At 57.4% G+C, this 57671-nt stretch carries 49 protein-coding genes (1 of these 49 running past the window's edge); 17 read left to right on the forward strand and 32 right to left on the reverse strand.

Annotated elements, in window-relative coordinates; genetic code table 11:
- Positions 1-472 precede the first annotated feature (472 nt).
- On the reverse strand, positions 473-2275 hold the full coding sequence (locus tag SPI05_RS04550) for an RNA polymerase sigma factor (protein WP_321076544.1): 1803 nt from the start codon (positions 2273-2275) through the stop codon (positions 473-475).
- A 97-nt stretch (positions 2276-2372) separates the two neighbouring features.
- Between SPI05_RS04550 and SPI05_RS04555 the strand changes: the two genes are divergently transcribed.
- On the forward strand, positions 2373-3458 hold the full coding sequence (locus SPI05_RS04555) for a polyprenyl synthetase family protein (RefSeq protein ID WP_321076546.1): 1086 nt from the start codon (positions 2373-2375) through the stop codon (positions 3456-3458).
- Here SPI05_RS04555 and SPI05_RS04560 read toward each other — a convergent pair.
- Positions 3455-3826 carry an Rv2175c family DNA-binding protein gene (locus SPI05_RS04560; protein ID WP_321076548.1) on the reverse strand — a complete coding sequence of 124 codons (372 nt, stop codon included), beginning with the start codon at positions 3824-3826 and terminating at the stop codon, positions 3455-3457. The genes SPI05_RS04555 and SPI05_RS04560 overlap by 4 nt on opposite strands.
- An 80-nt stretch (positions 3827-3906) precedes the next feature.
- Here SPI05_RS04560 and pknB point away from each other — a divergent pair, with 80 nt between their 5' ends.
- A complete protein-coding gene (gene pknB, locus SPI05_RS04565; protein WP_321076549.1) occupies positions 3907-5997 on the forward strand; it encodes a Stk1 family PASTA domain-containing Ser/Thr kinase in 2091 nt (696 codons plus the stop codon).
- 83 nt (positions 5998-6080) lie between these two features.
- On the opposite strand, the gene SPI05_RS04570 is transcribed toward pknB, so the two are convergent.
- The 3 genes from SPI05_RS04570 to SPI05_RS04580 form a co-directional block, all read right to left on the reverse strand.
- Positions 6081-7475 (reverse strand): class II 3-deoxy-7-phosphoheptulonate synthase, encoded by a 1395-nt coding sequence (locus SPI05_RS04570; RefSeq protein WP_321076551.1) that lies wholly within the window; start codon positions 7473-7475, stop codon positions 6081-6083.
- A 101-nt stretch (positions 7476-7576) separates the two neighbouring features.
- Positions 7577-8776 carry a pyrophosphate--fructose-6-phosphate 1-phosphotransferase gene (locus SPI05_RS04575; RefSeq protein WP_321076553.1) on the reverse strand — a complete coding sequence of 400 codons (1200 nt, stop codon included), beginning with the start codon at positions 8774-8776 and terminating at the stop codon, positions 7577-7579.
- Positions 8777-8812: 36 nt separating this feature from the next.
- Positions 8813-9622: a lysophospholipid acyltransferase family protein gene (locus tag SPI05_RS04580; RefSeq protein WP_321076555.1), complete on the reverse strand. Its 810-nt coding sequence runs from the start codon at positions 9620-9622 to the stop codon at positions 8813-8815.
- A 45-nt stretch (positions 9623-9667) separates the two neighbouring features.
- On the opposite strand from SPI05_RS04580, the gene SPI05_RS04585 reads away from it, so the two are divergent.
- Positions 9668-10012 carry a hypothetical protein gene (locus SPI05_RS04585; RefSeq protein WP_295027566.1) on the forward strand — a complete coding sequence of 115 codons (345 nt, stop codon included), beginning with the start codon at positions 9668-9670 and terminating at the stop codon, positions 10010-10012.
- Positions 10013-10017: 5 nt separating this feature from the next.
- On the opposite strand, the gene SPI05_RS04590 is transcribed toward SPI05_RS04585, so the two are convergent.
- The 6 genes from SPI05_RS04590 to SPI05_RS04615 form a co-directional block, all read right to left on the reverse strand.
- Positions 10018-10422 carry a DNA-binding response regulator gene (locus SPI05_RS04590; RefSeq protein WP_321076557.1) on the reverse strand — a complete coding sequence of 135 codons (405 nt, stop codon included), beginning with the start codon at positions 10420-10422 and terminating at the stop codon, positions 10018-10020.
- 134 nt (positions 10423-10556) lie between these two features.
- Entirely contained in the window at positions 10557-11612 is a 1056-nt protein-coding gene (locus SPI05_RS04595; RefSeq protein ID WP_321076559.1) for an FKBP-type peptidyl-prolyl cis-trans isomerase, read from the reverse strand.
- Positions 11613-11664: 52 nt separating this feature from the next.
- A complete protein-coding gene (locus SPI05_RS04600) occupies positions 11665-12549 on the reverse strand; it encodes an FKBP-type peptidyl-prolyl cis-trans isomerase (protein WP_321076561.1) in 885 nt (294 codons plus the stop codon).
- A gap of 190 nt (positions 12550-12739) precedes the next feature.
- Positions 12740-13084, reverse strand: a complete 345-nt coding sequence (gene erpA, locus SPI05_RS04605) for an iron-sulfur cluster insertion protein ErpA (protein ID WP_321076563.1) — start codon at positions 13082-13084, stop codon at positions 12740-12742.
- A 123-nt stretch (positions 13085-13207) separates the two neighbouring features.
- Positions 13208-13693 (reverse strand): hypothetical protein, encoded by a 486-nt coding sequence (locus SPI05_RS04610; protein WP_321076565.1) that lies wholly within the window; start codon positions 13691-13693, stop codon positions 13208-13210.
- Between the two features lie 10 nt (positions 13694-13703).
- Positions 13704-15077 carry a dipeptidase gene (locus SPI05_RS04615; protein ID WP_321076567.1) on the reverse strand — a complete coding sequence of 458 codons (1374 nt, stop codon included), beginning with the start codon at positions 15075-15077 and terminating at the stop codon, positions 13704-13706.
- Between the two features lie 83 nt (positions 15078-15160).
- Between SPI05_RS04615 and SPI05_RS04620 the strand changes: the two genes are divergently transcribed.
- The 3 genes from SPI05_RS04620 (at position 15161) to SPI05_RS04630 (ending at position 17980) form a co-directional block, all read left to right on the forward strand.
- Positions 15161-15796 (forward strand): DUF3043 domain-containing protein, encoded by a 636-nt coding sequence (locus SPI05_RS04620; protein ID WP_298635841.1) that lies wholly within the window; start codon positions 15161-15163, stop codon positions 15794-15796.
- 96 nt (positions 15797-15892) lie between these two features.
- Positions 15893-16897, forward strand: coding sequence for an aldo/keto reductase family protein (locus SPI05_RS04625; RefSeq protein WP_321076572.1), 1005 nt, complete (start codon positions 15893-15895; stop codon positions 16895-16897).
- A gap of 36 nt (positions 16898-16933) precedes the next feature.
- On the forward strand, positions 16934-17980 hold the full coding sequence (locus tag SPI05_RS04630; RefSeq protein ID WP_321076574.1) for a quinone-dependent dihydroorotate dehydrogenase: 1047 nt from the start codon (positions 16934-16936) through the stop codon (positions 17978-17980).
- 45 nt (positions 17981-18025) lie between these two features.
- Here the strand turns inward: SPI05_RS04630 and SPI05_RS04635 are convergent, their stop codons facing one another.
- Complete coding sequence (locus tag SPI05_RS04635; RefSeq protein WP_321076576.1) at positions 18026-18580, reverse strand: hypothetical protein; 555 nt, start codon at positions 18578-18580, stop codon at positions 18026-18028.
- 310 nt (positions 18581-18890) lie between these two features.
- On the opposite strand from SPI05_RS04635, the gene SPI05_RS04640 reads away from it, so the two are divergent.
- A complete protein-coding gene (locus SPI05_RS04640; RefSeq protein WP_321076577.1) occupies positions 18891-19778 on the forward strand; it encodes an RNA methyltransferase in 888 nt (295 codons plus the stop codon).
- On the opposite strand, the gene SPI05_RS04645 is transcribed toward SPI05_RS04640, so the two are convergent.
- The 9 genes from SPI05_RS04645 to SPI05_RS04685 all read right to left on the reverse strand — a co-directional run bounded on the left by SPI05_RS04645 (position 19775) and on the right by SPI05_RS04685 (position 31947).
- Positions 19775-20554 carry an HAD-IIB family hydrolase gene (locus SPI05_RS04645; RefSeq protein WP_321076578.1) on the reverse strand — a complete coding sequence of 260 codons (780 nt, stop codon included), beginning with the start codon at positions 20552-20554 and terminating at the stop codon, positions 19775-19777. The genes SPI05_RS04640 and SPI05_RS04645 overlap by 4 nt on opposite strands.
- A 20-nt stretch (positions 20555-20574) precedes the next feature.
- Positions 20575-21756 carry a methyl-accepting chemotaxis protein gene (locus tag SPI05_RS04650; protein WP_321076579.1) on the reverse strand — a complete coding sequence of 394 codons (1182 nt, stop codon included), beginning with the start codon at positions 21754-21756 and terminating at the stop codon, positions 20575-20577.
- Positions 21753-23024, reverse strand: coding sequence for a methyl-accepting chemotaxis protein (locus SPI05_RS04655; protein ID WP_321076581.1), 1272 nt, complete (start codon positions 23022-23024; stop codon positions 21753-21755). The genes SPI05_RS04650 and SPI05_RS04655 overlap by 4 nt, the downstream gene beginning before the upstream one ends.
- Before the next feature lie 3 nt (positions 23025-23027).
- Positions 23028-25109 carry an excinuclease ABC subunit UvrC gene (gene uvrC / locus SPI05_RS04660; RefSeq protein ID WP_321076583.1) on the reverse strand — a complete coding sequence of 694 codons (2082 nt, stop codon included), beginning with the start codon at positions 25107-25109 and terminating at the stop codon, positions 23028-23030.
- Between the two features lie 73 nt (positions 25110-25182).
- The gene (whiA, locus tag SPI05_RS04665; protein WP_321076585.1) at positions 25183-26163 is read right to left on the reverse strand and encodes a DNA-binding protein WhiA; all 981 of its coding nucleotides are present in this window, start codon (positions 26161-26163) and stop codon (positions 25183-25185) included.
- A gap of 72 nt (positions 26164-26235) precedes the next feature.
- Positions 26236-27261 (reverse strand): uridine diphosphate-N-acetylglucosamine-binding protein YvcK, encoded by a 1026-nt coding sequence (locus SPI05_RS04670; protein WP_321076586.1) that lies wholly within the window; start codon positions 27259-27261, stop codon positions 26236-26238.
- A gap of 18 nt (positions 27262-27279) precedes the next feature.
- Entirely contained in the window at positions 27280-28215 is a 936-nt protein-coding gene (gene rapZ, locus SPI05_RS04675; protein ID WP_321076588.1) for an RNase adapter RapZ, read from the reverse strand.
- Positions 28216-28270: 55 nt separating this feature from the next.
- Complete coding sequence (locus SPI05_RS04680; RefSeq protein ID WP_321076590.1) at positions 28271-30073, reverse strand: ABC-F family ATP-binding cassette domain-containing protein; 1803 nt, start codon at positions 30071-30073, stop codon at positions 28271-28273.
- A 68-nt stretch (positions 30074-30141) separates the two neighbouring features.
- Complete coding sequence (locus SPI05_RS04685) at positions 30142-31947, reverse strand: Rne/Rng family ribonuclease (RefSeq protein WP_321076743.1); 1806 nt, start codon at positions 31945-31947, stop codon at positions 30142-30144.
- A 987-nt stretch (positions 31948-32934) separates the two neighbouring features.
- Here SPI05_RS04685 and SPI05_RS04690 point away from each other — a divergent pair.
- The 5 genes from SPI05_RS04690 (at position 32935) to SPI05_RS04710 (ending at position 40907) form a co-directional block, all read left to right on the forward strand.
- Positions 32935-34542 (forward strand): cytochrome ubiquinol oxidase subunit I, encoded by a 1608-nt coding sequence (locus SPI05_RS04690; protein ID WP_321076745.1) that lies wholly within the window; start codon positions 32935-32937, stop codon positions 34540-34542.
- 15 nt (positions 34543-34557) lie between these two features.
- Positions 34558-35712 (forward strand): cytochrome d ubiquinol oxidase subunit II, encoded by a 1155-nt coding sequence (gene cydB / locus SPI05_RS04695; RefSeq protein ID WP_321076592.1) that lies wholly within the window; start codon positions 34558-34560, stop codon positions 35710-35712.
- Positions 35713-35858: 146 nt separating this feature from the next.
- Positions 35859-37643 carry a thiol reductant ABC exporter subunit CydD gene (gene cydD / locus SPI05_RS04700; protein WP_321076747.1) on the forward strand — a complete coding sequence of 595 codons (1785 nt, stop codon included), beginning with the start codon at positions 35859-35861 and terminating at the stop codon, positions 37641-37643.
- Positions 37640-39586 carry a thiol reductant ABC exporter subunit CydC gene (gene cydC, locus SPI05_RS04705; protein WP_321076594.1) on the forward strand — a complete coding sequence of 649 codons (1947 nt, stop codon included), beginning with the start codon at positions 37640-37642 and terminating at the stop codon, positions 39584-39586. Before cydD ends, cydC begins: the two co-directional genes overlap by 4 nt.
- 49 nt (positions 39587-39635) lie before the next feature.
- A complete protein-coding gene (locus SPI05_RS04710) occupies positions 39636-40907 on the forward strand; it encodes a GAF domain-containing sensor histidine kinase (RefSeq protein WP_321076596.1) in 1272 nt (423 codons plus the stop codon).
- A gap of 30 nt (positions 40908-40937) precedes the next feature.
- Here SPI05_RS04710 and SPI05_RS04715 read toward each other — a convergent pair whose 3' ends face one another.
- From SPI05_RS04715 to coaD, 6 genes are read right to left on the reverse strand one after another with little or no spacing between them, the layout of a single operon-like run.
- Positions 40938-41600 (reverse strand): response regulator, encoded by a 663-nt coding sequence (locus SPI05_RS04715; protein ID WP_295027543.1) that lies wholly within the window; start codon positions 41598-41600, stop codon positions 40938-40940.
- A gap of 12 nt (positions 41601-41612) precedes the next feature.
- Positions 41613-42578, reverse strand: coding sequence for a bifunctional DNA-formamidopyrimidine glycosylase/DNA-(apurinic or apyrimidinic site) lyase (gene mutM, locus SPI05_RS04720; RefSeq protein WP_321076598.1), 966 nt, complete (start codon positions 42576-42578; stop codon positions 41613-41615).
- Positions 42571-43338, reverse strand: coding sequence for a ribonuclease III (gene rnc / locus SPI05_RS04725; RefSeq protein ID WP_321076599.1), 768 nt, complete (start codon positions 43336-43338; stop codon positions 42571-42573). The genes mutM and rnc overlap by 8 nt, the downstream gene beginning before the upstream one ends.
- The gene (locus SPI05_RS04730) at positions 43335-43976 is read right to left on the reverse strand and encodes a YceD family protein (RefSeq protein ID WP_321076601.1); all 642 of its coding nucleotides are present in this window, start codon (positions 43974-43976) and stop codon (positions 43335-43337) included. The genes rnc and SPI05_RS04730 overlap by 4 nt, the downstream gene beginning before the upstream one ends.
- Positions 43969-44736, reverse strand: a complete 768-nt coding sequence (locus tag SPI05_RS04735) for a hypothetical protein (RefSeq protein ID WP_321076602.1) — start codon at positions 44734-44736, stop codon at positions 43969-43971. Before SPI05_RS04735 ends, SPI05_RS04730 begins: the two co-directional genes overlap by 8 nt.
- 8 nt (positions 44737-44744) lie before the next feature.
- Positions 44745-45287 carry a pantetheine-phosphate adenylyltransferase gene (coaD, locus tag SPI05_RS04740; RefSeq protein ID WP_282921709.1) on the reverse strand — a complete coding sequence of 181 codons (543 nt, stop codon included), beginning with the start codon at positions 45285-45287 and terminating at the stop codon, positions 44745-44747.
- 38 nt (positions 45288-45325) lie between these two features.
- On the opposite strand from coaD, the gene rsmD reads away from it, so the two are divergent.
- Positions 45326-45892: a 16S rRNA (guanine(966)-N(2))-methyltransferase RsmD gene (gene rsmD, locus SPI05_RS04745; RefSeq protein ID WP_321076604.1), complete on the forward strand. Its 567-nt coding sequence runs from the start codon at positions 45326-45328 to the stop codon at positions 45890-45892.
- Here rsmD and SPI05_RS04750 read toward each other — a convergent pair.
- From SPI05_RS04750 to aspA, 4 genes are all read right to left on the reverse strand, one after another.
- Complete coding sequence (locus SPI05_RS04750) at positions 45858-48293, reverse strand: tellurium resistance protein TerC (RefSeq protein ID WP_321076606.1); 2436 nt, start codon at positions 48291-48293, stop codon at positions 45858-45860. The genes rsmD and SPI05_RS04750 overlap by 35 nt on opposite strands.
- A gap of 41 nt (positions 48294-48334) precedes the next feature.
- Positions 48335-50785, reverse strand: coding sequence for an ATP-dependent DNA helicase RecG (locus SPI05_RS04755; RefSeq protein ID WP_321076608.1), 2451 nt, complete (start codon positions 50783-50785; stop codon positions 48335-48337).
- An 84-nt stretch (positions 50786-50869) separates the two neighbouring features.
- Positions 50870-52489 carry a hypothetical protein gene (locus SPI05_RS04760; protein WP_321076610.1) on the reverse strand — a complete coding sequence of 540 codons (1620 nt, stop codon included), beginning with the start codon at positions 52487-52489 and terminating at the stop codon, positions 50870-50872.
- Between the two features lie 171 nt (positions 52490-52660).
- A complete protein-coding gene (gene aspA, locus SPI05_RS04765) occupies positions 52661-54106 on the reverse strand; it encodes an aspartate ammonia-lyase (protein WP_321076612.1) in 1446 nt (481 codons plus the stop codon).
- Positions 54107-54374: 268 nt separating this feature from the next.
- Here aspA and rpmB point away from each other — a divergent pair, with 268 nt between their 5' ends.
- The 4 genes from rpmB (at position 54375) to tpx (ending at position 57401) form a co-directional block, all read left to right on the forward strand.
- A complete protein-coding gene (gene rpmB, locus SPI05_RS04770) occupies positions 54375-54572 on the forward strand; it encodes a 50S ribosomal protein L28 (protein WP_295028692.1) in 198 nt (65 codons plus the stop codon).
- 292 nt (positions 54573-54864) lie between these two features.
- On the forward strand, positions 54865-56352 hold the full coding sequence (locus SPI05_RS04775; RefSeq protein ID WP_321076613.1) for an inorganic phosphate transporter: 1488 nt from the start codon (positions 54865-54867) through the stop codon (positions 56350-56352).
- 18 nt (positions 56353-56370) lie between these two features.
- The gene (locus SPI05_RS04780; RefSeq protein WP_282921717.1) at positions 56371-56658 is read left to right on the forward strand and encodes a hypothetical protein; all 288 of its coding nucleotides are present in this window, start codon (positions 56371-56373) and stop codon (positions 56656-56658) included.
- Positions 56659-56903: 245 nt separating this feature from the next.
- Positions 56904-57401, forward strand: coding sequence for a thiol peroxidase (tpx, locus tag SPI05_RS04785; RefSeq protein ID WP_321076615.1), 498 nt, complete (start codon positions 56904-56906; stop codon positions 57399-57401).
- A gap of 46 nt (positions 57402-57447) precedes the next feature.
- On the opposite strand, the gene SPI05_RS04790 is transcribed toward tpx, so the two are convergent.
- Positions 57448-57671, reverse strand: partial view of an RNA methyltransferase gene (locus SPI05_RS04790; protein ID WP_321076617.1) — the final stretch only. The gene runs 604 nt beyond the window's last position; 224 of the gene's 828 nt are visible here — the last part of the coding sequence; its start codon lies beyond the right edge, outside the window; it ends in the stop codon at positions 57448-57450.

The following is a 57671-nucleotide window of genomic DNA, read 5'->3' on the forward strand; positions in this document are numbered from 1 at the left end:
GCCTCCGAGCTTGATTTCAATCAACGCGTATCTGCCGTCATCTAGGTGGGCGACGGTGTCGCACTCCAAGCCGTTTTTGTCTCGGTAGTGGAACAGGGTTCTGCCCAGTGCCTCAAGAGAGCTGCTTACCATGCCTAGGCACATCCCCCGCGACTCGTGGGATGCATATTTCGCCCGAACCTTTCCTAGGAATTACGGCATTCCTGAACCGTTTTATGTAAAATGGCGCGATTCTGTTAGGTAATTCGGCGGGAATGAATGAAGTAGAGGGCTCTAGTGTGAGTCGAGCGTCTGATATGAATGGCTGCGGTACTCGTGGTGGTGGGGTTTTGGGGTCTGGGCGGGTGGATGGTTCGGTGTTTGGGGGTTATAAGGTGGGATTTGGGCTGTAGCTGCCAATAATGGCAGCTACAGCCCAAATCCCCCCCTTTATCACCAAACGCCAGCCGAACCGCGATAGCACAGGTCGCTATTAGTTCAAGTAATCGCGCAAAGATTGGGAACGAGCCGGGTGGCGCAACTTAGACATAGTCTTCGCTTCAATCTGGCGGATACGCTCACGGGTGACCCCGTAGCGGCGCCCGATTTCGTCCAAAGTCTTGGGCTGGCCATCTTTGAGGCCGAAACGCATGGCAATCACGCCGGATTCCCGCTCGCTCAACGTGTCCAAAACACGCTGCAGCTGTTCTTGGAGCATCATAAAGCTGACCGCGTCGGCGGGAACCACTGCTTCGGAATCTTCAATCAAATCCCCGAATTCGGAGTCGCCATCCTCACCCAGCGGGGTGTGCAAGGAAATCGGCTCGCGACCGTATTTCTGGACTTCCACGACCTTTTCCGGGGTCATCTCAAGTTCTTGTGCCAGCTCGTCTGGGGTGGGTTCGCGTCCCAGATCCTGCAGCATTTGGCGCTGCACCCGCGCCAGTTTATTGATGACTTCCACCATGTGAACGGGGATACGAATCGTGCGCGCCTGATCCGCCATAGCGCGGGTGATGGCCTGTCGAATCCACCAGGTGGCGTAGGTTGAGAACTTGTAGCCCTTGGAATAATCGAACTTTTCCACCGCGCGAATCAGACCCAGGTTGCCCTCTTGAATCAAGTCAAGGAACAACATACCGCGCCCGGTATATTTCTTTGCCAGGGCTACCACCAGACGCAGGTTCGCCTCCAGCAGGTGGTTCTTGGCCATTTGCCCGTCTTGAACCACATAGTGCAGTTCCCGAATCTCTTTCGGAGTCATGGTTTCCTGCTTGGTTTTCAACAGGTGATCCGCGTAGAGTCCGGCCTCAATTCGCTTGGACAGGTCCACTTCCTGTTCCGCGTTCAGCAGCGCGACTTTACCAATTTGCTTCAGGTAATCCTTAACCGGATCGGAAGTCGCCCCAGCTACGGTAACTTTTTGAGCCGGCTCGTCCGCATCGTCTTTTTCTGAAAGGGTGTATTCCGCACTCGTCGAGTTTTTAGTTTTAGAATCCTGCTTGACGTCGTTGTCTTTCGACTTGTCCTCGCGGGAAGTGTCCTCATCCTCAGTTTCTTCAGCGTCTTCTTCGCTGTCTGAGTCTTCTTCCTCGTCAGTCTCGTCGTCGTCCTCGAGGTTTTCTAAGTCCTCATCCGCGATTTCCGTGTCTTCCAGTTCGCCTTCATCAGGTTCGCTGTCTTTGTCTTCGACTTCTTCCTCGATTTCTTCCTCAGGCTCTAGCGCCTGAGTTTTTACAGACTCTTCGGGTAATTCTTGATCTGTTACGGACTTCTTCCGCTTCGCTCCTGTGCCAGCCGCTGTGGCGCTTGCCTTGGCGGCCCGGGGTTTACGGGCGGTACTCTGTTTACTCACTGTCTGCTTGGTCCCGGCCTTCACGGTTGTTTTAGCAGCAGAGCGCGCGCTAGCTTTCGGTGTCGTTTTCTCGCCAGATTTTGCACTAGTCTTGGTGGTCGCTTTGTCCGTAGTCTTCGTGGAGGTCTTGGCGTCCGGTTTAGAGGTAGTTTTCGCAGAAGTTTTCGTGCCAGTCTTTGCACTGGTTTTCGCAGTAGTCTTGGTGGCTTTCGCTGCGGTGCTCCGGTTTCCGGTCGTGGCCTTGGCTTTCGTCGAAGACTTGCCGGTTGATTTCGTATCCGACCGTGTCGTTGAGGCTTTCTGTCCTGCCGCAGACCTGGTGGTGGCTTTCCTAGTAGTGGAACCAGCCTTGGTGGCTGCTGCTGATTTACCGGCAGTCTTACGAGTGGTGGAAGTGCTGGTTTCGCCTTGATTTTCAATAGGCTTTTCGCTGGTAGACACCGAGAACCTTTCGCATTGAGGATTTGTTTCAAAACGTACAAGGCACAATTATAATTTCATACTAACAAAATTGCTCATGACATGGTAAATTTGGGTCATGCTCGAGGAGATTTCCCTAATAGCTGACGTGCGCTCTGAGGTCAGCGCCCGCCTCACTGAACCGTGGAAATATTGCACCAGTAAAGCCTTAACTATCACCCAACTTGACGAATTCTCTGGTCCCACTATCGGCCTACTCGCTCGCGGTAAGCGTTTCCGGGCTATCGCCGCCTACATGGGGTGGATTAGCGCCGCTGGCCCTCTCAAAACGGATGAAATTCCCGGCCAACTTCTGGACCTGGGCACCAGCCTCGAGCTTTTCCAGGCTTCGGCCCTAGTTCACGATGACATTATTGACGACGCCATCAAACGCCGTGGCCTGCCTTCCGCACAAATCGCATTTATGACTTCCTTCCCCATGGGTGGACCTCGTTTCGGCGACTCCGCCGCTATTCTGTGGGGTGATTTGCTCTATGCGGCAGCGAACTCTTACTTTTCCCAAGCTATCAGCACGCTCTCTATGGATAATGCGCGCCGGGCCAGCAATCTCTACGTTTCGATGCAAGCCGAAGTCGCCTACGGACAGTTCCTCGACCTTTCCGCTGAGACTAGCGAGATTTCCCCCGATATGCCCCCATCTCGGGACGCGGCTATGGAAATCATCAAGCACAAGACCGCGCGTTATTCCGTGGTGATACCGCTGTTGTTGGGGGCGGCGTTGCGCGGTGCCAGTGATTCCCTGATGGAACAGTTGGAAGGTTTTGCCACTCCCCTGGGTGTGGCTTACCAGCTTCGCGATGACGATTTGGGCATTTTCGGCGATCAAGAACTGACCGGGAAACCAGCAGGCGACGATATTCGTTCCGGCAAACGCACCGCACAACTCGCCCTCGCTTGGGAAATGACTGATGACCAGGGACGGGACTACTTGATGCGCTATTGGGGAGCGCCAGACTTAACTCCGCCCATAATTGACAATATTTGCGCCATCATCACCGGTTCCGGAGCTCGTCGCGCCATTTCGGATTTGATGAATGAGCATCTGGAACAATCCCAGAGATTCCTTGATGCCATGCCGTGCGATGCGGAAGTGAAACGGCAACTTGCAGACTTCGGTTCCTCCCTGGTGAACCGCGCCAACTAGAGAGCCAAGGCTCCAGCCACTCGGCGCACAGCTTTCTTGCGCCCCGCCCGCAGAGCATTCAGCGGGGTGTCCCCCAAACTGTCATCCTCGCTCAACATCCAGTTCATCGCTTCGGCATCACTGAACCCGCCGTCACGCAGCAGGATTAGGGTGCCCCGCAGAACCTCCAGCGGACCGCGGTAGTCCCCCTCAGACTCGGCAGCCACCAGGAAAACCTGGGGAATGCGCAACTTTCCGTCCTCTGGCGAAGGCAGGGCCAGCAGGGATACATCTTTCAACCAGGAGCGAATAGCCTTCGCTTCCACGCCCAGATAAGCCGCCGCTTCACTGATAGTCAGCCAGCTATATTCCTTCCAGATATCACTCACAATGCAAAACTAATGCAAAAAGCGGCGCGTCACGGGGAGGGACACAGAAATACCGGACAATTTAACCTAGACTTTTGGGCGTGAGTGACGAAGAAAAGGAAAATTTTGACGGTACCGGAGCCACGACCGCGGTACCGGCGCCAAAACCGACTTCTACGGGACGTCACTCTAACGGCAATATGCCCGATTCTTTCCCGCCGGCTCAGCCCACCCCCGCAGCCCCGAAAGCTGCGCCGGAGCCCTCGGATCGCCTGGTAGGACAGACTATTGATGCCCGTTATGTTATTGAAAAGCGAATTGCCCGCGGCGGGATGGCTACTGTCTATCGAGCGCGAGACACCCGCTTAGACCGGCCGGTGGCCTTGAAAATCATGTATCCGCACCTGGCAGAGTCGGCGGACTTTGTCGCTCGGTTTCGCCGGGAGGCGCGGGCAGCCGCGAAGTTAACACATCCCGGTGTGGTCGCGGTGTATGACCAAGGCAGCGCCCAAGGTTCTAGCTACCTGGTGATGGAACTGATAAAAGGCCCAAACCTGCGTACTTACCTGCGTTCGCAGGGCTGTCTGACGGTGGGCGAGACTCTCAAAATCACCAAAGAAATCCTCCAGGCTCTCGCTGCCGCTCACCGTTCCGGCTTGATTCATCGTGATGTAAAGCCAGAAAACGTGCTGCTGCCAGAAACCGGCCAAGTTAAAGTTGCCGATTTTGGTTTGGCACGCGCCGCCTCCGAAGTCACGGCTGCTACTACCGGCTCAATCCTGGGGACGGTAGCGTATCTATCTCCCGAAACTGTCTCTGGAACCGCCGCAGATTCCCGCGTCGATGTTTACGCTACCGGCATCATGATTTTCGAACTCTTAGCGGGAGTTCCCCCGTTTTCTGGCGATTCTCCCATCCAAATCGCTTACGCCCACGTGCATGAAGACGTCCCGCATATCAAGGAGACCGAGCCTTGGGTCCCGCAGCCCGTCGACGACCTGATTGCGAAACTCACAACGCGCGACCCTGCCAAACGGCCTTTGAACGGGGACGCCGCCCTGGAACTGGTCAACCAAACCATTGCCGAACTGGACCCCAACGAGATGGAACTGCGCGGGGACACTCCACCGGCAACCAAGCCTGCCGATTCGGACTCTGACCAGGAGCTGACTCCGACTCTCAGTGAAGTTCCGCTCCCTGGTGCCCCTGGTTCTCCCTCGCATCACAAGTCCTGGTGGAAGCGTCGCCGGGGACGTCAATCAGAGTCCGCACTGGACTCCGCAACTCCATCCGAAGGCGCCACCCGCAGCAAGACACGGGGACGTTTGATTGGGGGAATCGTCGGCGCTATAGTCCTCTTGGCCGCCATCCTGACCTGGTTCTTTATGTGGGGACCGGGATCGTTTAGACCCATGGTGGACGTGGTCAATCAACAGTGGCCGGATGCCTCCAAATCCCTCACCGCTGCTGATGTGACTTTTGAACGAGTGGATGTGTTCGATGACAACATTCCGGCCGGTAACGTGGCTCGCACCAATCCTGCGCCCGGTAAACCGCTGGGCCGTTTTCAGACTGCAAAGATTTTTGTGTCCAAGGGCATCGAAATGCTGACTATGCCCGATTTGACCGGAAAAACCCGTGAGGAAGCCCTGGAGCTGGTGAAAAAGGCTCGCTTTAACACTCCGCAAATCAGCGAGGACTTCCACGACACCGTGCCGGAAGGCCAAATTTCTTCCCAAGACCCGGCTCCCAATGCCAGCGTGGCACACAACACCATCGTAAAAATTACGGTTTCCAAGGGACGCCAACCGGTTTCAATGCCAAATTTGGTTGGTAAACCGAGCCAGGAAGCTCAAAACGAGTTGACGCAGGTCGGTTTGCAGCCCCAGGTCACGGAAGACTTCTCAGATAGCGTTCCCAAGGGCAAGGTCATCAGCCAAAGCGTGGCGCCCAACACCACGGTTCACCGTCTGGATCAGGTTAACCTGGTGATTTCTAAAGGTCCGGAAGTAGTAGCGGTGCCTAATGTCTTTGGTAAGAGTGAAGGTGACGCGCGCGCCGCCCTAGAATCCGCTGGCTTTACAGTCAATGTAAAACGGACTTTCGGGGATTCCAAACGGGTTTTGAATTCCAATCCTAGCGCCGGAACTCAGGCAAAAGTCGGCTCCACGGTGACCATTACCCTGTTCTGAGCGCGCTTGATACCCGGGCGAACCGGAGTCCGTCCCTCGACAATCCCCAACAGGTTAACGCCGCGCCGCGCGCAAGGCGCGGATTAAAAACCTAGAGCCGGAAAGTTCTCTAAGTCCGCCGGTTGAATCCCCGGCTTCGCCTGAGCCAGCATTTGCGCCACCAGGAAAGCCAGTTCCAGTGCTTGTTGGTGGTTCAGACGGGGATCGACCAAGGTTTCATAACGGTTCGCCAGAGCGGATTCATCGATGGTTTCCGTACCGCCAACGATTTCGGTCACGTCCTCGCCCGTCAGTTCCACGTGAATGCCCCCAGGAACTGTCCCCACGGCCTCGTGCGCAGCAAAGAAACCCCGCACCTCGTCCAGAATCGTCTCAAAGTGACGGGTTTTGTAGCCCGAACCGGTCTTTACCGTGTTGCCGTGCATCGGATCGCACATCCACACAATAGGGGTGCCGGTGTCTTTGCCGGCTTGCAACAGGGCAGGAAGTTTTTCCCTAATGTTGCTGGCCCCCATCCGGGTGATGAAAGTCAGGCGTCCCGCCAGCCCCTCCGGATTCAACCGTTCCACAAGCTCTGTCACGTCATCAGGAGTCGAGTTCGGTCCCAGCTTAACTCCCAGGGGATTCTTCACTTGAGACAGCAAAGCCACGTGCGCCCCGTCCACCTGGCGGGTGCGTTCCCCAATCCACAGGAAGTGCGCGGACGTGTCATACAAATCGCCACTGATGGAATCCACCCGAGTTAGGGCGCTTTCGTATTCTAGGAGGAGCGCTTCGTGTGAGGCATAGAAATCGGTGGTTCGCAGCGCATCCGAGGGAACCCCGGTAGCTTTCATAAACTGCATGGCCGCGTCAATCGCGGTAGCTAAATCGTCAAATTTCGAGTAAGCCCGGTTGCGCATAAAGCCTTTGTTCCACTCGTGGACTCGGCGCATATCCGCGTAACCGCCCTGGGTGAAAGCTCGAATCAGGTTCAGCGTGGCGGCGGAGTATTGGTAGCAGGACATGAGCCGGCGCGGGTCGGGAGTGCGCGAGTCCGCGTTGAACTCGTGTCCGTTGACTGCGTCGCCTCGGTAGGATTCCAAAGTCACCCCGTCGCGGGTTTCCGTGTCAGAAGAGCGGGGTTTGGCGTATTGGCCGGCCATGCGGCCCATTTTGATGATGGGCAGTCCCCCGCCGTAAGCCAGAACGACTGCCATTTGCAGGATGGTCTGAATTATTAGTTTCAGGTGGTCGGCTGTGGATTCTGCGAAAGTTTCGGCACAGTCCCCGCCGGTCAGCACGAAAGCCTCGCCGACACAGGCTTGGGCCATCAAGTTTTGCAACTCGTTGACCTCTCCAGCAAAAACCAGCGGCGGGCGCTGCTTCAGAGCGGCACAGACCTCGGTGACCTTGGCCGGGTCGGGATAGTGTGGCTGCTGGAAAGCAGCTGCGCCGCGCCAGACAGTTTCAAAATCCCGTAGTGTATTCAAGACCATTTCCCGCGTTCCCATTTCGTGTTTGCCATTAAAAGCCCTAGCTCCGGGCAACTATCCTATAGTTTAACCCGGAGCGAGGCAGGTGAGAAAACCTGAAAAACCTAGGCTTGGCCAATCTCCTGGAGCATCTGACGGAACCACGGCAGGTTCACGTCGAAAGGCTTGCCGCCCTTGATGCGCTGGAAATCGATACAGCTCAAACGGTTGCCATTTTCCTCATCGTGCCCAATGACCCCGGATTCTCCCGCGATAGCGCACTGCACGCCCAGGTCCACCATGCCCTTGATGAGCTGCAAGTCAGCTTGATTGGACGGGGCGGAACGCGCGAAGTAGCCGGATTTTTGAACCAGGACTTTTTCAGCGTCTAATGCCTTGGCAAACCGCTTGGCAAAGTATTGTCCCGGATTGATTTCGTCCAGGCGCACGTGGCCGAACGCATCACGATTGACGACCTGGTTCTGAGCCTCCATCTCGGCCACAATGTCCATGACTCCGGCGCCTTCGGACAGGAAAATGTTGACGGTGTCGTTTTCGTCCATAATTTTCTTGAGCCGTTTGCCTTCGGCTTCGATGTCCATATGCATCTCTGGCACGTAGATACCGTTGATATCCCAGTGTTTACGGTCCAACCCCACCGACGGCACAAAGGTTTGCTGATCCAGCCACTCGCGATACAGCTTTGCCGAGTACGCCGTCAGCCAGCCACAGTTACGTCCCATTACCTCGTGCACAATGAGCATCCGCGGAGATACCCGGGATTCGGAAATGATGTGCTGGGCAAAAATGGAAGTATTTTCGGCTGCCGTGTAGGCACCCAAAGATTGACGAATCGGCACCACGTCGTTGTCAATCGTCTTGGGCAAGCCCACCACCGTGAGGTGATGTTTGTGTTCCTCGAGGTAAGCTGCCAAATCCGCGGCGGTCGTGTTCGTATCGTCCCCACCGATGGTGTGCAGTACATCTACACCGTCCTTTACCAGCTGGTCGGCGGCGACTTTCAGGGCGTCCTCACCCTCCTTGATAAGACCGCGTTTCACCAGATCGGCGGTGTTCGTCAGCTTGACTCGGGAGTTACCGATGGGTGAACCGCCATAGAGCTGCAAACGAGCGGCATGAGCTCGGGCGTCATCATCAATCTGCAAATACTTGCCGGTCAGCAGACCGTGATAGCCGTGCTCATAAGCGATGATGTCCACCTCCGGTTCCAACTCGGTGTACCGTTCAATCAACATGCCCACCGCGGTGGACAGGCACGGCGCAAAACCACCGGCCGTCAACAGAGCTACTCGCTTCAGAGCCATATTTCTGCCTTTCTCGTTGTCCGATTTCTTAACATTCTAGGATTCATCGCCGGGTTGGGTGGCTAAGTCTGGTGTGGTATCCGGCTGTTCCTCGGAAGTGGAAGTATCCGAAGTCTCAGCCTCACTTGGGGCTGTTTCGGAATCTTTGCCGGCGTCCCTACTAGATTTTCGCTGTGCCTCCAGGCGTTTTTTCACATTGGCGGCATATTCATCAACATATTCCTGCCCAGACAGCAGCATCAGGTCATACATGACTTCATCGGTTATGGAACGCAGTACGTAGCGATTGTTTTCCATACCTTTGTAGCGGGAGAAATCCAGAGGTTTTCCGATAATGACCCCGATACGCTCCAGCTTGGGGATGGTCTTGCCGATAGGCTGCGATTTGTTCGTTCCCACCATCGCCACCGGAATAATCGGAGCGCCGCTGATGAGCGATAGCCGAGCAATCCCAGTTTTGCCTCGATAAAGCCTGCCGTCAGGGGAGCGTGTGCCTTCGGGATAGATACCGAATAAACCGCCACGTTCCAGAACTTGCAGGCCTTTATCCAAAGCGACCTGGGAGGCTTTGCCGCCGGAACGGTCTACCGGAATAACCCCCACGGACTGCATAAAATGCTTGGTAATCCAGCCTTTAAATCCGGTGCCGGTAAAGTAATCGGACTTCCCGACGAAGGTGATTTCCCGCTTGGTCATCAAAGGGAGGAACACCGAGTCGATGACGGCGAGGTGATTGGAAGCCAAAATTGCCGGTCCGGTTTCGGGGATGTTTTCCGCTCCGCGTATCCATGGCTGAAACAAGAGGCGTAACAACGGTCCGGCGACAATCTTTGAGAATCTGTACACAGTCGATACCTCCAGTGCCCCAAGGGCTTCATGTATAGTTCAAATATGACGTTTCGTAAACGAAGCGGTCACAAGGATCGCGATGAGGAAACCCCTGAGGAGGTCAATCGCCGTTTCGAGCAACTCGCGGCGGCTACTCCTGAGCTCGGAGGTTTCGGACCTCGGGACTGGACTCCAGCGGAAGACAACGAAGGCTTCGTAGCGCCCAATCCCCCTTTACCGACTTTGCGCACTCACACTAAGGTCGGTTGGTTGCTGCTGGTTGCCGCCATCATCGGCTTTATAATCCTGGGGATTACCCAACCGGCTTATTCAGCAGTGGCAGCCACTATATGTTTGCTGGCCCTAGCGGTGGGGTTGGGTTTGCTCCTGCCCATCCGCCGTCGCTAAGGCTCTCAAGTAGTCTGTGAAAGAGCCTTTCTCAGAGCAGCCATCACAGCGTCAGCCTCGTAGGGAGCCGGCACGTTATAGCTCGCCCCGGACCAGCGCGACATCCATTCGTCCTGTTGGCGAGCCACCAGCATGATGATGGGCGGAACTTTATCCGCATGGATATTGAGCCAACGCGCCACCGATTGCCCACCCTCTTGATAAGTTTCAGCGTCAAGCACCAGAGCCGCATAGCGGTCCTCAGCGAAATTTTGTTTCACCGCATCCGGGGTCGCCACTTCCTGCCAGTCAATCGGCGGTATATCGAAACTACCGCTGAGTCCGGCTGCATCCATGACGGCTTGACGGGTATGGGGATTGCCACTGAAAAGCATAACTTGCACGGCATCGGTGCCTGCTTTTTCTTCCATAGAATTCGCTCCTTTACCAAAGACATGAACATTTTACCTACCGAGTGGGTGCGCGCCAAACAATTCTGTGGACGCCCCACCGATGGGTGTCGACCAAGCTCGCCGACTCGAAAATCCTGGTGACAATCGCTGCCCTATCCCAAGGTTGGCAGGGCGATAGCGTCTACGATATCGACGATCTGGACGACACCACGTGGCGCTGATTTGTTCGGAGGCCCCACCATCACCAGTCGAGAACCGACGGTTTTACCCACGGCTTTCATAGTTTCCGCATCTGCCCACAGCACGCCCTGACCGTTGATCCAGGTGGAAGTGGGCTTGTCTCCCCAAGAACCGGATACCACCACATATCCGACCTGGTCGCCGGCCTGAATGGGCTGTCCCTGCCCTTCCAGAGTCCAAACGTTCGTGGGCTGGCCGGGAACTTTTGAACCTTCGATGTAGGCCGGCTGTGGCTCAGCACCGGGACCGCAATAGATACGCAGACCATCGGGGAGCTTCGCCCCGGTAGGCTGTGATTGAGCCAAAAGCTGGGTGTAGGCTGCCAACTGGGTTTCTTGCGTTACCGGAGGCGCAAACAGTATGTCGATAACAAAAACCAACGTTTCGCCAGCCAGCGGGTGATCCTTGCCAGGTAAGGGCTGCCCGGCGTCTTTCGCGGCTTGTTCCCGTTCCGTGAGTTCCCCGTAAGCTAGGCGCGGCGGAATGACGAGCTCAATCCGATCCCCAACGTTGCGCCCGGACAAACCCCAGGTCCAGCCTTCGATAATGTTGTTGCCCAGTGAGAAGGAGGCGGGTTCTCCCTTTTGCCAGGAGTCGTCAAAGACTTCGCCGTTCCACTTTTGTCCCTTGTAATGGACGATGACATCAGCATTCGCGGAAACGACCGTCCCGGTGCCTTCATGCAGTACGGTACGAATGAAATCCTTGGGAGCCGGTCCCGTTCCCGCCGCAATGTTTGGTTCCGTCCCGAAGCTATCAGGTAAGTCCACCGCGGGAACCGGTCCGTTTTCTACCGGTTTTACCGCCGCAGGTTCCGCAGATGCGGCTGGGGTAATGGTCTTAACACAGCTCTTCGGGGTGGCTAGCGGGGCGTTTTGCTCTCTGGGAACCTCTTGACAAGCCGTTAAACCCGCGGCCGCCAAAGCAAACAGGGAGAGCACCGCTAGTTGTTTCTGTAGGTGTTGCAAGATTGTACCTCTTTTTCCAAAAATCAGGTTTCGTGTCCCTCACCATGCGTTGTCAACGTTTGGTATCGTAGGCAGAAACCAGCTGTAACAATGTTGCCTGGGGATCAGTCGTGGACGTAGCCGGAGTGACTACCAGTACCAAACTACCCAACGGTAAATTGGCCAGCTCTAAAGAATCAGCTGAAACCGAGATCAACTCACCGGCATTCCAGTCAGCCGCGGTGGTCTGTTTGTTCCAATCCGCACTGACTCGTTTCACGATGACGCCCTGCCCCGCTTTGACTGCCGGACCGTCGCCGGTGGCGTAGACCGCGGTGGATTGTCGGGACGGATACGACCCTGCGGCCACAGCGTTGACCGTGTAGGCACCCTGACCGTCCGTATCGATGCTAATACCATCCGGCAGCGGGTTATTGGTGGGAGTGACCTGGAACTTAGAGGCTGCGTCCGCGGGCACCGCTAAACGCACGTCCACCACGTAGGCCAGCGTGTCGCCCTTCTTAACCCCGATACTGCTGGCACCCATCTCGCCGTAGGCTTTACTCGGGGGCAGAATCAACATAACTCGCTGACCGACCTTGACCCCACGCAACTCTTTCCATCCTTCAATAGGCGGGTTAGCCAGCGAAATCGCACGCGGTCCAGCCGCATCGGTGATGGTGGAATCAGGCATTAAAGCTCCGCCCCAAACTTTGCCGTAGTAATCCACAACGACAAGGTCGCCGTCCTTGACCTCCTCACCTTTCCCGTTGCCGTCATCAAGCACCTTCATCACGGGTACTTCTGGCGGGGGGACTGCCGGAAAATTAATCTCCGGTACCGTCCCGAACTGGGGTGAAGCCACAGTAGGCATCTCGCTACCAGCGGGTTTGGAACAGGCAGACAGTGACAGTGCGAGGCTGGCGGCCGCTAGGGCGAAAGCAATTTTTCGTAACACGATACTCCCTGGAATACTCAAGTTCAGATTCGTTTAAACTTGATTTTACCTTGAATAAGTCGACATCCGAGCCTAATCGTTATCGGCTTTTCAACTTTGTCGCTCCACCCCGTCGTTTGCACCGCTTCAGAACTATAAAAAACGGCGAGCCCAGATAACCAGGCTCGCCGTGACTTTTCGTAGCTTTTTTCTAGTGGAAAGATCCCCCACAAGAACAGGTATTGACCGCATTGGGGTTATCGATAACGAACCCGGTCTGAGCCAGGGTGTCCTGGAAATCAACCGTGGCGCCAGCCAGGTAGGGTACGCTCATTTTGTCAACGACCAGCTCAACGCCATCGAAATCCCGTACCGCATCGTCTTGGGACAGTTCGTCGTCGAATTCGAGCTGGTAAATCAAACCGGAACAACCCCCGGGAGCTACTCCCACGCGCAGCCGCAAATCATCACGGCCTTCCTGTTCCAGTAAGGATTTAATCTTGGCTACTGCGGCATCGGTCAAAGTGACCTCATGGGTCAAAGAAGCGGTCTCCATCTATATTTCCTTTCCTGCAAAAGACACTGTGACTTAGTCTAACCTTATTTATGTCGTATTTCTTCCTCAGTTTTGAAACCGTCCTGACCTAGGCGTATGGCCGCTGAGCATAGCTTGTTGCTCTCAATCGGGCAGATGCCAGGTTTGGCCCAGAATCCGTCCCCACTCAGTCGCCCCGCGCTGGGGATGTTCGGCGAGAAAGTAGGCTTGCGCGATGCCTGTTTCTTGCAGCTGGCGGCGCGAAAGCGGGGAATCCGCGGCCAAGACCACCACTGGTTGAAAGCCTCGCCGCGCCGCCCGAGCCACGACCAGGTTTGCCAAGTCAGCTGGGCCGGGCACATCGGTGATTTCCGGCTGGATGACCAGGTATATATCGGCCTGCGTGTCCAGCCGGACTTCCCGTGGACTGGCAATGGTCAGTCCTTTCACAAGCGCGGTGCCGGTGCTGTCCGGGTCGGGAGCGTCCGGGTTCACACCCTGCGCTTGTGCCGGCTGCAAATTCGCTACGTCCAGGTGCAGGGTGTCCGCCGGATGGTACTGGCTCCACGCCTCGCAAAAGTCCTGGGCAAAATCGGCGAATTCGAGAGTCGCCAGAATCTGAATCCGCACCGGGTTGAACCTAACTGAGCGCCGGGGCAGAGCCGTTGACCAAACGCCCCAACAGCAGGGTTTCGGCCAGCACGGCTCCTTGCAAATCCGCTAAATCTTGAGACTCGTTCTCAGAGTGGGCGTTGGTGTAGGGATCCTCGACCCCGGTCACGAGGACTTCGGCAGCGGGGAAAAACTCCTGGAACGTGGCGATAAACGGAATCGAACCGCCTTGCCCAATATTGACGCTCTTGACCCCAAACGCATCGGTCAAGGCTCCGTGCATCAAAGCCAGCACCGGAGAATCCAGATTGGCTGCATAAGTCGGACCGGTCTCCAGGCACTCCACGCTGACTTCGGCACCAAAAGGAGCGTTAGCTACCAGGTAATCCGATAGCGCTTGCGCCGCCTTTTGAGGATCCTGACCCGGTGCGATACGCATCGAAATCCGCGCTTTCGCCTGCGGGATAATCGTATTCGAGCTGGTCGCGATGCTGGGCGCGTCAATCCCGATGACACTGATGGCTGGTTGGGTCCACAGGCGGGAGGCGAGGTCACCAGTCCCCGTCAGTTCCAGCCCCGCCACAGCACCCATTTGTTTCCGCAAGTCATCTTCCGGGTAGTCCACGTCCGCCACCGGGTTCGCCACCAAACCCGGCACCGCCACACTGCCCTTCTGATCGTGCAAAGTGGCGATGAGCCGACACAGGCAGGTCAAGGCGTCTACGGTGACCCCGCCGAAAGCCCCGGAATGTACGGCGTGATCCAAAGTCTTGACATTCACGTCTACGCTCAACACGCCGCGCAGACCGGTGGTCAAGGCCGGCTGGTGAACGTCCCAGTTTCCGGAATCCGTCACGATGATGACATCAGCCTGCAGAAATTCCCGATTCTGTTCCAGGAAGGCGGTAAAGGTTGGAGAGCCGACTTCTTCCTCGCCTTCGATAAAGATTTTCACGTTGACGGGCAGTTCGTCACCCCATGCCCGCAGCATCCCCAAGTGAGTCGCCACCCCGGCTCCATCATCGCTGGCACCGCGGCCATAGAGACGGCCGTCGCGCTCCGCCGGCTCAAACGGATCTGAATCCCATTTGTCCAGGTCCCCGGTGGGCTGTACGTCATGGTGGGCATAGAGCAGCACGGTGGGGGCGCCAGCTGGTCCGGACTTTTCAGCCAAAACTGCGGGGCGAGAAACTAGCCCGGTTTCCGAATCCGTCACGGTCACAATACGTGCCGTGGCCCCGGCTGCCTCCAGATTCTTCACAATGTATTCCGCGCTGGCCTGCATATCCGAGGCGTGTTCCGGCAGCGAGGACACCGCAGGAATCCGCACCAAACCTTTTAAGAACTCGACTACATTGTTGAAATCGGCAGTTGCGCGTTCACGCAAGGTTACTTCCTCCACCGCATTTTCCTTTCCCTATTTTCGTTTGCCGGTCGCTTTCCCGGTTTTCCAACATAAAAAATCTGTGGCATGATTTGCCTATCATGAGTCTATTAAAAAAGCAGCAGCCAAGCGAAGCTGAAAACACGGGCGAATCGAAAACCGCCGTCAACCCACGCCAAAAGAAGGGGCCCACCCCTTCGCGCAAACAGCAGGAAGCCCGCAACTACCAGGGACTGCTGGGGGTTGACAAGAAAGTCGCGAAGGAACGGGCGCGCGCGGAATCTCGGCGCCGCTACGAGCGCGAGCAGGAAGGTCTGCGCACAGGTCGCGAGGATTTGCTGCCTTACCAGCATCGCGGCCAGGCTCGCCGAATGACCCGAGATTACATCGATTCTCGCTATTCTTTTGCCGAATTTATGATTGTGACGATGCTGGCGCTCATGGCTCTCAGCTTGATTGCTGTGTCAATTTTGAACCGGCACAACTCGGATTTGGCTCAAAAACTCAATACCTGGACTTTGATTGGTTCTTATGCTGTCTTGATTCTGGGCATGCTTGATGCCGGTTTCATCGCGGGACAAGCCCGGCGCAAAGTGGTGAAGCGTCTGGGTGCGGACAATGTGCCGCGCGGACTGCGCTGGTATGCATTTACGCGCGCCATCATGATTCGCCGGTGGCGCAGCCCGAAGCCGCAGGTGGGGCGCGGTAAGGCCGCTAAACAGCAGCAAGATTCCTAACGACTGCGCCGGCTTATTGTTAAATCAGCGTAAATTCAGCGTTTGCCATCCGTTAAGAGTCGCGGTCAAGGCTCTATAGCTTATAGACTGGGGATCATGGAAACACGTTATTTAGGCAACTCTGGACTTAAGATTTCTTCGCTGATTCTCGGTAACTGGCTCACCCACGGAGCCCAAATAGAGGACAAAACTGCGGAAAAAACCGTTCGGACCGCCCTTGAGAACGGAATTTTTACATTTGATACCGCTGATGTTTATGCCAATGGCGCTGCTGAAAAAGTCTTGGGGCGGGCTTTAAGGGACGTGGATCGTCAAGACTTGGTGCTGATGTCCAAAGTTTACTGGCCGGTTAAGGGCTTTGGGCCAAACGACGCCGGGCTGTCTCGCAAGCATATTTTTGAATCCTGCCATAACTCGTTGAAGCGACTGCGCACGGATTACCTGGATGTCTATCAGGCACATCGTTTCGATTACGAAACCCCGCTGGAAGAAACCATGCTGGCTTTTGCCGACTTGGTGCGGGCCGGAAAAATTCTCTACGTTGGGGTTTCCGAGTGGTATCCCGACCAGATTCGCGATGCGGCACATTTGGCTCGCGAACTGAAGATTCCCCTAATTTCTAACCAGGCTGAATACTCTCTGCTGTGGCGAGTTGTCGAAGACGGGGTCGTCGAGGCTTGCGAACACAACGGTATGGGACACTTGTGCTTCTCTCCCCTGGCACAAGGGGTGTTGACCGGAAAGTACCGTCCGGGGGAAACTCCGAAGGAAAAGACGCGTGCCGCCAGCAAAGTTGGAGGAAAGTTCATGCATCGCTGGATGCAGGACGACCTGCTGGCCGCAGTACAGGGATTGCGCCGGGTAGCAGAAGAAGCCGGTTGCCGCATGAATCAGCTAGCTTTGGCCTGGCTGCTGGCTCGCCCGAATGTTTCCGGCGTCATTATTGGAGCCTCCAAAGCGTCTCAGATTGAGGACAACTTGGGAGCTCTGGACGTGACTATTGACGACCATTTGAACGCTCTCATCGATGATGTGCTGGGTGATTTTGTGGTCCATACGCAGCCCGATGATTGCCACAAGTCTCCGTTGAAGCGTCCCTAGGGTCGTTCCTTTTCTGTCCCGACTAGACTTGTCTCTATGTACAAGTTTGTGTTTCGTCACCTTTTCGTGAAGCTCGACGCCGAATGGGTGCATCGCCGCGCAATCGACTGGCTGGAGTTCTGGGGGCGGTGTAGGTTGGCACGCCAGGCGGCTTCCCGAATAGTCCGCCGTGGCGAACCAACCTTTATCTGGCCTCTCCCCCGCCCAAATTTCGACCCCGACCTTTCGGGTAGAGAGTTTCGCACTTATGGCCCTCTGGGCTTGGCGGCAGGCATGGACAAAGAAGCCCGCGCTGTCGCCATGTGGGATGCGCTGGGCTTTGGATTCATGGAAATCGGCACCATCACTCCCCTGCCGCAACCCGGCAACAATCGTCCGCGCTTGTGGCGTATGCCGCAACAGCGAGCGCTACGCAACGCGATGGGCTTCAATAACGAAGGCGCGCGAGTGGCAGCCCGCCGGTTACGGCGCTGGCGAGCCGAATATGGAGAGCGCATCATCATCGGGGCCAATATCGGTAAGAATAAGGTCACTCCCCCCGAAAAAGCCGCGGCGGATTACCGTAAAGTTACGCGAGTATTGGCTGCCCTCGTAGATTTCCTGGTTATCAACGTGTCCTCACCAAACACCCCCGGATTGCGTGACCTGCAGGCGGTTTCTTCCCTGCGTCCCATCGTCAAAGCGGTGCAGCGCGAACTGAAACTCCAAGGGCTATCCGAGTTGCCCGTGTTTGTAAAAATCGCCCCGGATTTGGCTGATGAAGATGTCATTGCCGTGGCACAGCTGGCTATGGATGAGGGTTTAGCTGGGGTGGTGGCGACCAACACGACCATCAAGCACGATTTGGGTGCTGGCGGAGTGTCGGGCGCACCGTTGCGGAGCCGCGCCCTGGAGGTCGTTAAAGTGTTGCGAGCGAACCTGAGCCCTGAGCAAACCATTATCGGGGTCGGCGGCATCTCGACCGTTGACGATGCCCGAGCCATGCTGGCTGCCGGCGCGAACCTCATCGAAGGATTCTCGGCTTTCATTTATGAAGGCCCCGCCTGGCCGGCACGCCTCAATCGGGAACTGACTCACAGCTAGCTTCTGACCGGTCTGAGACGGCCTACCACCTCGCGTTGAGCCTGACTAATCCCACCAAAAACGCCACAGTTGCCGATTTAGATGCCGATTATAAAAGACGCTGACTTCATCGGGACAGGCGTCCTCACCTAACTCAAACCGCTTCAGACCGGCATAGGCCGCATGCGGATCCTCCTCGTCAGGACCGAGCCCCAGCAGATGCGGCGAGACGAAAATGGTATCTATGCTCAAACGCTCATCAAAGCGCTGGGGTCCAATCATGTATCCGGAAAAGAACGTTTCAGCGGGATGCTGAGCCACGAGCTGCAGCAAATCCTCCACCCGCGGAGCGTAGTTTTGCCGTTCGTCCAATGCATTGGGCGGTATCACTTTCAACAGTTGGGTGGCTAGCCACGCGTCCCCATCTGAGTACGGCAAATAGTCGACCATTTCCTCCACATCCACGTCGGGATATTCACGAGCCATGTCAAACCACATCCAATCCGAATAAGGCAGAGTCAGGGTGGTAACCCCCTCCAGCACCGTCCAGCCCCGAGGTCCATAAATGCCCGGATCCAGCTGAGGATTGCCGATGAGTCCCCGCAGACTTTCCAAAGACATGGTCTTTGCTAAGTTACAGCGCTCACAATCGCAGCTAACGTCATGATGTGGTACTTCCTTTGCCCTCCAATTCCGTAGTTCTTGCATAATTTCCAAAGTCGCCATATGTGTTCCTTTCTGGCATTTCCCCAGGCCCGGTTGGTGCCGCGCCTTCTGGGATTTAGTGTTCTGAAAACCGGGGCGGGTGTCGAGAACAGATTTTCTTACCTGTGGAAAACCCCCATTTCAGCCCCCTTGTGGAAAACTCTGTAAATCCGCTTGTTTTCGGTCTAAAGTTGGGAATTTTGGGGATTAAAAGGCACAATTAAGCGTGCTGATTGACCTGGATTCCCTCACTGCCTACCCGGAATTTCTCCGTGACTACACCCAGTTAAAAGACGTGAATCTGCGCCGCAGTCTGGAAGCTGAACAGGGACTGTTTATGGCGGAATCCAACGAAGTCATCGGCCGAGCCCTGCGCGCCGGATATACCCCGCGTTCCCTGCTTTTAGCCCCGCATTGGCTGGAGATTATCCGCCCGTTGCTCGCTGCCAGCCCCGCCACCGGATTCGCGGACGATGGCGGTCCCATTCCCGTGTTTGTGGCTCCGGAAGCCCTCCTGGAGCGCCTGGTGGGTTTCCATCTGCACCGCGGGGCGATAGCGGCCATGCAGCGCAAACCAGCTCTGAATCCGCGCGAAATCCTGAACAGTTCCTCCCGGGTGTTAATTCTGGAAGATTTGGTGGATCACACGAATGTAGGAGCGGCGGTGCGCAGTGCCGCCGCCTGCGGTTACGACGCCATCATGGTCACACCCTCGTGCGCTGACCCGCTGTATCGCCGGGCGGTACGGGTTTCGATGGGCACGATTTTTCAAGTGCCTTGGACCCGGCTGGAACGCTGGCCCGACCCGGTGTTATTTCACGAGGCTGGTTTTGAACTGGTCGCACTGGCGCTACGCGAAGACTCCCAAGACCTGCGAGATTATGCGGCGGAACTGGCTGGCGACCCGACTCGAAAGGTGGCTTTCATTGCGGGAGCTGAACGGGACGGGTTAAAACCGCGAACCATTGCTCGAGCCGATAAAGTGGTGCGCATTACGATGGCCCACGGAGTCGATTCGCTCAACGTGGCAGGAGCCATCGCTATCGCCTGCTGGGCGACCGCCGCGATACCGCCCGTAAGCGATTCCTCGCCCACCGAAACTTATGAACTTTAGGCCAGCAACCGCCGTAGCCAGCCCAAAGTGTCCTCGGGACCGCTCACCGCTTGACACGGTACCCCGGTCGCCAACACCGGGTAATCATTGCCCCGTTCGTCGAGGCGATCCCCCAAAAACACCAGGTTCAGTGGTGCGTATCCGGTCGATTCCAGCAGGGAGCGGATGCCATAGGCTTTATCCACTCCACGAGCTGTGACGTCCACCGAAGTGGCACCGCCGCTGCGCACCTCCAACTGGGGCAACTGCGTTTCCAGCGCCCTCACTAATGCGGTTTTCTTGGAGCCATCGGGGTCCCAGGCTCGTTTTGCGGCGAGCGGAGCGTGCTGTCCCAAGGCGGAAAACGTCACCTGGGTGCCGCGATCCTCGATGATGTTGCCCCACGGCGAGGCCGCCCACAAGCCGAGTTCACGAGCGGTCGCTTCGATAATTTCAACAGTCTGTTGCCGCAGGTCCGCCGCTAGGTCCCGGCGGTAGACACGCACCAGTTTGTCCGGGTCGCTTCCCGGTTCCATCCGGTAGTACTGGGTGCCGCAGGTGGGCAGCAGATGCAGTGTGTGCTTTGGGACCGGCTGGTCGGCGAGTCGGGAAAGAACTTGGGATTGGAACTGAGAGAGCTGGCCGCCAGAAATAATGGCCGCTTCATACCTGTTCAGGAGCTTGGCCAGGACGGCCGCCATTTCGGTGTCAAGCGGCATTTTTGAGGGTGCCAGCGTGTCGTCTAGGTCGAAAGCAACCAGACGCAGGACTGCGGAGGGGGTAAATTGCAAACTCACTGGACAATCCTGAAAGGTGGCTAGACCGTAAACCGAGCCATTCGCTCGTCTAGGGTCGAGACGGCGTCTTGCACCACGCTCATATGTTCTTGGAACTGCTCGGATTGAGTGTGGGCACTTTGCGAGTGGGACGCTAAGGATTGCGAATGGGTGAACAGTTCATTAGAAAAAGAACGCACCTCATCGATGCCGGTATTAGCTTTGGACAGGGCGGTTTCTTGACGGTTAACGTCCTGGTTGACGGCCTGTTGAGAGGCGCTCAATGCCTCCAGCTGGGTCAACAGGAATTCGATGCGCTGTTCCCCGGCGTCCGCTTGGGTCTGCAGTTGGGCGACCTGGCTGATGACCTCACCAGTGGTTTCGGCAGTTTGCGAAGCCAAATCTTTAGCCTGGTTGGCGACCACGGCAAAACCGCGCCCGGCTTCCGCACTGCGGGCGGCCTCGATGGTGGCGTTCAGTGCCAGCATATTGGTTTGCTCCGAGATAACAGAAATATCCGTCATCAAAGCCATAATCTTTTCCACCGAGGTTTTCAGCTCGGTTACCGCGGTGTTCAGATCGCGTGCCGCCGCGATACCGTCGGAACGCAAAATTTCATTGCTGGAGGCAATTTCGGACAAATGCGCGATGTCCCCCGCCACCGCGATACCGTTGTCCGTCAAAGTTTGCGCCGTTTGTCCCAGTTGCGTCCCGGTTTCAGCCAGTCGATTGCTGCTATCTAGAACCCGGTCGTTGCCCGTTTTGACGATTTCGGCCTGGCTACCGGCAACCGCGGCAAAATTCCGCAGTCCGTCCACCCCGCTGCGCAGATTGACCACCAGGGAGGATAGGGAAACCATCGCTTCATTTACTGCCTGCGACAAATCTGCGATTTCATCTTTGGTATAGATTTGGGCACGTTTCGTAAAATTGCCCGCCGCGGAATCTGCCAGGGTCAGGGACACGGCTTTCACCGAGCGGCGGATTCGAGCTCGCATGGTAAAACCAATGACCGTTCCCAGGATTGCCAAAATCACTATCAAAATGACCTGGATGATGATTTGGGTGAAAATTTCGCGCTGTTGGACCTGGGGTTGGTCTCCCAGAGAAAGGATTCGATTCAACCCCACCAGCAGCAACACCACTGAAAGCGCGGAGAATCCAAAGCTCAAGTAGGCAGTGAGCCGGAACTGTCCGGCGATGGAGACCAGCTTTCTGTTCATGACTGTTCCTCCGATTCCCCCAGCTCTCGCAGATTCAGTTCACCCGTGTCCTCAACCATCTGGAGGTTGTGAATCATAGCGCGGGTGGTAGAAATAATTTCCTCCACTTTGTCAGATTCCGAGTCAATGTTTTGCAAGCTGGTTTGAGACTGAGCGGCGGCCTCGGTGATAGTCACGATTTCCTCGCTCAGGGCGCGAGACTGGTCGAGAGCTCCCGCGCAGGCCGCCTCCATCGAGGCCACTACCGCAGCTTGGTCAGCCACGGCTTGGGCGGAAACTTGCTGCGAGTCATTAATTTGGTTCAATTTTTCGGTAACGTCGGCAGTCACCCCCACAGCCCGGTCACAGCGTTTCTGGATTTCTGCAGAAGCCTCCGTCACCGCCGCCGCCGCGGTGCTGGTTTGTACCGCAAGTTCTTTTATCTGGCCGGCGACGACCGCGAAACCCGCCCCGATTTCCCCGGCTTTCGCCGATTCAATGGTGGCGTTCAAAGCTAACAGACTGGTTCGTTCCGCGATTTGCGCAATCTGATCCACAGAAACAGAAATGTCTTGACTGTGGGATTGAAATTTTTGAATAATCTGAGAGAGTTCAGCCAAGTTCTCCACTTCGCTGTGTCCAATGGTTAGGGCTTCCTCAGTGTGGCGGGCAATGTCACTGCGGGAGGAGGAAATCTCGGCAGCGGCAGCGGCCAGTTGTGCGGCAGACTTGGCGAGCATCCGGGCTTGTGGCGTCACCGTGTCGATTTCCTGGCCGACCTTGCCACCGGCCTCTCCCAAGGCATCGACCGCACCGTTCAATCCGGTTTGTTCCTCAGAAACCTGATGGTACACGCTGCGAGTTTCATTCATCAGCTGGCTGAGCGCCAAACGAGTTTCATTCATGACCCGCGCCAAATCGGACAGTTCGTCATTGGTCACTCCCCGCGCCGCAACCGTAAAATCTCCCGCCGCTATCGCCTGGGCACTGCGCCGCACCGAGCTGGCCGCATCGGTAATGGAACGGGAAATGAATCTGATGAGTAACCATGCCGCGGTGGCTCCGGCAGCTACCACAACAATCAGCACCCCAACCACCACGGTAAGGTTCACGCTGGGCGTGCCTTGGGTACTGCTGCCAACCCTCCTCAACAGGCGAAACAGAACTACCAGAGAGACTAAAAATATCAGCCCCGGAGTTAACAACACGGCAACGCCACTGACCAGGTTTTTCGCCAAAAGGTTAAACCTGATTCCTCGCAGACGCAGTTCAGTTGGGTTATCGGACATATGTTAATTTTTACCAGAATTCCCGGAATTGTTTAGGAAAGCCACGAGGTTTTCCGCGGTTTTCAGGCCAAAACCAGGGACTTGGGCAATCTCGGAGGCACTGGCCTCACGTAAACGCTTGACCGACCCGAAATGTTTAAGCAACGCCTTTTGTCGGGCGGGACCGACTCCTGGGGCAGCATCCAGAATCGAACGGGTCATAGCTTGGGAACGTTTCTTGCGATGTGCGCTGATGGCAAAACGGTGGGATTCATCACGTAAATACTGCAGCAAATACAGGGCTTCGGAGGTGCGCGGGAAAATGACCGGAAAGTCGTCGTCTACCCGCCAGACTTCCTCCAAGCGTTTTGCCAGTCCAACGACAGGAATATCCCACACCCCTACCTCATCCATCGCCGCCCGAGCAGCATGAACCTGGGGCAGTGCTCCATCCACCACGACCAAATCGGGACGGTAGGAAAACCGCCGCGGTTCTTTTTCCGTTCCCAAGGGGGGTATAGCGCCAGATTGTGCCGTCTGAGGGGAAGGATTCGTCGTTTCGACAATCTCCGTGCCGCTCGCCGTGGCTAGCGCATCGGTTCCAGGCAGCCCCGCGCCCGGGCTGTTTTCCTCTTGAATGAGGCGTTCAAAGCGCCGGCGCAGCACCTCGTTCATGGCGGTTGTATCGTCGGGGGTACCCGTGCCGTCAGCTCCCCGGATTGAAAACTTCCGGTAAGCGTCTTTGCGGGGGGCGCCGTCCTCAAACACCACCATGGAACCCATCTGAAATGTGCCTTGTGTGTGAGAAATGTCGTAACACTCAATCCGTAGCGGTGGATCAATGTCGAGCAGGCGTCCCAGCTCATTCAAGGCCAGGTTTCGCTGGGTCAAATCCCGGGCTCGCCGAGTCTTGTACAAGCGCAACCCCTCCACCGCGTTGAGCTGCACCCGGGACAGGGCTTCACGTTTCGCTCCCCGTTGCGGCACCCGAATACTCACCTGAGACCCTCGCAACGCGCTCAACCAGCGCTGCAGCACGCCCACATCGGTCGGGGAAACGGAAACCAGAATCTCCTTGGGAATGACGGAAGTATCGAAATGCGCCGTATCGTTGGCGGAACTGGGACCGACCCGCCGCGTCCGCGCAGCGCTCCCCTCACGAGCGAGGTCTGCCGCCGCTTCTCCATAAATTTGTTCCAAAGCCCTTGCCATCAGGGAGGCTTCGTCAAGGTCCTCTTCCCGCGCGCTCACCCAGCCGCGCTGCCCGCGAATCCGCCCCGCACGTACATAAAACACCTGGACGGAAACCTGGAGTTCATCGGCCTCAAGGGCAAACAAATCCGCGTCCGTGTCATCGCTGAGCACCGCAGCGTTTTTTTCCAAAACCTTACGCAACGCCTCCAGCTGATCCCTCTTCCGGGCCGCGTCCTCAAAGCGATAAGCCTGGGCATCGTCCCACATGGCAGTCTCGATTTCGCGCAAGAACCCGGCATCACGCCCGCTCATGAAGTCGCAGACTTTCTCGGCTAGTTCACGGTGCTGTGCAGCGCTGACGCGGCCGATACACGGCGCGGCGCAACGTCCGATATAGCCCAGCAAACACGCCCGATTAGCTGCTTGAGCCTGGGAAAACACTCCGTCAGAGCAGGTCCGCACCGGAAATACAGTTTGCAACAGCTCCAGGGTTTGACGAATCGCCCACACCGCCGTGTAGGGCCCGAAATAGCGCACTCCGTGTTGGTGAGCGGTGCGTAGCACTCCCATACGCGGATATTCCTGGTTCATCGTCACCGCGAAGTACGGGTAGGACTTATCGTCCTTAAACATCACGTTGAACTTGGGGTCGTGTTCTTTAATCCAGGTGTATTCCAAGGTCAGGGCTTCGACCTCGGAACCGACCACTACCCAGGATACCGAAGCGGCGCTGGCGACCATTTTCGCAGTGCGCGGGTGCAGACGCGCGGGGTCGACGAAGTAAGACGTGAGCCGATTACGCAGATTCTTGGCTTTACCCACATAGATAACCCGGTCGCGGCCGTCACGCCACCGGTACACCCCCGGTTGCGTGGGAATCTCGGAGGCTTTGGGAAAGTCTGGGACTTTCATGGAAACCTCATGTCGCCGCGAACGGGGTTGCTCGGGTCTGGGCTCAGAGTCAAGGCGGTGCCACCGGCGATATTCATGAGTCCAACACTTCGGAATTCAACCCAGATTCGGTGTCGGGGATTCCCAGCTCCTCTGCCCGTTTATCAGCCATGGCCAACAGGCGGCGGATTCGGCCCGCCACTGCGTCTTTCGTCAGCTGCGGTTCACTGAGCTGACCGAGTTCTTCCAGTGAAGCCTGCTTGTATTCCAGACGCAAACGCCCCGCGGAAATGAGGTGCGGAGGAATGTCGTCCCCCAGGATTTCAAAAGCCCGGCGCACGCGTGCCCCCGCCAACACGGCAGCCCGGGTGGACCGGCGCATATTGGCATCATCAAAATTTGCCAACCGGTTGACTTCCCCGCGCTTCTCACGCTTTTCACGCTTATCTGCCCACTCACGCAAGGCCGCGTCCGCGCCCATCTGAGTCAGTAAAGCCCTAATTGAGTCGTTTTCCCGCACGGCTACCCGAGATAGTTGACGCACCTCGCGTGACTTGGCGTTCGCCCCCATACGTCGAGCCATACCTACCAAGGCGAGGGCCGCCTCGGGGCCGGGCGCCGTCACTTCCAGCGCTGAGGACCGAGTTGGTTCCGCCAGCGAACCGCGGGCCAGGAAGGCTCCCCGCCATGCGGCGACGCAGCCGGATAGGGGTCCTGACACGATTTCCGGGGCCAACCCCCGCACTGGACGACCCTGTTTGTCCAACAGCCCGGTTTCTTTTGCCAGTTTCTCTGCCCCGGACACCACTCGCACCACGTAGCGATCCGCTTTTCGGATTCCGGTTCCACTGACCACCACCACGGAGGAGTTCGTGTGGTACAGATTCAGCAAAGCCTGCTGTAGCCGTTTCGCGCTATTGGCGTGATCCAGTTCCGCTTCCACCACTATGGAGCCAGCCACCAGGTGGATTCCCCCCGCAAACCGCAGCAACGCAGATATTTCAGCGCGAAAATCAGCTCGCGACTCGACGCGAACCCCCGCGAGTTCATCTTTTGCGACAGCCGTCAGGGACATAGTTTAACTTCCTCCTGGTTGTGAAAACCGGCATGGTTGAGAGCCGGTCAGTGAGTCCAATCACTATTCTAACTAATGATTGTCGAGCTCTTCGATACTGGACAAATCTCCCCAGTTTCCGCTCATGGCATCTCTGAATGCGGCTGCTAATCGCAAGAAGTCATGACGAGCGGTGCCGTCCCCGACGGAAATTTGGCGCAACATGACCTGACATCCCAGTTCGTTAGCGGCATTTTGCAAGTCATCGATGTCCGTCACCGAAACAGGATCACCAATCACCACTGAGAGCCGCAGCTCGGGGACAATTTGATGTAAAACCCGCAAATGATCAGGAAGTGTCAGGTCTTGCGTCTCTCCGCGTTGGCGGCTGAGATTCAGCACCAGGGCTTTCCGTGCCGGCGAGTGCACCAACGCTTCCCGCAAGTCCGCAATCAGCAGATGGGGCATCACCGAGGTGTACCAGGAACCCGGACCCAGCACTATCCAATCCGCGCTTGCGACCGCCTGCAGAACCTGCGGGGTAACCGGCGCGTCAGGAGGATCCAGACGAATTCCCCGCACCACCCCCGGCGCTTTCGCAATCTTGGATTGTCCGCGTATCGTTTGAACCCGCCCTTCCACTTCTAAGTCAGCTTCGATAGCCATGGGGACGGTAGACATCGGCAACACTCGGCCTTGCGCATCCAACAACCGAGTCATCCATTCCAGACCCGCGACCGGGTCATCGAGAATCTGCCACAAACCAGCCAGCAATAGGTTGCCCAGGTTGTGTCCGTTCATCTCCCCGTTTGATTTAAACCGAAACTGCAGAATATCGCGCCAGGTCAGACCCCAATCGGATTCATCGCACAAGGCCGCCAGCGCCATGCGTAAGTCCCCTGGAGGTAGCAGGTCAAACTCTTGACGTAAACGTCCGCTGGAGCCTCCGTCGTCGGCCACGGTGACGACTGCCGTGAGATCCGTGGTGAGGTGGCGCAAAGCCGAAAGCGTAGCGTACAGCCCGTGCCCCCCGCCAAAAGCCACCACCTTCGGGCCGGTCGCGCGTCCGGGCCACACGGAATCTTGGGGAGGCTGAAAATAATGTCCCTGTACATTCATACCTAGCTCACCCCCGAGTCATTCCTTACCGATATCACGATGCACGGTGCGTACCTGAAAACCTTTAGAGCGCAGCAGGTTGGACAGGCGTTCTGCCATCGCCACCGAACGATGCTGCCCCCCGGTACACCCCACGGCAATTGTCACAAACGGCTTTAACTCGTGCAGGTAACCGTTGAGCACCGGGGCCAAAGTGTCAACATAATGCTGAGCAAACTCGCTGGCCCCGGGCTGACTCAAGACGTATTTCGCCACCGCTTCATCCCGCCCGGTCAGGTGCCGCAGTTCCGTCACCCAGTAGGGATTGGGGAAAAATCTCACATCGACCACGTGATCGGCGTCCATGGGTAAACCGTATTTAAACCCGAAACTCATCACCGTCACATTCAATCCATTGGCGGCCTCCCCGGACACGAGTTCGCGGATTCGCCTGGCCAGGTCGTGAACATTCATATGGGTCGTGTCCACATAGATATTGGCACGGTCGCGGATAGGCCCCAGCAGCTCCCGTTCCGAGGCAATCCCGTCCATAATCCGCCCTTCGCCCTGCAAGGGGTGGGGGCGGCGCACCTGTTCGTAGCGGCGCACCAGCACCGCGTCGGAACAATCGAGGAACAAAACTTGCAGGTCAACTTGGGCTTCCCGCAACGCATCTAGGGTCGACATAAATTCCGAAAAGAAACTGCGCGAACGCACGTCGACCACGACGGCCAGACGGTGCACACCCTCCCCGCCGGGAGTCATCATGCGCGCCAAAGGACCGAGCATACGCGGAGGCAGATTGTCCACCACATACCAGTTCAAATCCTCCAAGACCTGGGCGGTTTGGCTGCGACCGGCCCCGCTCATGCCGGTAATAATCAGCATCTGGGCGCGTTCGCTGACATCGCGCACGGACTGGGCATCCAGCTCGGGAATGCCCGACGGTACAGTCGGGGTGGGGTCTTCACTCATGTTTCCAGCTTATCGAGTTGCCGGGGGGAAGTTCAGTCTTTACGAATGCCCAAATCTAAAGCCCTTCCGCCACGTCCAGCCACTGCTCCTCAAGTTGTTCGACCCGACCGCGGGCAGTTTGCAACTCTTTGGCCAAATCCGCCAGTTTTTCATAGTCGGCGGGGTCTGTCTCAGCCAGCTGTGATTCAATTTGGGCCACCTGCGCGGTGGCTTTGGCAATCTTACGTTCCAGGGATTGCAGACGTTTTTGGGTTTCGTAGTCGGCTTTGGAATCGGTTTTTCCATTCACAAGGGGTTTCTGCGACGTCGACGGCTCGTCAGACTTGAGTCGGCTGGTCGACCGCGCCTGTTCGGCCAACTCCAGGTATTCGTCCACGCCTCCGGGAAGGTGGCGCAACCCGTGGTCAATGACGGCGTACTGGTTATCGGTAATCCGTTCGATGAGGTAGCGATCGTGGGAGACGACCAGCAACGTGCCCGGCCAAGCGTCCAACACGTCTTCCAAAGCGGTCAAGGTATCGGTATCAATATCGTTGGTGGGCTCGTCCAGAATCATCACGTTCGGTTCTTCCAGCAGTAGCAACAAAATCTGCAGACGCCGTTTCTGTCCCCCGCTCAGCGCCCCGACCTTGGCTTGCAACTGAGAGGAGTTAAACCCCAAACGTTCCAACATCTGGGCGGGGCTCAGTTCCTTACCTTCCACCTCAAAAGAGCCTTTGAGCTTACCTAAGACCTGATAGACGCGGTAATCCGCAATCTCACGCAGCGCCCGAAACTCCTGGTCCAAGATACCAATCTGAACCGTCTTGCCTTCGCGACGCCGCCCCCGAGTCGGGGTGAGATCCCCCGCCAGCAAACCGAGTAGGGTCGACTTCCCAGCCCCGTTAGCCCCCAAGATTCCGGCGCGCTCCCCCGGCGCTACCCGCCAGGTCACATCGCGTAAGACCGGGCGGGAATCGTCCGGCCCCTCGTAGGAAAAGTCCACGTCCACTAGGTCCACAACGATTTTCCCGAGCCTGCCGGTGGCCAGTTTCACCAGCTGCACCGTGTCTCGCACCGGCGGAACGTCCTCAATGAGCGCATTGGCTGCGTCGATGCGAAACTTCGGTTTGGAAGTTCGGGCCGGGGCTCCGCGCCGTAGCCACGCCAGCTCTTTGCGTAACAGATTTTGGCGCTTTTCGGCGGCGAGAGCGGCCTGCCGGTCACGTTCTACGCGAGCCAAAATGTAGGCCGCGTATCCCCCTTCAAAGGGTTCCACCATCCCGTCGTGAACTTCCCAAGTGTCGCGCGACACCGCATCGAGAAACCACCGGTCATGCGTCACCAGCAACAGGGCGCCATCTCGGTCTGACCAGCGGCGATTGAGGTGACGCGCCAGCCATGCCACCCCTTCCATATCCAGGTGGTTTGTGGGCTCGTCCAGTCCGATGACATCCCAATCGCCAATCAGGAGTTTCGCGAGGGCGAGGCGTCGGCGCTGTCCCCCGCTCAGCGCCTCTACCGGCGATTCCCACGCGATGGCGGGCAACAGCCCATCCAGCACTTCGCGAATCCGCGGGTCACTGAGAACTTCGTGATGCTCAGAGCCTGCCAGCAGCACGGTTTCCACCGTGTCGGAGCCGCTCAGAGCGTCCTCCTGCCCCAGCAAGGCGACTCGCAGCCCGTTGCGTCGGGTGACGAGCCCGGAATGCGGCTGCTGAGTTCCGAACAGTACCCGCAGCAGCGTTGATTTGCCGTCTCCGTTGCGCCCTACAATCCCGATACGATCCCCGGCGGAAACCCCGACCGTGACGTCGTCGAGCAGGAGTTTGTCCGGATATTCCACGTGCAGGTTTTGCCCGCCCAGAAGGTTACCCAAAACGCCTCACTCCAATAACTGCCGGCAGACCCCCGGCAAACCGGGCGAGCTGCGAAAAAATCCGGGAACTACCCTTGTGAAACCACAATATCGGCGTCCGCGGAATCCGTATTGATGACCCCGGTGGAGGCGGCCCGGCGATGGCGGCGACGCGGCGCGGCGCTATCCGCGGAGCCGTTGGCGCTGGTGATTTCCAGGCGCTCTTGCGCCCCGTCCAGAGCGGGTTTCTCGCTGGCTTTGTCCAGGGAAGGCTTATCACTAGCTTTGTCCAAGGAGGGCTTTTCAGGAGGCGTTGTCAGCAGTTTTGGTTCCTTGCTTCGCGACGAGTGCGATTGCTCGGGTGCGGGTGGCTCGTGTTCCTCGGAGGCGTGAGCGGCGGTAGCGATTGCCGCCATAGTCTGACGCACTTCCGGATTCGTTTCTTTCACGGATTTGGCGCGAGACCGGGCACGTTTCGAGCTGGCTCCAGACGAGGATCCGCGCCGGGGGGCGGGATGGGACACCACGTCTTCCGGGGCTTGCCCGTTGTTCTCGACCGGCACATCGTGGACGATGAAGCCGCGTCCGTCACAGCATTCACACTGGGTCGAAAACGCCTCAACCAGTCCCTGTCCGACCCGTTTGCGGGTCATCTGAACCAAACCGAGGGAGGTTACTTCGGTGACCTGGTGACGAGTCCGGTCACGTCCCAGACATTCCACCAAGCGCCGCAGCACCAGATCCCGGTTCGACTCGATAACCATGTCCACAAAGTCGATGACGACAATGCCGCCAATGTCGCGCAGCCGCAGCTGACGCACGATTTCTTCGGCTGCTTCCAAGTTGTTCTTGGTGACGGTTTCTTCCAGGGTTCCCCCCGCACCAATGTAACGCCCGGTATTGACGTCAATAACCGTCATCGCTTCGGTCCGGTCAATAATCAGGTAACCGCCGCTGGGCAGCCACACTTTACGTTCGAAACCTTTCGCAAGCTGTTCATCGATGCGGTGGGCGGCAAAAATGTCGTCCTCGCCTTCCCAATGCTTCAGGCGGTCCTTTAACTCTGGAGACAAATCGCACACATATTTAGAAATGGTCTTCCAAGCGTTGTCACCCTGAATAGTCAGAGAGCGGAAGTCCTCATTAAATATGTCACGCACGACTCGCACGGCCAGTTCCGGTTCCCCGTGCAACAGGACCGGTCCGTTGCGGGTCTTGCGCTGTTTTGTCTCGATTTCTTGCCAAATTCGAGTGAGGCGTTCCACATCAGCGCGCAACTGTTCTTCCGTAGCCCCCTCAGCGGCGGTCCGTACGATGACTCCGTAACCGGCCGGAATCATCGTTTTCAGCAGAGCCTTGAGACGTTTGCGCTCTTCCTCGGGCAGCTTGCGTGAAATTCCGGTCATCGCCCCGCTGGGCACCAACACCAGGTGACGGCCCGCCAGAGTGATTTGAGATGTCAAACGGGCGCCTTTATGTCCAATTGGATCCTTTGTGACCTGCACTAAAACCAGGTCGCCGGGGTTGAGTGCGTCCTCGATACGCCCGGTTTTAGCATTCAGACCGGCAGCGTCCCAGTTCACTTCTCCGGCATAGAGAACGGCGTTGCGTCCCTTGCCGATGTCCACGAAAGCTGCCTCCATCGAGGACAGCACGTTTTGCACCTTGCCCAGGTAGATATTACCCACGGCTGTCTCTTGGGTGTGTCGCGAAACGTAATGCTCGACCAGTAACCCATCCTCGAGAACGGCAATCTGATTCAAACCGTCACGCTCGCGCACGACCATCTCTCGTTTCACGTTCTCTCGACGCGCCAGGAATTCTGCTTCCGTAATCGGGGTCCGTTTGCGACTTTCCTTACGCCCCGCCTTACGACGAATCCGTTTCGCTTCCAGCCGCGTGGAACCGTCCAGTGTCTTGACTCCCTCGCCTTCCCCGCCATCGAAACGAGTCCGCCGCCGCCGCCGGCGCGTCGTGCTGTTTTCGTCCTCTGAAGTCGTGTCTTTCTCGGCGGCGGTCGCGTTCCCACTTTCAGACTCATCGTGCGCCGAGGTTTTTTTACGGCTGGAGGTCTTCGAATTGGTCCGGGAGCTCGATGCCGACTCGTTCTTAGCAGAAGAGGACTTCTTTCGGCTGTGGCTTTCCGGCTCAGTCTCGGCGGCAGAGCTGGCCTGATTAGAACGGTTATTACGAGTACGTTTTTCTTCAGCTGGTGCTGCCGGCGCAAAGCTGGACAAGTCCGGAGCCTGGAACAGCAAGCTGGCAGCGGGCAGAGACACCCCCGCGCTCGGCGCACTGGCGGCAGACGGCGCTTCTGAAGCCGAGAAAGTCGGACTGGCGTCCTTTACCTTCCTTGAAGAGGCATTGACTTTTTGAAAAGTCTGGTCTTTCGTATCTTTGGTCGCGGAGGCCCGAGTACGAGTTCGGGCCGTACCGGAATTACGCGAAGTTTTTCTAGTAGCCGCATTTGTTTCGGATTCTGTTGTCTTATTCACTTTAAAGCTCCTGAAAGAGACCGGCTAGCAACCTGCCGGTCTATTTAGTTGTCAGTCATCACCAAACGGTGGAAAGTCTATGAGAGATAAGGAATAAACCGGGCTAATGAAACCGTGAGACCGGGCTCACAAAGGATTCCGAGTTGCCGACTTGGGCTGCTCAAGACATCCCTATCTCCGCTCAACATCCTATCGCACAGTCGGATTTTTACCCAGAAAAAACTTCCGATGAGGTGCGAAATGTACATGTTGGTAAAATTTTAGGGTAGATTTAGGGAGTGGCTCAGGTTCACTTGGCGATTACGCTGTGTGACCACGAAGTAAATCTGGTCCTAAATGCAATTTCTATAAATCTACGGAAAGGCGGAAAAGGTGACCGTCGTCTCAATGGGGCTTGAAGGCCTCGACTTGGCGCGGTGGCAGTTCGGTATTACAACCGTCTACCACTTTATCCTGGTTCCGTTCACCATCGGCATGTCCTTGCTGGTAGCACTGATGGAAACATTGTGGTACCGCACCGGCAAGGAATACTGGCTGAAGGCGACACGGTTCTTTGGAAGGCTGTTTATTGTTAACTTTGCCTTGGGTGTTGCAACCGGTATCGTGCAGGAATTCCAATTCGGCATGGGCTGGTCCGAGTACTCCCGCTTCGTCGGTGATATCTTCGGCGCTCCTCTGGCTTTTGAAGCTCTGCTTTCATTCTTCATGGAGTCCACGTTCCTCGGAGTGTGGATCTTCGGTTGGGGCAAGATCTCCAAGAAAGCTCACGTTGTTGTGTCTTGGCTGGTAATGGCCGGCGTCAACACCTCTATGTTGTGGATTATCGGCGCTAACTCCTGGATGCAGCGCCCGGTTGGTGCGGTCTTTGACCCGGCTACCGGTCGCGCTACCTTGAACGGCGCTACCGCATTCTTCCAAGTTGTCGGTAACTCCACCATGTGGCTCGCTGTGTTCCACGTGGTAACTTCTTCTATCTTGCTGGCCTCCACCATCGTGGCCGGCATTTCTCTGTGGTGGATGGTTCGCGCCGCCAACGCTGGCGGTATCGGCGACACCGAAGCTCGCGAAGTCTGGCGTCCGATTGCCCGCTGGGGCATGACCATTATGCTGGTCGCTGGCGTTCTGACCATCGCTTCGGGCCACTTGCAGGGTCAACACTTGGTTTACTACCAGCCAGCCAAGATGGCTGCCGCGGAAGGTCTGTGCGCTGGCGAATCCGGCGCCCTGGCTCTGGTAGCCTTCTCGGACTGCCCGCAAGACATCCAAAAGAACGATGACGGCACCTGGCCGTTGACCGAAGTTGGCATCGGCAAGATTCCGGGCTTGCTCGGTTTCGTGGCGCACAACTCGTTCTCTCGTTCCATTGCTGGTATGGCTGACTCCTCCGAGCGCACCCAGACCATGCTAGAGAACGCCGCGGACAAGTTCGGTGATAAGGCTCCGAACATCGACACCGCTAACACTTCTGGGATTAAGGGTGAAACCGGCGTTTACAGCTGGGCTCCTTACTCTCCGTCCGTCCTGCTGGTGTTCTGGTCTTTCCGTCTGATGATGGGCTTGGGTCTGTTCTGTGCAGCCTTGGCTCTGGTCGGTCTGTACCAAACCCGCGGCGGCAAGGTTTCCACGTCTAAGGGTCTGAAGCGTCTTGCTCTGATTACGCTGCCGATGCCTTACCTGTCTGCGGCTTTCGGCTGGATTATGACTGAGTTTGGTCGTCAGCCCTTTATCGTTTACCCGAACCAGGATGCTTTCGGTTCTGATTTAGCGGTCAAGACCGACGCAGCAGGTGTGTTCATGCTGACTGGCGATGGTTTGTCTGGCGTGGTCAATCCGCTCGAGTTCCTGATTTCGTTGATTCTGTTCACCTTGGTTTACCTGGTGCTCGGTATCATCTGGTTCAAGCTCATGGTTCGTTACTCCAAAGAGGGCATCAACACGCCGGCCTCCGATGGTGGTCCGAACGCTGCCTCTCAAGAGCTATCGTTCGCTTACTAAGGAGGAAATCAGACAATGACTATTCTGCAAATCCTTTGGTTTATCCTCGTAGCAGTCCTGTGGGCTGGTTATTTGGTTCTGGAAGGCTACGGCTTGGGTACGGGTATGCTGCTGCGTATCCTCGGTAAGACCGATGACGAACGCGGCCAGATGGTTCGCGCTATCGGTCCGCACTGGGACGGTAACGAAGTATGGCTGCTCACCGCAGGTGGCGCGACCTTCGCTTCTTCTCCCGAGTGGTACGCCGTGATGTTCTCCGGTATGTACATCGCTCTGTTCCTGGTCCTGCTGTGCTTGATTGGTCGTATCGCGGCTATCGAATGGCGCAACAAGGTGGACACGCTGAAGTGGCGCGGTACCTGGGACACCATCCAAACCATCTCGGCTTGGTTAGTTCCGATTCTGCTGGGTGTAGCCTTCGGCAACCTGGTAGCCGGCATGAAGATTATCGTGGCCGATCCCAAGACACCGTTCGTCGAGGTCGGTCCCGAAAACGTCGACATCGCCAATGCCGGTATGTCTCAGATTCACTCCTTCGTTGGTCTGGGCGAATTCCCCTTCAGCCAGCTGCTGAGCTTGCTGATTGGTGGTTCCGGCTTCGCGATTCTCGGCGGTTTGGTGATTGCCTCCCTGTCCTTGGTCCAAGGCGCCAACTTCCTGGCTCTTAAGACTGATGGGGCTGTACAGGAACGCGCGGTCGCGATTGCCCCGAAGTTGGGTCTCGTCTCGACAGTCCTGACCGCAATCTTTGCGGTGTGGGGCACCTTCGCTTTCAAGGGTGATGGTTTCATCTTCTCGCTGATCTTCCTGGTCCTCGCGGCAGTCTGCCTCATCGTCAGCCTGCTCTTCGCGTTCAAGGGTGCTTCGGCAAAGGCTTTCACCTTCAACTCCGTTGCGATTGCAATGTGCGTTGGTTGGGTGTTTGCCATGCTCTTCCCCAACGTGATGAAGTCCTCGATTGATCCGGCCTACTCGCTGACTATCGCTCAGTCCTCGGCTTCCGCCGGAACCCAGATTGTCATGACCGTAGCGGCCATCATTCTGGTTCCGATCGTATTGGGTTACACCATCTGGTCTGTCTACATGTTCCGCGCTCGTATCAGCGTGGCACCTGCAGGCGGCTTGCATCCCGATAAGATTCGCGAAGGCGCGAACTTCCTGGTTGGCTAAATAAAGCGACGACGGTCTAAAACCGTTACGGGCGGGTCACTGCGGTGGCCCGCCCGCACCAGTTTAACCAGGGCTTTTAATCCCTAGGGCTGTTCTGCTTTGTGGAGTTTTTTTCTAAAATGTGGAAAGCTGAGGGGGTGAAACCCATGGATCCTCGACTGCTAAAGTACGCTAAATCTGCGCGCGTATACATCATCTTTATCACTGTTTTTGGTTTTCTTTCGGCAGTTTTCATCATCGCTCAAGATTGGCTCATCTCTAAAGCTGCGACTCCGGTCATCATGGAACACCAGCCTTTGTCCTTCATCGTTCCGACTCTCGGCGTCTTGGTTTTAGTGCTTTTGGGCAGAGGGTTGTCCCTGCTGATTCGGCAATGGTTTGCGCACCGGGCAGCAACGGGCGCGATTCGGGAAATCCGGGAAAAAGTCCTGACACACGCCACCAAACTCGGTCCTCGCTGGCAGACCCAACACGGTCAAGACACTGTAACCACGGTCGTGCGCGCCTTGAAAGACCTCGATGCTTACTTTGTCTTTTTCCTACCTCAACTTTTACTCTCAGCGACAGTCACTCCCCTGACCCTGTTGGTGATTTTTTACCTCGACTGGATTAGCGCTCTGTTCGTGCTGGCCACCATTCCGCTCATCCCCCTGTTCATGATTCTCATCGGGATTTTGACCCAGGAATACTCCGACAAACGCTTAGCTTCCATGAAACGTATGGGAGGCCAACTGGTGGATCTCTTGGCTGGCCTGGCTACCCTGAAATCCCTGGGACGCGAGCAAGACCCAGCCAAGCAGGTGAAACGGGTCGGCTACGAATATTCCCGCTCCACCATGCAGACGTTGCGCGTAGCGTTCATGAGCGGCGGCGCCCTGGAATTCCTGACCACCCTGTGTGTGGCTCTGGTCGCGGTCGAAGTTGGGATTCGCCTGTTGAATAACCAACTCGACCTGTTCACCGGGCTGCTGGTCATCATGCTGACCCCGGAGGTCTTTAGTCCGCTACGCGAAGTTGGCAAGCAATTCCACGCCTCCTCCGACGGCGTCACCGCCGCAGAAGCCGCATTTGCCATCCTTGAGGAACCACTACCGAAAACCGGGAATCTCGCGGCTCCTGACCTCACGAAAGCCACTATCCAGTTGCGTGACGTAGGCGTGAAGGCTCGTGGTATGTGGGCCCCCGCCAGCCTCACAGCCAGCCTCGAACCAGGAAAAATTTACGCCCTGACCGGCGCCAGCGGTTCCGGAAAAACGACCACCGCCATGAGCCTTCTGGGGCTGCAAACCGTGGACCAGGGAGAGTTAACGGTGAGCGGACCTGGGGGCGACGTGCCACTACACGACATCGACCCGGCCTCGTGGTGGGAACAATGCGCCTGGGTTCCCCAAAACCCGGCTATTCTGCCCGGAACAGTGCTGGAAAACTTGGGCGAATCCGGAGAAAACCCCAGCCCCGCCCTTGCGGAAGCCAGCCGCATCACTCACTTCGATACGGTTGTGCAGGGGCTCCCAGACGGTTGGCTGACTCAACTCGGCGCCGGTGGTTTGGGCCTGTCGGTCGGTCAGCGGCAACGCTTGGCGCTGACCCGCACCCTGACCCAAAAGGCACAGTTTATCGTGCTGGACGAGCCGACCGCGCACCTGGATGCAAACCTGGAAACCCAGGTTATTGCCGGGATTAAAGCCCTGAAAACCCAAGGGAAAACGGTGGTTGTCATCGCCCACCGCCAAGCCGTGCTAAATGTCGCCGACGTGTCCATTCCGGTCGACACCAGAATCTTCACCGCTGCCGAGGCAGAACAGGAAGCCCAGGCGGCAGCCGAAGCGAAACCAAAGCCACGGGAACGCAAACGTAAACCGGATGGACGTGAGGATTTACCCCCGCTCATTTTGAACCTGGATTTCGCTGATAACGAGGTGCGCGCATGAGTAGCGACAAGTCAACTTTCCCCGTCGAGCTTATGGAATCAGCTGCGGGATTCTCCGATTCCACCATGAAAAACACCGCGTTTATTTCTCGCGAAGAGCTGCGTAACCTCCGCCTGACCTACCGGATGATGCGTTTAAATCGCACCAATATGGCGCTGGCTATCCTCCTGGGTGTCTCGACGTTAGCCTGCGCCATCGGGCTGTCGGTGGTGGCGGCATGGCTCATTGCCCGTGCCGCTCAGATTGACGCCCTGTGGATGGACTTGGCAGTCGCGGCCGTAGCCGTGCGTTTCTTTGGAATTGGCCGGGCGCTGTTTCGGTATCTTGAGCGCCTAGCGTCTCACAAGGTCGCCCTGTTGGGGGTTGCCGATTTGCGTCACACGGTTTACCGTATTCTGGCAGGTCGTCCCGCAAAAAACATCGCGGCCTTGCGGCGCGGGGAAATCCTGGCCCGTACGGGCGGCGATGTCGATTCGGTCGGAGACTTTGTGGTGAAGTCCGTCCTGCCCGGAATGGTTACGGCCATCACCGCTATCGCCACCGTTATTTTGTTCTGGTTCCTGGCTCCCCTGGCGGCACTCACGCTGCTGATCTGCCTGCTGATGGCGGGAGTGGTAGGGCCTTTGCTGACGATTCGTTCCGCCCGCATCGCTGAGCTGGCTTCGCAACAGGCCCAGATTGAGCTGACCGCCAGCGCCCAAAATCTGATGATGAATGCCAGCGAACTGGCGGTTTCCGGACGTTTGCAGGCCTCGCAAGACCACCTGAACCAGGTCGAACATGTCATTCAACGCCTGAAAGACAAGGCCGCCCGTCCCTCTGCCATCGCCGCCTTTATTGACAATATTTCGATGGGGGCAGCAGTCCTGTGCGGTTTCCTAATCGGCACTCCCCTGGTTGTTAGCGGCCAGCTGTGGGACGTGAACCTGGCGATTTTGGTGCTGGCCCCCCTGGCAGCTTTTGAAGGGACCTCCCAACTTGCCGCCGCCGCGGTACAGCTGGTGTCCTCCGGTGCTGCTGCCACCCGGCTGGTGGATTTGATGGGTGGAGCTGACTATGTCGAAGCCGCCCTGAAGCAGATTTACGCAGCAGACGCCGCCCCGACCAGCGATGCTGCCCCGGAGGTGGCAGTCAACGTGGAGGGGCAGCGCGCGAAAATCTCGCCCGTCACTGAAGTTGAGGCTCACCTCGTGGCCAAAGACCTGGAGATTGGGTGGCCCGGGGGACCGATTATTGCCAGTGGGATTGATTTGGAGCTGTGCCCCGGCAAGGCTCTGGCGATTGTAGGGCGCTCTGGAATCGGCAAATCCACGCTGCTTTACACCCTGGCAGGTTTGATTCCACCTCGAGGCGGTAGCCTTACGTTGGGAGGAATCGACATCACCGCGCTGCCGCGCCCCACCTTGAGTGAAAAAATCGTCATGACCGCGGAGGACGCCCATATTTTCGCCACCACCGCCCTTGAGAACATTCGGGTTGCGCGAGCCAATGTGGGGAGCGTGGAGGCGGAAAAGCTGCTGCAAGAGGCGGGAATGGGGCCGTGGCTCCAGGCCGCTCCGGACGGCCTGGATACCCAGCTCGGCATGGACGGGGCCGCGTTGAGCGGCGGAGAACGCCGACGCATCCTGTTAGCGCGAGCTTTAGCAACCCCGGCGCAGCTCCTCGCCCTGGACGAACCCGGCGAGCACCTGGACGGAGCTCTGGCCGACCAACTCGTGTCTGACCTGCTGGCTACCGGTAAGAGCGGGGAACGCGGCGTGCTGCTGGTCACGCATCGGCTCAGCGCCTTGGACGGTGCCGACGAAGTCATAGTTCTTGGTAAGCTGGATAGCGAAAACGAGGAGGGCGTGACCTATATCACCGCTCGCGGAACGCACGCCAGTTTGGTTGAAACCAACCCCACCTACCGTTGGAACCTAGAACAGGAGAAGAGCTACGTCTGAGCGAGTCAGCCCCAAGGTCAATAAATATTTGGGGGAAAGCCACGCTGTTTTGCGCGAAAAAATCAATGCGCTGAACTTGGAGCTCGAAACTTTGCAGCGGTGGAACCACATGAGCCAGAGCATCACCACGGCGCTGCTGGAAGATACCGATGAGGAAGAAGCGCTGTCCCTCATCGCCTCCTCCGTGCGCAGGGTTGCGGAAGCTGATACAACCTTGATTGTACTGCCCAGTTTAGGCGGAAAATACATCTGTGAAATTGCTGACGGCGAGGCTGCTGAACAGATGATTGGTTTGGAATTTCCTCCCGAAGGACGCGCCCAGTCGGTCATTCGCAACAATGTCGGCATCATCGTGGAATCTATGGAACGCGCGAACTTACTGCGGGTTCCCGAACTGTCCATTTTTGGGCCGGCTCTCTATGCCCCCATGAGCGAGCGCGGAACCGCCGGCGGGGTCATTATCCTGTTTCGTAACCCCGGCAGCCCCGAATTTACCGTCCCAGATTTGCGAGCCGCCGAGAACTTCGCGGCCCAAGCCACTTTGGCGCTGCGTCTGTCCGGCGTGCGGCAGTCCGAGGACCGCGCGGAACTGCTGGAAGAACGCCAGCGCATCGCCCGCGACCTGCACGATCTGGCTATACAACAGCTATTTGCGACCTCCCTTCACCTTGAAGCCTTAAAAGAGGACCTCAGCGATCAGGAACTCACAGCTCAAACAATTCGCACCACCCTGGATGAAGCGCTGCGTTCAGTGGGCGACTCGGTGGGGGAAATCCGCCGGATTGTCAGCGAGTTGAAAGATCAAGACACCGCGGAACCGGAGCTGTTGGGCGGATTGCGGATGGAGGCTTCGTTATCCCGCCGCTCCCTCGGATTTGCGCCGTCGCTCATTGTGCGCGTAGACGATGAAGTTTGCACCCTGGACAATATGGAACGACTGGAGGAACGGCTGCGTCGGAAGCTGCCGGATTCCCTCATTTCGGATGTTTTAGCAGTCGTGCGTGAGGGCCTGACGAACGTGGCTCGCCACGCTCACGCGACCGAGGTGCGTCTGGAAGTTGATATTTGGTTCAATCCTGAGTTGATTCCTCCCCGATGCGCCCTTACCGACGCGAGCGTACCCGCACCAACCCAGCCCAACGGACTGCTGCGAGTGGAAATTCAAGACGACGGGTGCGGGATTGATTCCAAGATTGACCATCATTCGGGCTTGGCTAATATGACCGCGCGCGCCACGATTCACCTGGGGATGATGCGCATCGGAAAACGCCCTGACGGTGCCAGCGGAACCCTTTTGACGTGGTGTATCCCACTTAATTAACTGGGAACTAAAGCCGCGTGCCGGACAGATTCATAATTCCGAACGCGGAGAGTTCTTGCGCCACTCGGCGGAACGCTGCGAAGCAACCCACGCCGCCACCTGGGTACGCCGCTGCAAACCCATTTTCGACAGCAGTGCGGTAATGTGGTTTTTCACGGTCTTTTCGGCCACGCCCAGAGTGTCTCCGATTTCTCGGTTAGACAGGCCATCGCCGATTAATCCCAAGATTTTCTTTTCAGTGGGGGTCAAGTGTTCGGTAGGGTCGCTGCGATTAGCGCTGGTGCGGGTCACCGTACGCTCATCAAGCAGGGTCCGCCCCGCCGCCACAGCCTTGATGACGTTCGTAATTTCCACGCCTGCCACGGTTTTCAACAGATAAGCGGCCGCTCCCACTTCCAGGGATTCTGCCAGCGCTTCGTCATCGTCAAAAGAGGTCAGCACAATCATGCGCGCGTTTGGTGTCAATACTCGCAGCTGGCGAATCAAATCGATGCCGGTGCCGTCGGGCAGCTGCAAGTCCACCAAAACCACGTTCGGGTTAGCCAACTCGGCCCTCGACAGGGCTTCGGCAACCGAACCAGCTTCGGCGACGACCTGCAAACCTGGAGCTCTGTCCACAATCTCGGCGATTCCACGGCGTACAATCTCGTGGTCGTCAACAATCATGACGCGAATCTCCGACAGCTCAGTCATCTTTGGTCCTTCCTAACGCTTTCGCTGGCAGCGTGGGCAGAACACGCTGGAGCGACCGTCAATAATCATCTTATCGAGCCGGGTCTCACAGCGGCGGCAACTTAGACCGCCGCGCCCGTAAACCTGCAACTCTTTCGCGAATTCACCCGGGTTACCCCAAGAATTCACGTACAGGCTGTCAAATGAAGTACCTCCGAAATGCAAAGCCTGCTCCATCACCGCCGCCACGGCACTCAGCAATTCCCGTAGTTTCCTCTCACCGAGTGACCGGCCGGGCGTAGCGGGATGTATCTGCGCAGCAAACAGGCCTTCATCTGCGTAAATATTACCAATACCGGAGATGATGCTCTGATCTAATAGCTTGGTTTTTATAGCTCGGGTACTGGCGCGAGTTTTTTTCACGAACTCCGTTGTGTCGCGGCTCGGATCCAGCACATCGCGAGCAACGTGTTCCACGCCCTGCGGCAGCAGAGGTTCCGGGGCCCCCGTTCCTCCGGGGGCACCATCCGCGGTGAGACGCAGCGGCCTGATTTCGACATGTCCAAAGGTACGTTGGTCGCAAAATACCAGGTCTTTCCCGTTGTCGAGGGTGAAGCGGAGGCGCTCATGGGTGAAGGAATGAGATTCCTTCTGACGTTGCTGGGCGGTTTTCGCTGGAGTGGCTGAGCCGGCCGAATGCTGAACTGCGCCTCCGGATTCGACCCGCAGCTGACCCGACATGCCCAGGTGTATCACGAGGGCAGGCGAACCTTCAGAAATGGGGACATCACCCGCTAAGGGAAACCACAAAAACTTTCCGCGCCGTACTGCCGCACCCAGACGCGCTCCCTCCAGGCCCGCGCGCAACCCGGCGATTCCTTCCTGCTGGTTACGCAAAGTCCGCTCATGGGTGGGGTTGCTGACGCTCAGGATCCGCGCGCCCACCACGGTTTGTTCCAGATTCCGGCGAATCGTCTCCACTTCGGGAAGTTCAGGCATCCGCCACCTGATCCCCGAAACGATCTTGCAGCGCCTCAAAAGCGGCCTCGGCAGCGCTATGTTCGGCGGATTTCTTGGAAGTGCCCTGACCTTCGCCCAGGACCTCACCGTCCAAGCGAATTTCGGCTCTGAATACACGGGCGTGATCCGGGCCGCTGCCCTGCACCGTGTACTCCGGTTCGCCCAGCGAGTTAGCGGCCGCAAACTCGCTCAGATGGGTCTTCCAATCCATTCCGACCGCCCGGCGCGGCGCGTTACGCAAGTACCGCCGCAGGTGACGCTCTATGGTGACCCGTGTCGATTCCAAACCTGAAGTGAGGTAGGACGCGCCAATCAGAGCCTCTAAAGTGTCGGACAAAATGGAGTCCTTTTCCCGGCCTCCCTGCCGGTCCTCACCGATTCCCAGCAGGACGTAATCGCCCAGGTGCAGCCGTCGCGCGACTTCTGCCAGCGGGGTTTGGCTGACGGTGGCGGCGCGCATCGGAGCTAACTCGCCCTCGGGAACATCGGGGAAGTTACGGAACAGATACTCGGTGACCACAATCTGTAACACCGCGTCCCCTAAAAATTCCAGTCTTTCATTCGTGCCGGCCGAGCCGGTTTTCCCGTGTTCGTGTGCAAAAGACCGGTGGGTCATCGCGACCACCAAAAGTTCTTTATCGACCGGCTGCCCCCAGTCGGCAAGTAAACGTTCCAAGGTGGCTCTGGGTTTACCCGATTCGCCAGTGTTGTCGGTTTTCAGGTTCGGGGACTGGTTCACGAGGCTTCGTCCCCTCCGGCTTCCTGAGCTCGCAGCTCATTGGCTAAATCCCCCAGCACGGCCCAGCGCGGATCCAAGACTTCGTGATGGTGATCGGGTGGTAAATCCGCAAACTTTTCCCCGCAATCCGGGCATAACCCCCGGCAGTCGGGGCTGCACAGCGGCAAAGTCTCCATGCCCAGCACCAGGGCATCACGTAGCACCGGCTCGAGGTCCACCTCATCGTCGGCGCTCACTTCGAGGATGTCCTCCCATTCCTCGTCACCCTCCTGGCGGGCAGCTTCGCGGGCGCCAGGAAAGAAGAACATCTGAGTCTCGTTGACTGCTACCGTCCCTGGAACCGGGTCTAAACAGCGCGAACATTGGGCATCTGTCGGTACCGCACCCCGCAGGTTGACCAAAATTCCCTCGTGCAGGGACTGCAAACTAACCTCGAAACTGCCTTCAGCCTCCCGCAGGGTCACGACTCCGTTCGTCCAGGTGTCCGGCAGCGGCAACAGGTAATCGTGCAGTTCGAGTGTCTTTCCGGGATTGCCTGGCAGGGAGGTTAAGGCAATGCGGTAGTCAGACCCGGCGTCCTGGCTGTCTAACCGAGCCGACTTTTTCCTGGCATCATGCGCTTTGGCGCCGCTAGTCATGTTTGGCCTCCGAGGTTTCCGCCTCCGGTTGGGGCAAATCATCGGGGTAAAACCGGGCGCGTTCGCTCAAGACTCGCCGGCCCGCCGCGGACTGTTCCTTTAGCTTGTCCAGAGTTTCTTCCAGCGCCGTCAGCTTTTCCTCACAATAGCGGTCAGCTCCCGCAGTCAGGTCGGTCGCCTGACGAGTCGCGGCCTCAATTATCATCTCGGCGCGTTCCTTGGCCATAACGACGATGCGTTCCTGGTTGACCAGTTCGTCAGCCCGCGCGTGAGCATCGGCTTGGATTCGTTCTGAAGTGGAATTGGCCTGCGCTAAGGCGGCTTCAGCCTCTTCTTGGGCACGAGCAATGACCGCATTAGCTCCGGCCACGATCTGGTTGGCGATGCGAATATCGGTAGGCATCGCCTCGCGGGCCGATTCCAGCAAAGAGAGAGCCTGGGCTTTATTAACCAGCACGGATGAACTCATGGGTAGGGAGCGCGCCTGGGCAATTAGGGCTTCCATCTGGGCTAATACATCCATCAGCTCCGAGCCCTTGTAATCCTGGGCGTTCAGTGCGGCCACCATTTGCTCTGAGGTTAAGGCTTCGGGCTCTACAAATTCTGCCTTGTCAGCTTGGCCCGTGGCCGTCGAATCCGAATCGGAACCGGGGGTCGCGGGGGTCGCCTGCCCAACATCGGGTTCATCTGAACTGTCCTCAGCAGTGGTAGGTAAATCCGCTGATTCCATCATTTGGTCGTCCCTGTTTTCCTCGCTCATTTTTCTCCCTAGCTGTTGTACTTGTCGAAACGGGCTGATATGACATTATTATCCCGGTTTGGGGGGCTAACTTGGTAAGCCTCATACAGAGCTTGCGCGGTATCCGCACAAACCATGGTATAGACATCAGCTCCGTAACTGGCGACTTCCTTAACCATAGAACTTGAGACGTGAATCAACGCCGGTTTGCAGCCCACAAACACGGTCGGCGGAGCCCCGATTTGGCGATTCATCTGACTCATCGGATTTTCGTAATCAAAGTCCTGGGAAGTACGCAGTCCTTTCGCAATAACGTCAATATGATGTTCTTTACAGAAATCAGCTATCAGTCCTTCCACAATTTCTACGTTGACGCGGGTATCGAGTTTCGCTTCCCGAATCGTGGTCTGAGCCAATTCGATGCGTTTATCCAACGAAAGTAGCGGGGTTTTCTTTGAATTCTCGGCAATTCCAATGACTACAACATCTGCAAAGGTCAAACATTGGCGCACCATATCGAGGTGTCCATAGGTGAACGGGTCAAAAGTTCCGGGGCAAAGCGCTTGAGTCACATATCCAGATTACCGGCAATTCGGCTAGGCTGTGGTCTGTGACACGAATTGTTGCTGGCGAAAAGGGAGGCTTGCACCTGACTGTGCCGAAGTCGGGAACCCGCCCCACTTCCGAGCGGGTGCGCGAAGCGATGTTTTCCCACCTGCTTTGTTCTGGATTCCCACAAGGTGCCGCGGTTTTGGATTTGTTCGCCGGTTCGGGAGCCCTGGGCCTGGAGGCGCTGTCTCGTGGCGGGGCAAGCGCGGTTTTTGTCGATGCCGCCCGGTCGGCAGCCAAGGTGCTGCGTGCGAACATAGATACCCTGCACTATCGGGATTGCTCCCGTGTCGTGGTGAAAGATGCCGCCAAGTACGTTTCTGAACTGAAACCCACGGATTGTTTTGACCTCATTTTCTTGGACCCCCCTTATGCTTTAGCGCCTTACGTGCTTTCAGAGATTCTGGCAGGCCTGACCGCGCACTTCAGCCCGGAGGGGGTCATGGTACTGGAGACATCAAAAAAGTTTCCTACCCCTGAGATTCCTTCGGGACTGCAAGCCGATGGCACGAAGAACTACGGGGATACCCTGGTCACTTATTTGCAGAAGGCTCGGGACTGCGGTTGAGTTGGATGGCTCGCTGTGCAATCACAGCACTCAGAGCTGGCAGTACCAGATAGATAGCTTCCTTCACAATCATCATCCCGGAATCGTTGATAGGCACAGCCACCGCCATGCCCAACAAAATACCCAAAGCCACGATGCGCAGGGCAGGCAGGTCAGTGAGCTGATCCCAGGTGGACACCCACCACGGCCAGGACACTTGGCGGCGTTTTACCATCACCATAGCCACCACTAGCGCCACTACTACCAGCGCTAATAGAATGACGACCCCGAGGTTGTTTTCAAAAGAACGCAGCACATCACGGACCTTTCCGGCAATCAACTCCTGACTTTCACTGCTGCCCAGATTCGACCAAAAGTTCCCGATATGACTGTCTGAACCGCGGGAGAACCAGCCGATAGCCCCCATCACCCCTAGTGTGAGCACCACCCAGACACCGGCGTGCCACCAGCGCGGTCGTACTCCAGCAGCCATCAAGGCGACTATCCCAAAGGCCAGAATAATTCCCGGAGGTCCCCCGAAGTCCGCACCCCAACCGGGCAATGCATCAATCAAGAGGACTGCGACACCGAGCCCCGCGGTGACCCAGGCGGCCCAGCGTTGGCCCCAGAAACGTTGCAGGACCGGCAGTAATGCCAGGAGAGCCCCGATAATGAGAATGATGTAGGTCCGGTTAGAAATGCCGTAGTAGCGCCGCGAACTGAGGACCAGGGAACCCATAAATCCGTTGCGTTGATGGGCGGACCCCAGGACAATGTCCAGCGCCAAAATAAAGAATGAAATCCCTGCCAGAATAGACACCGCGTGAGGACTACGCCACAGAATACCCACCAAAGCCGCCGCAATCACCGCAGTCAAGGCCAGGGCTACCGCGATTGCTCCAACCGTAGAGTCGGTACCGGGCAAGTTCCACCACGGAATCCAGTTCAGAATCAGCGCTGCCGGTAGCATCGCAAAGGCAATAAGACCCAGGAGACGTACCACCCACCAGCTGTTTGCTAAACGCCGCGAGCCACGCGATGCAAAAGCCCAGATTATCAGCGCCCCAATCGCCAGGTAAGACAGCAGATGAAAGACCTGGTACCACCGTGAGTTGGCGCGCAGGGCTGAACTGGCGTGACGCTGCTGCTCGGTAATCACGGAACAAGCCTCGGCCACGCTAGCGACCGGGTTAACTTTCAGCTCAGGAAGGGTGATATTCGCCGGGGAGACCAGCTTGGGATCCAGGTATGTGCGCGCGTTCAACACTAAACCGCGTACGTCGGCAAGAGTTGCTAAGCCGGCGGCGTGAGTCGTGGAAGTGTAGAGAACACCAGCGCCAGCAGTCCCAGCGTCGGAAGCTGCGGCAGACTCCCCGCCCGTCAGCGCCAACCCGGGAGTCTGCGCTGCCAGCAGCTGCAGGGATCTGGCACCTTCAAAATCCCCCAAAGAAGCGATAATGACCGGACGAGGGTGCGCCGCGCTCTGATTTGCGCTCAGGATGGCGGACAGCTGCTGTAGGGACAGGGTCTTTGCCGTGTCGTAGGTGTTCTGATTCAGCACAGCGGTGTCAACCGTATCCAAATCCACCACAACATCGCTGGGAGCGGCGGCGAGAAGGCTCTGCCACACAGATTCCAAAGATGTCCGGTTCTTTAAGGTCTTGCCTAGCGGCGAGGTGGACTGTTGGGCTTTGGCGGCAAGTGCGGCTCTGGCCCCAGCCCCGGTACGCTCGTTATAGAGGGAATCGAGCGTGGAAGGATTGATTCGCACCATTTCGGGGACGACCGGCAAGGGCAGCCAGTGGGCGACCTGACCGCGGCGATTCGCCAGCGGTATTCCTGCATTTCGTCCGACCGCCCAAGCATCCGTCGCAAAAATCCCGCGAGTGGGCCAGGTAATGTTTTCGGTGCGGCCTTTAAACTGGGCATAGGTGACAGCTGCAGCATTTGGCAAGGGCGTGGCGGCGGCAGGTTCGACCTGAACCGGTGTCTGCACGGCCGTGCCATCGCCCTTCACCAGCTTCATCCCCAAGCATTGCGACCCTACAGTTTTAGCCAACCGGCGCCCTTCTTCGTCGGCAACATCGCCGCGAGCCCGCAGCTGCATCCATCCTTCGGTGGGGCAGGTATAAATCCGAAATGACCGCGTGCTCAGTGCTGAAAACGTAAACGGAACCAGCATTTCCCCCAGCTGATTGCCCTGTAAATCGAGGTCGCTGGGCTTCAGACCGCTCATCCCCAAAAACAGCACGCCGGGGGCGTCCGGGGAAGGTGCCACGGCATTGACACCCTGCGTCCACAGGCCAGGAACGGCCAGCGTCCCGCGGGCAGCGGCAGGTATCGCACTGGCTTGGGGAAGGGCCGCCAGCGTCACCGTCAGCATCGCGATAAACGCTCCCAGACGCCGCCACCATGAACACACAGAGGGAATTTTACCAAGTTTAAACACGCCAGCTGTACTCCCTAGGACTTCGTGAGATTCTGAGCCCCTTCCCCCAGGTCAAACACCAACCGAGCCAACTCCGGGTGTGCACTGAGCTGGGGATCTTCCGCCACCACCGTGGCAGCTGCGGCTTTGGCGGCCGCAATGACTTCCGCGTCACTAACCAAGGAAAGCACCTTTAGCCGGGAACGGCGGCCCGACTGGCTTTGACCCAGGACATCGCCCTCCCGGCGGATTCTCAAATCAGCTTCAGCCAGCGCGAACCCGTCCCGGCTCGCTGCAAAAGCCAGCAGGCGCGCCAGGGCCGGAGCCAGCGCCCCCTCCCCCGCTTGTGCCATCAAATCCGCCAGATTGTCCGAAACGGGCGGGAAATCTAGGGGGGCAATGGCGAGGCAAACGCCGGGACGCGAACCGCGGCCAATCCGCCCTCGCAGCTGGTGCAGCTGTGAAATCCCGTAACGGTCGGCATCCAAGATAATCATCATGGAGGCTTCGGGCACGTCCATACCGACTTCCACAACCGTGGTGGACACCAGCAGCGGGGTGCGACCCGTAGCAAAGTCCGCCACGGCCTGTTGTTTGGCACCGGAATCCAGGTTGGAATGTGCCACCCCAATCGGAATATCTCTAAATACGGGCAGTTCAGCCAGTTGTGACGCAGTCTGGGTGACGGTGTGCAGGACCCGGCCGGGCTCCAGCTCTTCGAGTTCTCCAAACCCGGCTAAATCATCGCCCCAGCTGGTTTTCGCGGCGGTCTTTCGCTTTTTCCGCCCGGTTTCCGGAGGGTTCTGGAGAGCAGCAGAGTCGGCAGAGTCCAGTTCAGAGGCGTCCGGCGCAATCTTGGGGCAAAGCACATAGACTCGCCCTCCCCGTTCGATTTCTTCCGCGGCCCGGCTCCAGGCACGCGTGACCCACCGCACATTTGCTTCGTTGACCAGGAACGTCTGGACCTCCGCGCGTCCCTCGGGCAGCTGGCGCAACACGGAAACATCCAAGTCCCCAAACACCGTCATGGCTACGGTTCGCGGTATCGGCGTAGCGGTCATGGTCAAGAAATGTGGGGCTCTCTCCCCTTTCGCCAGCAGAGCTCCGCGCTGTTCCACCCCGAAACGGTGCTGCTCATCAACCACAACCAGGGCCAGGCGAGACAAATGCAGCGACTCAGTCAGCAGAGCCTGGGTTCCCACCACCAGCATCGGCTCACCGACCGCCCCCCGGTCAGCAATTTCTCGTTTCTCCGGCGCGGATGTTGAACCGGTCAGCAAACGTAGCGGGACACTATCCGTACCGGGCTGTGCCCCCGATAGCTCGCCCAGAGGATCCGCCAGTGCCCCCAACAACCGATTCAGGGTCTGAAAATGCTGGTGGGCGAGGACTTCTGTGGGAGCCATGAAAGCGGCTTGAAAACCGTTTTGTACCGCGGCGACACACGCCAAAGCCGAAACCACGGTCTTGCCCGACCCCACCTCTCCCTGCAACAGCCGATTCATCGGGACTTCGCGGGCAATGTCCCCCGCGATTTCATTCCATACCTGGCACTGCCCGGCAGTGAGCTGGAAAGGCAACCCCGCCACGACTTGTGAAACCAGGTCGCCAGGTTCCCCGCACTCACCCGTACTCGATGCGGAAGCGTCCCGAGAAACCGGCAAGGACCAGGCCGGATGGGCTTGGACCTGGTTGCGGGCTTTGGCCAGAGCCGCGCCCAGCGTAAATGCCTCACGGAACCGCAGATAATCCACTGCGGCCTGGTATTGGGCATCGGTTTCCGGGTGGTGCAAGCCGAGCAAAGCTGTGTACGCGTCAGGGAGGTTCCTCTCGCGGCGCAGCGAGTCGGGGATGGCTTCGGGTATCTCCGCGGGGTTTAGCATCAGCAGCTGAGTGTCAATAATTTTCCCGATTTTCCACGAGGGCAGACCCGCGGTGGCATGATAGAGCGGCTGAGGTCGGGTTGAGAGGGTTTTCACGACTTCCGGGTCATAATCGGCCAGCACCCGGTATTCCGGATGAGCCAAGAAGGCTTCACTGGCCCGGCTGCCCGGTTTACCCGAAAGTCGCCCGGCAAAAACCGCTAAAGTCCCCTTTTCCAGGCGATTTGCGTGCATGTTTAAGGCGTTGGGGTGTTTCGCAAAGAAACGCACGGTCAGGCGGTTGGGCCTCTTTCCCCACAAGTCCGGACGGAATCCTCCCTCGTCGAAAGCGTCCGTTTCCAGCTGGTCCTGCAGGGTTACCGTGAGCATGGCTTTGTCGTGGCGGCGAGTCCAGCCCAGACGCGAATCCATCACCACCGCAAAAACGGTGACATCCGCCCCGGGGATTAGCGAGTCAAAACGGGTCAGTTCTCCCCATCGATAGGTTCGCCGCGGCGGGTACCACAGCAAATCACCCAAGGTCAATACCCCCAGGTGAGCGAACTTGGAGACTACGGATTTCGCCTTAACTATCCGCTCCAGAGGGGTCTGCAAGTTCACCATGGTTTCACCTTATCAGGGAGCCTCTCACCGAAAATTCGGAAGTGTTGGAAAAGCGGAGGTCATCGCGGGGACACACCACAGATGTCAAAACCGAACTCCGATGCAGGTGGGGCCGGGCTGTCCTCCGTAATAGGCGACAAGTTCAATGTCCGCGTATTTCGCCAAAGCGAGCTGCAACTTCATCCGGTCCGTGCTGACATTTTCGGAACTGATGACCGCGTGGAGTTCCCGGTTCGACCCCAGGTCGTTGACAAGGTCGCGAATCTGGGTGTCCAAGTCATGATCAGACAAGGGTTCAACCCGGATGCTGGCTTTCAAATCCCGGCAAGTGGTTTCCAAATCGCGCAGCTGCTCCGAAGCTGCACCGCGAAACCGTTTCCCCTGCAAGGATTGCACCAGCCACGCTGCGCTCAACTCGTCGTCGGTATCCGCCACCATCACAGGAGCGTCCGAACAGTCGGTATCGTCCAGGGAATCGCGCATTGTCAGAGCCATTTCGCGCGCTTCAGGGGTAGTGGGAATGATGAGAGTAGCGCGGCCTTTGGGGATGGAGCGCCAGGCCCAACAAATCTGTTCGGGATTTTCCGTGCCTAAAAGGACCGTGGCTCCCGCTCTGGCGTAGGTCTCCACCAGTGCCGGCGCGGCGCTGAGGACCAGCAGCCCCGGAGTCACGAGCGGGGCCTGGCGGGCGGCAAAGTCAGACAAAACCACCACATTGTCAAAATCAGCAGTGAGTTTAGTCAGGGGATCTTCGTCGCCTTCGAGGGCTTCAGGGCGGAGGCCGAGATGCTGAATCAGCACAGCTCCATGCGGATATGGCAGGGCTGCCAGAGGCGAGGGGGTATGTACGTGCGCTACGAAACGTCCCACTCCAATTTCATCTAAAATTTTACAAACCAGCACTTCAGAGCTGGCCGCCCGCAGACTGTCCCGCAGCTTTCCAGTAGGTATATCCATGGACTCAAAATGGAAAGTGGCGGCAAATTCACCGCCCGGCACCGTGTGCCGCAGACTTTCCGCAACGATACGCGAACGATTAGCCCAATCGCGTAACATGGCTTGCACCGTGGAAACATTGGTGGCGGCATCACCTTCAGCTGTGGCAGCCAGGTCAGCCAAGGAAGCAAAAATCAGGCAGGCCCCCGCCAGGCCGGCATCTCCCACCCCGCCGTGAGCGTCAGCGGAATCAATGGTAGCTTCCTGCGCACAAACCAAAGCCGTGTCCACGACTTGTGACAAAGTCAACAGTTCCAGTTCCGAAAGCTGTTGCGAAACGGTAGAAATCAATCGGGACAACCCGAATTCCCAGGTATCTGACCCGCTGACTGCCTTAAACGCCCTGTCCATGGCATCGATGGCCATCAGTAAATCGGCCGGACGCACCACGGGCGCATCCCCCCAGGCCTCGGCACAGGCGGCAAAACTGGAAGCGAGGAAAATCCCGACTGATCCGTAGGGAAATTTCGCGACTTCCCGGCTCAGCGCGCCCATAAAGTCCGCGGGACGCAGGGAGGGACTCAGGGCTTGCGCCGCACGCGTGGCCGCCGCCCAAGAATTCCCTAGATTAGCCCCGGTGTTGAAATTCGGTACGGGGAAAGTGTTGAGGTCGTCCAGCAAATCCCGCGCCTGATTCAAGACCTCCCCCGTGCGCACGCACCATTCGCGAAGGTCTTTTGTCTCCAACTTTTGTCGCGCGGTATCCAACCTGTTTCCTCCCTGGTCACCTCCTAAGTTACCTGTTGCCACTCGGTTTTCCTGGTTGCCATTCCGGTTTGACCAGTTTTGCGTCAAGCGACAATAAACGTCGGTCCCACTGCCGCTACCCGAAACGACAGTGGGACCAACCAGACTGGGGAATTGACCCTCACCACGGATTCAACGCTGGGGCAGACCCCGTTCGTCGTCGCCCCAGACCTTGCCGGTGTAGTGGGGGCTCATGAGAGACTCCAAGCTGAGAACTTCGTCAAGCTCCGCGGGGGTCATCAAGCCTTTTTCAATGACCAGTTCCCTGACTGACTTGCCGGTCTTCGCGGCTTCTTTCCCAATCAAGTCACCATTATGGTGACCGATGATGTCGTTGAGATAGGTGACGATTCCGATGGAGTTATGCACATATGCTTCGCAGACTTCACGGTTGGCGGTGATACCGTCAATGCACCTGGTGCGCAAGGTGTCAATAGCGTTGGTCAGCAGCTCAATGGATTCAAACATGCACTGAGCCGCGGCTGGTTCCATGACGTTCAGCTGCAGCTGACCAGCGGCGACAGCGTGGGTTAGGGCGACATCGTTGCCCATGACCTTGAAACAAACCTGGTCGACGACCTCGGGAATAACCGGGTTGACTTTGGCGGGCATAATCGAGGAACCCGGTTGCATCTCGGGAAGGTTAATTTCATGAAGGCCACAGCGCGGCCCTGAGGAAAGCAGTCGCAGGTCATCACAAATTTTCGACAGCTTGGACGCCAGCCGCTTCAGCACCGCGTGAACTGCCAGGTAAGCGCCGTTATCTGAGGTGGCTTCCAGCAGGTTAGTCGCCGGAACGATATCGTATCCAGTCACTTCCGAGAGCTTTTGGCACGCAACCTTTGGATAGCCCTCCGGCGTGTTTACACCGGTGCCGATAGCAGTCGCCCCCAAGTTCATTTCCAACAGCAAATCCCCCGTAACGGACAAACGCGTCAGTTCCTCACCTATGTTTACTGAAAAACCGTTGAATTCCTGACCCAATGTCATGGGGACGGCATCCTGCAGCTGGGTGCGGCCCATCTTAAGAATGTCTTTAAATTCTTCGCCTTTGCGGGCAAAAGCATCGGACAGCTCACGTACTGCCCGCTCCACATCGTGAAGCTGGGTGTACACCGCCACGCGAAAACCCGTGGGATAGGCGTCGTTGGTGGATTGGCTCTTGTTCACGTGGTCATTAGGGTTAATGATATCGTAGCGGCCTTTTTCGTAGCCCAACAGTTCCAAAGCCAAGTTCGCCACGACTTCGTTGGTGTTCATGTTCACCGAGGTGCCCGCCCCGCCTTGGAACACATCCACGGGGAACTGATCCATGGCTCGGCCCTTCTCTAGCACTTCGTCGCAGCCGGCCACAATGGCGCGAGCGATGTCGTGGGGAAGCACGTGCAACTCTTCATTCGCTAACGCCACTGCCTTTTTGACCTGGACCATGGCTCGCACGAACTCGGGAACATCCTGGATTTTTTTACCCGATATATGGAAATTCTCGATTGCGCGCAGGGTTTGCACCCCGTAGTAAACATCCTCAGGAATTTCACGTTTCCCCAGCAGGTCCTCTTCGATACGCCCAGCCATCATCGCTCCTATCTGTTCCCCGGAAAAAGGATTTCTACACCGTTTTGCCAGAACAACGGCGTTCTAGCAGTCCCATTCTAGCCTGCGGGTTCAGCGTCGTGTTTCAGAACGAGCGGTGTCTTGGGCGCGCGTAACGAATCTGCTTTTACAGCGGGGTTTGATTTGAGTATCGGCCCAGTTTGCTTTATCATAGTGAGGTTGCTCGTTGAGAGCTGCGGGTTCAAAGCCCGTGGAAGACTTTGAAGAATTACAAGAAATCAGAGGTATGAACATGGCAGCGGTATGCGATGTATGTGGAAAAGGTCCCGGTTTCGGGATGAGCGTGTCTCACTCTCACCGACGTAACAAGCGTCGTTTCAATCCGAACATTCAGCGGGTTCGTGCCATCGTTAATGGCACCCCCCGTCATTTGAACGTCTGCACCAAGTGCATCAAGTCCAATCGAGTGGTGCGCAACACGGGTCGCTAAACCCGATTCACTTCTTGAATGCCGCGTCAGGGTTCGTCTTGGCGCGGTTTTTGTTTTTGTGTCGGTCAATACAAACGGGCTAAAAGTCATTATTGGGGAGGTTCACGGCAGTGAGCCTCCCCAAAAGTTTTAACAAAAATTCTGCCCATAATTTACACGCATTTAACACTAGTGCAATGTTCAGTTAACAGTCGAAAGGTAGAGTTCCTTTGGATTACCGGGCGAGGGCTGCCAGTTACAAACGGCGGCTTGGACTTCCGGCAGTCACTCTCACAATCCTAAGGATGCTGCTTTGGAAATAACTGCCACTATCGTGCTCGCAATCGTCATCATTACGGCACTGTCTTTCGACTTCACTAATGGCTTCCACGATACCGCCAATGCCATGGCCACTTCTATCTCGACCGGTGCCCTCAAGCCCTTTCAAGCGGTAGCGATTTCTGCCGGTTTGAACATGGTCGGGGCGTTCCTCTCCGTGAACGTCGCCGCCACAGTCGCCAGCGGCATTGTCGATTTAAGTTCTTATGACCTCACCAACCAGGCCGAGGGCATCAACCTGTTGATGGTGGTGCTTTCAGCCCTGATAGGAGCCATTATCTGGAACCTATTTACGTGGCTACTGGGGTTGCCTTCCAGTTCCTCCCACGCCCTGTTCGGCGGCATGATTGGCGCGGCGTTCGCGGCGATGGGTGCCGGGGGCGTGGAATGGGGTTCTATCCTGGGCAAGATTGTGATTCCTGCCGTGGTCTCTCCCCTCATCGCGGCCGGCGTGTCCGCCACGGCTACTGCCCTGGTCTACTGGATTACGAACACGATTCCGAAAGAGCGGAAAGCCTCCCACTTCCGTCACGGCCAAGTCATCACCGCTTGCCTGGTGTCACTGGCTCACGGCGCGGGCGATGCCCAAAAGACGATGGGCGTGATTTTCCTGGCCCTCATCGCGACCGGTAACGCAACTGCGGAGGATCGGATCCCCGTCCTGGTCATCCTGGCTTGCGCGGTAGCAATTGCGGCAGGAACGCTCTCCGGTGGCTGGCGGGTTATCCGCACTTTGGGTAAAGGTCTGGTCGACCTGGAGCCTCCCCAGGGAATGGCTGCAGAAGCGACCTCCGCGGCTATCATTCTAACCTCGGCTGCTGGGGGGATGGCTTTGTCCACTACCCACGTGACCACCGGTGCTATCTTGGGCACCGGGTTGGGCAAGAAAGGTGCTACCGTGCGCTGGGGAGTCGCCATGCGGATGGCGTCCGCTTGGGTCATCACCCTACCCTGCGCGGGTGTGGTCGGCTACGCAACCTGGTGGATTGCCGCTCTGGCGGGTCGGGCGCACCCCATAGTCGGGGCGCTGCTTGACCTGACCATCCTGCTGGTGATGGTGGTCCTCATCGTGCTGCGTTCGCGCAAGAATTCTGTGGGGGCTCACAACGTGAACGAAGAGTGGGATCCGAACGCCGAGTCGATTGATTCTTCGCTACAAACCGCGCCGACCCGCGAGGTCGACGCGAACCTGCGTGAGGACATCGACGAAATCATGCAAAAGGGCTTGGATAAAGCCGCCGAAGCCGCCCTGGTGACATCACAGTCGCGAGCTGACCAGATAACCGAGCTGAGACGCCAGCGTGATGACCTGATTGAGCAGCTGCGCAAACTCGATCGTGAACTCGAAGAAGTGCTCTTTTCAGACGAGCATCTGAAAAGCGAACGTAACGTTCCCGTCACGGCCAGCGCCAGCGAAGGTAAAACAGTTTCCGCCGCCGCTTTGGAATCGCCGGATAAGTAACCTCGGAAAGGATGAAAAATGACTGTCGAAATGGCTTGGGCAATCGTTCGAGTGGCCGCTTTGGCCCTCATTTTTGGAGCCGGGATTCCCATGCTCTATGCCCTAGGGATGCGCGCTCATGCCGGGGATCCCATTCGTGATGAAACCGGTGAAGTTATCGCTGACACTGAGCCAACGCCGCAGATGCGAGCGCTAGGCTGGGCGGTCTACGGTTCTCTGGCGGTCATTATCGTGGCCGCTATTGTCTGGGTGGCAAAAGACTCCATAGAGTTCTACACTGGATGGGCACCCTTTGGGGCGATATAAATACTTTCTGAAAAATTCGACACTGGTTGCCTCGGTTTCCGGCCGGGGCAACTAACTTTTTAGACTCCAGCCCCCGAATTAGGGGTCTTTTCTGGGCGTATCGGGAGCGGGGCGTTAGAAATCGGGGATTAAACAGGGGTAGATGGCTATATAGGCCAGCAACCCCTGTTTAAACGCAAATGTCGATCGCTTAGTCTCACTACGGTTTCGACCTGACCGGGAAAAAACACTGTTAGGATAAAAGTATGGCTACAACTCATTTGCAAGGTAATCCCGTAAATACTGTTGGTTCGCTGCCCGCGGTGGGGTCTCCCGCCCCGGACTTCGTGACTGTCAAACAGGACCTGTCTGAAGCGAAGCTGTCTGATTTCCGCGGCAAGACAGTGCTCCTCAACATTTTCCCCTCGATTGATACGGGGGTTTGTGCAGCCTCAGTACGGCGCTTCAACGCCGAAGCCGCCAAGCTCGACGAGGTGGAAGTCGTCTGTGTTTCGCGCGACCTGCCTTTTGCCCTGGGGCGTTTTTGCGCCGCGGAAGGTATCGACCACGTCACCACGACTTCGGCGTTCCGTTCCAACTTCGGCCAGGACTACGGTGTCCAGCTAGCAGACTCCCCTATGGCCGGATTGTTCGCTCGTTCTATCGTGATTATTGATCCGAACGGCGTGGTGAAATACACCCAGCTGGTCGATGAAATCACCACGGATCCTGACTTTGAATCGGCTCTGAAAGCACTGGGCTAGACCTCCGTTTTTGTTGCGGTTCAGCGGCGACCGGCAAAACCACCGGTCACAGCCGCTGTGCTGCTGCGCTCAGCCACAGGCACAAGGTCGCCGCGGACGTCACATTTAGGGACTCGGCACGCCCAAACATGGGAATGGACACCAGCACATCGCACCAGGATTCCTCGGTTGCGTCCAGCCCGTGCGCTTCGTTGCCCATGACCCAAGCGACTTTCTTGTCGCTCCAGGTCGCGGCCGTAACCGGGGTCAGCATGACGTCGCCGGATAGGG

It is taken from the genome of Mobiluncus sp., from assembly GCF_034180645.1.
Lineage (GTDB): Bacteria > Actinomycetota > Actinomycetes > Actinomycetales > Actinomycetaceae > Mobiluncus.

Excerpts from the sequence above, each read along its gene's own strand:
- SPI05_RS04570 (WP_321076551.1), bottom strand. The coding sequence starts at position 7,475 with ATGGTCTTGAATACACTACGGGATTTTGAAACTGTCTGGCGCGGCGCA.
- SPI05_RS04555 (WP_321076546.1), top strand. The coding sequence starts at position 2,373 with ATGCTCGAGGAGATTTCCCTAATAGCTGACGTGCGCTCTGAGGTCAGC.
- rapZ (WP_321076588.1), bottom strand. The coding sequence starts at position 28,215 with ATGAGTGAAGACCCCACCCCGACTGTACCGTCGGGCATTCCCGAGCTG.
- mutM (WP_321076598.1), bottom strand. The coding sequence starts at position 42,578 with ATGCCTGAACTTCCCGAAGTGGAGACGATTCGCCGGAATCTGGAACAA.
- SPI05_RS04635 (WP_321076576.1), bottom strand. The coding sequence starts at position 18,580 with ATGTCTTTGGAAAGTCTGCGGGGACTCATCGGCAATCCTCAGCTGGAT.
- SPI05_RS04575 (WP_321076553.1), bottom strand. The coding sequence starts at position 8,776 with ATGGCTCTGAAGCGAGTAGCTCTGTTGACGGCCGGTGGTTTTGCGCCG.
- aspA (WP_321076612.1), bottom strand. The coding sequence starts at position 54,106 with ATGATGGCTGGGCGTATCGAAGAGGACCTGCTGGGGAAACGTGAAATT.
- SPI05_RS04655 (WP_321076581.1), bottom strand. The coding sequence starts at position 23,024 with ATGTCCGATAACCCAACTGAACTGCGTCTGCGAGGAATCAGGTTTAAC.
- SPI05_RS04585 (WP_295027566.1), top strand. The coding sequence starts at position 9,668 with ATGACGTTTCGTAAACGAAGCGGTCACAAGGATCGCGATGAGGAAACC.
- whiA (WP_321076585.1), bottom strand. The coding sequence starts at position 26,163 with ATGTCCCTGACGGCTGTCGCAAAAGATGAACTCGCGGGGGTTCGCGTC.
- SPI05_RS04630 (WP_321076574.1), top strand. The coding sequence starts at position 16,934 with ATGTACAAGTTTGTGTTTCGTCACCTTTTCGTGAAGCTCGACGCCGAA.
- cydB (WP_321076592.1), top strand. The coding sequence starts at position 34,558 with ATGACTATTCTGCAAATCCTTTGGTTTATCCTCGTAGCAGTCCTGTGG.
- SPI05_RS04730 (WP_321076601.1), bottom strand. The coding sequence starts at position 43,976 with ATGACTAGCGGCGCCAAAGCGCATGATGCCAGGAAAAAGTCGGCTCGG.
- SPI05_RS04735 (WP_321076602.1), bottom strand. The coding sequence starts at position 44,736 with ATGAGCGAGGAAAACAGGGACGACCAAATGATGGAATCAGCGGATTTA.
- uvrC (WP_321076583.1), bottom strand. The coding sequence starts at position 25,109 with ATGAAAGTCCCAGACTTTCCCAAAGCCTCCGAGATTCCCACGCAACCG.
- erpA (WP_321076563.1), bottom strand. The coding sequence starts at position 13,084 with ATGGAGACCGCTTCTTTGACCCATGAGGTCACTTTGACCGATGCCGCA.
- SPI05_RS04650 (WP_321076579.1), bottom strand. The coding sequence starts at position 21,756 with ATGAACAGAAAGCTGGTCTCCATCGCCGGACAGTTCCGGCTCACTGCC.
- SPI05_RS04690 (WP_321076745.1), top strand. The coding sequence starts at position 32,935 with ATGGGGCTTGAAGGCCTCGACTTGGCGCGGTGGCAGTTCGGTATTACA.
- SPI05_RS04625 (WP_321076572.1), top strand. The coding sequence starts at position 15,893 with ATGGAAACACGTTATTTAGGCAACTCTGGACTTAAGATTTCTTCGCTG.
- SPI05_RS04620 (WP_298635841.1), top strand. The coding sequence starts at position 15,161 with ATGAGTCTATTAAAAAAGCAGCAGCCAAGCGAAGCTGAAAACACGGGC.
- rpmB (WP_295028692.1), top strand. The coding sequence starts at position 54,375 with ATGGCAGCGGTATGCGATGTATGTGGAAAAGGTCCCGGTTTCGGGATG.
- cydD (WP_321076747.1), top strand. The coding sequence starts at position 35,859 with ATGGATCCTCGACTGCTAAAGTACGCTAAATCTGCGCGCGTATACATC.
- SPI05_RS04590 (WP_321076557.1), bottom strand. The coding sequence starts at position 10,422 with ATGGAAGAAAAAGCAGGCACCGATGCCGTGCAAGTTATGCTTTTCAGT.
- tpx (WP_321076615.1), top strand. The coding sequence starts at position 56,904 with ATGGCTACAACTCATTTGCAAGGTAATCCCGTAAATACTGTTGGTTCG.
- SPI05_RS04780 (WP_282921717.1), top strand. The coding sequence starts at position 56,371 with ATGACTGTCGAAATGGCTTGGGCAATCGTTCGAGTGGCCGCTTTGGCC.
- SPI05_RS04715 (WP_295027543.1), bottom strand. The coding sequence starts at position 41,600 with ATGACTGAGCTGTCGGAGATTCGCGTCATGATTGTTGACGACCACGAG.
- SPI05_RS04755 (WP_321076608.1), bottom strand. The coding sequence starts at position 50,785 with ATGGTGAACTTGCAGACCCCTCTGGAGCGGATAGTTAAGGCGAAATCC.
- cydC (WP_321076594.1), top strand. The coding sequence starts at position 37,640 with ATGAGTAGCGACAAGTCAACTTTCCCCGTCGAGCTTATGGAATCAGCT.
- SPI05_RS04670 (WP_321076586.1), bottom strand. The coding sequence starts at position 27,261 with ATGAATGTACAGGGACATTATTTTCAGCCTCCCCAAGATTCCGTGTGG.